Origin of the sequence: Domibacillus antri, from assembly GCF_001936625.1 — a bacterium.
In the GTDB taxonomy this organism is placed as follows: domain Bacteria; phylum Bacillota; class Bacilli; order Bacillales; family Domibacillaceae; genus Domibacillus; species Domibacillus antri.
The window spans coordinates 57672-115342 of sequence record NZ_MSDU01000015.1; the positions used below are offsets into that span (position 1 = coordinate 57672).

The 57671-nt window shown below is 45.2% G+C and carries 54 protein-coding genes, 2 pseudogenes and 1 other annotated feature (2 of these 57 cut by a window edge); of the genes and pseudogenes, 13 read left to right on the top strand and 43 right to left on the bottom strand.

Annotation, left to right across the window (positions count from 1 at the left end; all coding sequences use genetic code 11):
- The 5 genes from mdh to BTO30_RS08435 all read right to left on the bottom strand — a co-directional run.
- Nucleotides 1-226, bottom strand: partial view of a malate dehydrogenase gene (mdh, locus tag BTO30_RS08415; RefSeq protein WP_075398285.1) — the 5' end (the start) only. The gene continues 716 nt to the left of window position 1, outside the view; the window shows 226 of its 942 coding nt (coding positions 1-226); the start codon lies at nt 224-226; its stop codon lies off the left edge, out of view.
- A gap of 74 nt (nt 227-300) precedes the next feature.
- On the bottom strand, nt 301-1569 hold the full coding sequence (icd, locus tag BTO30_RS08420; RefSeq protein WP_075398286.1) for an NADP-dependent isocitrate dehydrogenase: 1269 nt from the start codon (nt 1567-1569) through the stop codon (nt 301-303).
- 114 nt (nt 1570-1683) lie between these two features.
- Complete coding sequence (citZ, locus tag BTO30_RS08425; RefSeq protein WP_075398287.1) at nt 1684-2802, bottom strand: citrate synthase; 1119 nt, start codon at nt 2800-2802, stop codon at nt 1684-1686.
- Nucleotides 2803-3108: 306 nt separating this feature from the next.
- Nucleotides 3109-3345, bottom strand: coding sequence for a hypothetical protein (locus BTO30_RS08430; protein ID WP_075398288.1), 237 nt, complete (start codon nt 3343-3345; stop codon nt 3109-3111).
- 73 nt (nt 3346-3418) lie between these two features.
- Entirely contained in the window at nt 3419-3874 is a 456-nt protein-coding gene (locus BTO30_RS08435) for a DUF441 domain-containing protein (RefSeq protein ID WP_075398289.1), read from the bottom strand.
- 75 nt (nt 3875-3949) lie between these two features.
- Between BTO30_RS08435 and BTO30_RS08440 the strand changes: the two genes are divergently transcribed.
- Complete coding sequence (locus tag BTO30_RS08440; protein ID WP_075398290.1) at nt 3950-4978, top strand: AI-2E family transporter; 1029 nt, start codon at nt 3950-3952, stop codon at nt 4976-4978.
- Here BTO30_RS08440 and pyk read toward each other — a convergent pair.
- The 8 genes from pyk to BTO30_RS08480 form a co-directional block, all read right to left on the bottom strand.
- Complete coding sequence (gene pyk / locus BTO30_RS08445; RefSeq protein WP_075398291.1) at nt 4965-6728, bottom strand: pyruvate kinase; 1764 nt, start codon at nt 6726-6728, stop codon at nt 4965-4967. The two genes, BTO30_RS08440 and pyk, sit on opposite strands and share 14 nt — an antisense overlap.
- 23 nt (nt 6729-6751) lie before the next feature.
- Nucleotides 6752-7711 (bottom strand): 6-phosphofructokinase, encoded by a 960-nt coding sequence (pfkA, locus tag BTO30_RS08450; RefSeq protein WP_075398292.1) that lies wholly within the window; start codon nt 7709-7711, stop codon nt 6752-6754.
- A gap of 177 nt (nt 7712-7888) precedes the next feature.
- Nucleotides 7889-8860: an acetyl-CoA carboxylase carboxyl transferase subunit alpha gene (accA, locus tag BTO30_RS08455; RefSeq protein WP_075398293.1), complete on the bottom strand. Its 972-nt coding sequence runs from the start codon at nt 8858-8860 to the stop codon at nt 7889-7891.
- Nucleotides 8857-9717 carry an acetyl-CoA carboxylase, carboxyltransferase subunit beta gene (gene accD / locus BTO30_RS08460; protein ID WP_075398339.1) on the bottom strand — a complete coding sequence of 287 codons (861 nt, stop codon included), beginning with the start codon at nt 9715-9717 and terminating at the stop codon, nt 8857-8859. Before accD ends, accA begins: the two co-directional genes overlap by 4 nt.
- A 37-nt stretch (nt 9718-9754) precedes the next feature.
- Nucleotides 9755-10291, bottom strand: a complete 537-nt coding sequence (locus tag BTO30_RS08465; protein WP_075398294.1) for a FadR/GntR family transcriptional regulator — start codon at nt 10289-10291, stop codon at nt 9755-9757.
- Nucleotides 10292-11530 (bottom strand): NADP-dependent malic enzyme, encoded by a 1239-nt coding sequence (ystJ, locus tag BTO30_RS08470; protein ID WP_075398295.1) that lies wholly within the window; start codon nt 11528-11530, stop codon nt 10292-10294.
- Nucleotides 11531-11624: 94 nt separating this feature from the next.
- Nucleotides 11625-14882, bottom strand: coding sequence for a DNA polymerase III subunit alpha (dnaE, locus tag BTO30_RS08475; protein WP_075398296.1), 3258 nt, complete (start codon nt 14880-14882; stop codon nt 11625-11627).
- A gap of 73 nt (nt 14883-14955) precedes the next feature.
- Nucleotides 14956-15891: a DHH family phosphoesterase gene (locus BTO30_RS08480; protein ID WP_075398297.1), complete on the bottom strand. Its 936-nt coding sequence runs from the start codon at nt 15889-15891 to the stop codon at nt 14956-14958.
- 96 nt (nt 15892-15987) lie between these two features.
- On the opposite strand from BTO30_RS08480, the gene BTO30_RS08485 reads away from it, so the two are divergent.
- Entirely contained in the window at nt 15988-16296 is a 309-nt protein-coding gene (locus BTO30_RS08485; RefSeq protein ID WP_075398298.1) for a YtpI family protein, read from the top strand.
- A 28-nt stretch (nt 16297-16324) separates the two neighbouring features.
- On the opposite strand, the gene BTO30_RS08490 is transcribed toward BTO30_RS08485, so the two are convergent.
- Both BTO30_RS08490 and BTO30_RS08495 read right to left on the bottom strand, forming a co-directional pair.
- Nucleotides 16325-17638, bottom strand: coding sequence for a CBS domain-containing protein (locus BTO30_RS08490; RefSeq protein WP_075398299.1), 1314 nt, complete (start codon nt 17636-17638; stop codon nt 16325-16327).
- A gap of 160 nt (nt 17639-17798) precedes the next feature.
- Nucleotides 17799-18479 carry a metal-dependent hydrolase gene (locus tag BTO30_RS08495; protein WP_075398300.1) on the bottom strand — a complete coding sequence of 227 codons (681 nt, stop codon included), beginning with the start codon at nt 18477-18479 and terminating at the stop codon, nt 17799-17801.
- A 227-nt stretch (nt 18480-18706) separates the two neighbouring features.
- On the opposite strand from BTO30_RS08495, the gene BTO30_RS08500 reads away from it, so the two are divergent.
- Nucleotides 18707-19156, top strand: a complete 450-nt coding sequence (locus BTO30_RS08500) for a universal stress protein (protein ID WP_075398301.1) — start codon at nt 18707-18709, stop codon at nt 19154-19156.
- 154 nt (nt 19157-19310) lie between these two features.
- Here BTO30_RS08500 and argH read toward each other — a convergent pair whose 3' ends face one another.
- A complete protein-coding gene (gene argH / locus BTO30_RS08505; protein WP_075398302.1) occupies nt 19311-20687 on the bottom strand; it encodes an argininosuccinate lyase in 1377 nt (458 codons plus the stop codon).
- 2 nt (nt 20688-20689) lie between these two features.
- Complete coding sequence (locus BTO30_RS08510) at nt 20690-21892, bottom strand: argininosuccinate synthase (protein ID WP_075398303.1); 1203 nt, start codon at nt 21890-21892, stop codon at nt 20690-20692.
- A gap of 230 nt (nt 21893-22122) precedes the next feature.
- On the opposite strand from BTO30_RS08510, the gene BTO30_RS08515 reads away from it, so the two are divergent.
- The gene (locus BTO30_RS08515; RefSeq protein ID WP_075398304.1) at nt 22123-22443 is read left to right on the top strand and encodes a restriction endonuclease subunit S domain-containing protein; all 321 of its coding nucleotides are present in this window, start codon (nt 22123-22125) and stop codon (nt 22441-22443) included.
- Nucleotides 22444-22462: 19 nt separating this feature from the next.
- On the opposite strand, the gene BTO30_RS08520 is transcribed toward BTO30_RS08515, so the two are convergent.
- The 7 genes from BTO30_RS08520 to ezrA all read right to left on the bottom strand — a co-directional run bounded on the left by BTO30_RS08520 (nt 22463) and on the right by ezrA (nt 30065).
- A complete protein-coding gene (locus BTO30_RS08520; RefSeq protein WP_075398305.1) occupies nt 22463-23308 on the bottom strand; it encodes an EcsC family protein in 846 nt (281 codons plus the stop codon).
- Between the two features lie 5 nt (nt 23309-23313).
- Nucleotides 23314-24306 (bottom strand): class I SAM-dependent methyltransferase, encoded by a 993-nt coding sequence (locus BTO30_RS08525; RefSeq protein ID WP_075398306.1) that lies wholly within the window; start codon nt 24304-24306, stop codon nt 23314-23316.
- Between the two features lie 83 nt (nt 24307-24389).
- Nucleotides 24390-24890 (bottom strand): thiol peroxidase, encoded by a 501-nt coding sequence (gene tpx / locus BTO30_RS08530; RefSeq protein ID WP_075398307.1) that lies wholly within the window; start codon nt 24888-24890, stop codon nt 24390-24392.
- Between the two features lie 74 nt (nt 24891-24964).
- Nucleotides 24965-25870, bottom strand: coding sequence for an EamA family transporter RarD (gene rarD / locus BTO30_RS08535; protein ID WP_075398308.1), 906 nt, complete (start codon nt 25868-25870; stop codon nt 24965-24967).
- Nucleotides 25871-25944: 74 nt separating this feature from the next.
- Nucleotides 25945-27138, bottom strand: a complete 1194-nt coding sequence (gene thiI / locus BTO30_RS08540; protein WP_075398309.1) for a tRNA uracil 4-sulfurtransferase ThiI — start codon at nt 27136-27138, stop codon at nt 25945-25947.
- Entirely contained in the window at nt 27135-28274 is a 1140-nt protein-coding gene (locus BTO30_RS08545) for a cysteine desulfurase family protein (protein ID WP_075398310.1), read from the bottom strand. Before BTO30_RS08545 ends, thiI begins: the two co-directional genes overlap by 4 nt.
- Before the next feature lie 90 nt (nt 28275-28364).
- Entirely contained in the window at nt 28365-30065 is a 1701-nt protein-coding gene (gene ezrA / locus BTO30_RS08550) for a septation ring formation regulator EzrA (protein WP_158023578.1), read from the bottom strand.
- A 209-nt stretch (nt 30066-30274) separates the two neighbouring features.
- On the opposite strand from ezrA, the gene hisJ reads away from it, so the two are divergent.
- From hisJ to rpsD, 3 genes are all read left to right on the top strand, one after another.
- Nucleotides 30275-31087: a histidinol-phosphatase HisJ gene (gene hisJ / locus BTO30_RS08555; RefSeq protein WP_075398311.1), complete on the top strand. Its 813-nt coding sequence runs from the start codon at nt 30275-30277 to the stop codon at nt 31085-31087.
- Nucleotides 31088-31090: 3 nt separating this feature from the next.
- Nucleotides 31091-31570 (top strand): GAF domain-containing protein, encoded by a 480-nt coding sequence (locus tag BTO30_RS08560; protein WP_075398341.1) that lies wholly within the window; start codon nt 31091-31093, stop codon nt 31568-31570.
- A gap of 240 nt (nt 31571-31810) precedes the next feature.
- A complete protein-coding gene (gene rpsD, locus BTO30_RS08565; RefSeq protein WP_075398312.1) occupies nt 31811-32413 on the top strand; it encodes a 30S ribosomal protein S4 in 603 nt (200 codons plus the stop codon).
- Between the two features lie 80 nt (nt 32414-32493).
- On the opposite strand, the gene tyrS is transcribed toward rpsD, so the two are convergent.
- On the bottom strand, nt 32494-33753 hold the full coding sequence (tyrS, locus tag BTO30_RS08570; protein ID WP_075398313.1) for a tyrosine--tRNA ligase: 1260 nt from the start codon (nt 33751-33753) through the stop codon (nt 32494-32496).
- Between the two features lie 43 nt (nt 33754-33796).
- Nucleotides 33797-34012, bottom strand: a binding site (T-box leader).
- A gap of 119 nt (nt 34013-34131) precedes the next feature.
- Nucleotides 34132-35850: an acetate--CoA ligase gene (gene acsA, locus BTO30_RS08575; protein WP_075398314.1), complete on the bottom strand. Its 1719-nt coding sequence runs from the start codon at nt 35848-35850 to the stop codon at nt 34132-34134.
- 187 nt (nt 35851-36037) lie between these two features.
- Between acsA and BTO30_RS08580 the strand changes: the two genes are divergently transcribed.
- Genes BTO30_RS08580 through BTO30_RS08590 form a run of 3 tightly spaced genes read left to right on the top strand, consistent with a single transcriptional unit; the run spans nt 36038 to nt 38495 of the window.
- On the top strand, nt 36038-36670 hold the full coding sequence (locus BTO30_RS08580; RefSeq protein WP_075398315.1) for a GNAT family N-acetyltransferase: 633 nt from the start codon (nt 36038-36040) through the stop codon (nt 36668-36670).
- 20 nt (nt 36671-36690) lie between these two features.
- The gene (locus tag BTO30_RS08585; protein WP_075398316.1) at nt 36691-37338 is read left to right on the top strand and encodes an acetoin utilization AcuB family protein; all 648 of its coding nucleotides are present in this window, start codon (nt 36691-36693) and stop codon (nt 37336-37338) included.
- Entirely contained in the window at nt 37335-38495 is a 1161-nt protein-coding gene (locus tag BTO30_RS08590) for an acetoin utilization protein AcuC (RefSeq protein ID WP_075398317.1), read from the top strand. Before BTO30_RS08585 ends, BTO30_RS08590 begins: the two co-directional genes overlap by 4 nt.
- Before the next feature lie 16 nt (nt 38496-38511).
- On the opposite strand, the gene BTO30_RS08595 is transcribed toward BTO30_RS08590, so the two are convergent.
- The 8 genes and pseudogenes from BTO30_RS08595 to BTO30_RS08625 all read right to left on the bottom strand — a co-directional run bounded on the left by BTO30_RS08595 (nt 38512) and on the right by BTO30_RS08625 (nt 43861).
- Nucleotides 38512-38856 carry an OmpA family protein gene (locus tag BTO30_RS08595; RefSeq protein WP_425429447.1) on the bottom strand — a complete coding sequence of 115 codons (345 nt, stop codon included), beginning with the start codon at nt 38854-38856 and terminating at the stop codon, nt 38512-38514.
- A 144-nt stretch (nt 38857-39000) separates the two neighbouring features.
- A pseudogene (locus BTO30_RS17985) lies at nt 39001-39104 on the bottom strand (flagellar motor protein MotB); the annotation flags it as partial.
- Nucleotides 39101-39906: pseudogene (locus BTO30_RS08600) on the bottom strand (MotA/TolQ/ExbB proton channel family protein). The pseudogenes BTO30_RS08600 and BTO30_RS17985, both read right to left, overlap by 4 nt.
- A gap of 27 nt (nt 39907-39933) precedes the next feature.
- Complete coding sequence (ccpA, locus tag BTO30_RS08605) at nt 39934-40932, bottom strand: catabolite control protein A (RefSeq protein ID WP_075398318.1); 999 nt, start codon at nt 40930-40932, stop codon at nt 39934-39936.
- Nucleotides 40933-41009: 77 nt separating this feature from the next.
- Entirely contained in the window at nt 41010-42086 is a 1077-nt protein-coding gene (locus BTO30_RS08610; protein ID WP_075398319.1) for a bifunctional 3-deoxy-7-phosphoheptulonate synthase/chorismate mutase, read from the bottom strand.
- 223 nt (nt 42087-42309) lie between these two features.
- On the bottom strand, nt 42310-42630 hold the full coding sequence (gene ytxJ, locus BTO30_RS08615) for a bacillithiol system redox-active protein YtxJ (RefSeq protein WP_075398320.1): 321 nt from the start codon (nt 42628-42630) through the stop codon (nt 42310-42312).
- A gap of 50 nt (nt 42631-42680) precedes the next feature.
- Nucleotides 42681-43346 carry a YtxH domain-containing protein gene (locus BTO30_RS08620; protein ID WP_075398321.1) on the bottom strand — a complete coding sequence of 222 codons (666 nt, stop codon included), beginning with the start codon at nt 43344-43346 and terminating at the stop codon, nt 42681-42683.
- A 20-nt stretch (nt 43347-43366) separates the two neighbouring features.
- Complete coding sequence (locus tag BTO30_RS08625) at nt 43367-43861, bottom strand: DUF948 domain-containing protein (RefSeq protein WP_075398322.1); 495 nt, start codon at nt 43859-43861, stop codon at nt 43367-43369.
- A gap of 161 nt (nt 43862-44022) precedes the next feature.
- Between BTO30_RS08625 and BTO30_RS08630 the strand changes: the two genes are divergently transcribed.
- Nucleotides 44023-45138, top strand: a complete 1116-nt coding sequence (locus tag BTO30_RS08630) for an aminopeptidase (protein WP_075398323.1) — start codon at nt 44023-44025, stop codon at nt 45136-45138.
- Nucleotides 45139-45198: 60 nt separating this feature from the next.
- On the opposite strand, the gene murC is transcribed toward BTO30_RS08630, so the two are convergent.
- The 4 genes from murC to BTO30_RS08650 all read right to left on the bottom strand — a co-directional run bounded on the left by murC (nt 45199) and on the right by BTO30_RS08650 (nt 50861).
- Nucleotides 45199-46497, bottom strand: coding sequence for a UDP-N-acetylmuramate--L-alanine ligase (gene murC, locus BTO30_RS08635; RefSeq protein ID WP_075398324.1), 1299 nt, complete (start codon nt 46495-46497; stop codon nt 45199-45201).
- 159 nt (nt 46498-46656) lie between these two features.
- Nucleotides 46657-48849 (bottom strand): DNA translocase FtsK, encoded by a 2193-nt coding sequence (locus BTO30_RS08640; RefSeq protein WP_083632340.1) that lies wholly within the window; start codon nt 48847-48849, stop codon nt 46657-46659.
- 122 nt (nt 48850-48971) lie between these two features.
- Nucleotides 48972-49772, bottom strand: coding sequence for a DUF1444 domain-containing protein (locus BTO30_RS08645; protein WP_075398325.1), 801 nt, complete (start codon nt 49770-49772; stop codon nt 48972-48974).
- Between the two features lie 18 nt (nt 49773-49790).
- Nucleotides 49791-50861, bottom strand: a complete 1071-nt coding sequence (locus BTO30_RS08650) for a M42 family metallopeptidase (RefSeq protein ID WP_075398326.1) — start codon at nt 50859-50861, stop codon at nt 49791-49793.
- 143 nt (nt 50862-51004) lie between these two features.
- Between BTO30_RS08650 and BTO30_RS08655 the strand changes: the two genes are divergently transcribed.
- A complete protein-coding gene (locus BTO30_RS08655; protein ID WP_075398327.1) occupies nt 51005-51328 on the top strand; it encodes a peptidase M4 in 324 nt (107 codons plus the stop codon).
- Nucleotides 51329-51367: 39 nt separating this feature from the next.
- On the opposite strand, the gene trmB is transcribed toward BTO30_RS08655, so the two are convergent.
- The 5 genes from trmB to thpR form a co-directional block, all read right to left on the bottom strand.
- Nucleotides 51368-52015 (bottom strand): tRNA (guanosine(46)-N7)-methyltransferase TrmB, encoded by a 648-nt coding sequence (gene trmB, locus BTO30_RS08660; protein WP_075398328.1) that lies wholly within the window; start codon nt 52013-52015, stop codon nt 51368-51370.
- Complete coding sequence (locus BTO30_RS08665) at nt 51999-52826, bottom strand: phosphotransferase family protein (RefSeq protein ID WP_075398329.1); 828 nt, start codon at nt 52824-52826, stop codon at nt 51999-52001. The genes trmB and BTO30_RS08665 overlap by 17 nt, the downstream gene beginning before the upstream one ends.
- A 146-nt stretch (nt 52827-52972) precedes the next feature.
- The gene (pulA, locus tag BTO30_RS08670; RefSeq protein WP_075398330.1) at nt 52973-55108 is read right to left on the bottom strand and encodes a type I pullulanase; all 2136 of its coding nucleotides are present in this window, start codon (nt 55106-55108) and stop codon (nt 52973-52975) included.
- Complete coding sequence (locus BTO30_RS08675; RefSeq protein ID WP_075398331.1) at nt 55105-56067, bottom strand: NERD domain-containing protein; 963 nt, start codon at nt 56065-56067, stop codon at nt 55105-55107. Before BTO30_RS08675 ends, pulA begins: the two co-directional genes overlap by 4 nt.
- A gap of 4 nt (nt 56068-56071) precedes the next feature.
- Nucleotides 56072-56620 (bottom strand): RNA 2',3'-cyclic phosphodiesterase, encoded by a 549-nt coding sequence (gene thpR / locus BTO30_RS08680; protein WP_075398332.1) that lies wholly within the window; start codon nt 56618-56620, stop codon nt 56072-56074.
- Nucleotides 56621-56765: 145 nt separating this feature from the next.
- Here thpR and cysK point away from each other — a divergent pair, with 145 nt between their 5' ends.
- On the top strand, nt 56766-57671 hold the 5' portion of the coding sequence (gene cysK / locus BTO30_RS08685) for a cysteine synthase A (protein WP_075398333.1). Its footprint extends 27 nt past the window's final position; the window shows 906 of its 933 coding nt (coding positions 1-906); it begins with the start codon at nt 56766-56768; its stop codon lies beyond the right edge, outside the window.

Genomic DNA, 57671 nt, shown 5'->3' on the forward strand with positions numbered 1-57671 from the left:
CGGCTGTCTCCGCGTAATCCGAAGTACCTGTAATGTTGGCATCAAACCCTTGAACCGGGCTTGCTTCAAGCATATCCAATGCTTTTCCTTTTGTAGGGCCGTCCGCTTGCGGAATGTCGACAAGAACAACGTCAGCAAGTTCTTTTTGAGCTAGAAGGAACGCTGTTGTTGCACCTGTAAAACCGCCGCCGATTACAGAAACTTTTTTACGTTTAAATGGTGCCATAATCAAAATCCTCCTTAATGAAGTGTTCAATTTATGTATATAGGCTCCCCCGAATGAGGGAGCCTTTATTCGAATTAAAGGTTTTTGATCAATTCATCGGCGAATTCAGAGCATTTTACTTCTGTTGCGCCATCCATTAGGCGTGCAAAGTCGTAAGTAACTACTTTAGAAGAAATCGTTTTTTCAACAGATTTTGTAATCATATTTGCCGCTTCGTTCCAGCCAAGATGTTCAAGAAGAAGAACGCCTGACAAAAGAACAGAAGATGGGTTTACTTTATCAAGACCAGCGTATTTAGGAGCTGTACCATGAGTTGCTTCAAAAATAGCATGTCCTGTTTCATAATTAATATTTGCACCTGGTGCGATACCGATTCCGCCTACTTGCGCTGCAAGAGCATCAGAAATATAGTCACCGTTCAAGTTCATTGTTGCAACCACATCGAACTCTTTCGGACGAGTCAAAATTTGCTGTAAGAAGATATCTGCAATTGAATCTTTAACAATCAGTTTACCAGCCGCTTCAGCGTCAGACTGTGCTTTGTTCGCAGCGTCTGTACCTTCTGCTTCTTTAATCTTATCGTATTGCGCCCATGTGAAGACTTTTTCGCCGAACTCTCTTTCAGCAAGATCGTAGCCCCAGTTTTTAAACGCGCCTTCTGTAAATTTCATGATGTTGCCTTTGTGAACAAGTGTAAGGGATTTGCGGCCTTCTTTCAGTGCATAGTTAATCGCTGCACGAACAAGACGCTCCGTACCTTCTTTTGATACAGGCTTAATACCGATACCAGAAGTTTCAGGGAAACGAATTTTGTTTACCCCCATTTCATTTTTAAGGAATTCGATGACTTTGTTCACTTCTTCAGTGCCTTCCGCATACTCGATACCGGCATAAATATCCTCCGTATTTTCACGGAAAATAACCATATCTGTATCTTCAGGACGCTTAACAGGTGATGGTACGCCGTCAAAATAACGAACCGGACGAAGGCATGTAAAAAGATCCAATTCCTGACGAAGTGCCACGTTCAATGAACGGATTCCGCCGCCAACTGGAGTTGTAAGTGGACCTTTAATTGCGATTAAATACTCATCAATTTGCTCAAGTGTTTCTTTCGGAAGCCACTCGCCTGTTTGGTTGAATGCTTTTTCGCCGGCAAGAACTTCTTTCCAGACGATTTTCTTTTCTCCATTGTATGCTTTCTCAACCGCTGCATCTAGGACACGTGATGCTGCAGCCCAGATGTCCGGACCGATTCCATCGCCTTCAATAAAAGGAACGACTGGATTATTCGGTACGTTCAGTACACCATTTTGCATTGAAATTTTTTCGCCTTGACTCATCTTGCTATTCCCTCCAATTCCATGATCAAAGGTTAGAGGCCAGCGCCATCTAACCTTTGTTTGCCACATTTATACTACACTAGTTTTCAGCTTATTTGCAAATGCTTTCCTGCATTAACCGCGTTCGCTGATCGGCACGTATTTCTGCATATCCGGCCCTGTATATTCAGCGCGCGGACGGATCAGTCTGTTGTTGGCATACTGCTCTAAAATATGCGCAATCCAGCCCGATGCACGGCTTACCGCAAAGATCGGCGTAAACAAATCGTGCTCAATGCCGAGACTATGGTAAACAGATGCCGAATAAAAATCAACGTTTGGCGGAAGATTTTTGCTTCCTGTCACAAGCGCTTCAATTTCAACTGACATATTATACAGTTCTGGCTCGCCAGTCTGCTCTGTCAAACGTTTTGACATTTCACGAAGATGTTTCGCACGTGGATCACCTTGGCGGTAAACACGGTGTCCGAATCCCATAATTTTTTCTTTATTGTTCAATTTTTCAAGGATATATGGTTCTACGTTATCAGCAGATCCGATTTCTGTAAGCATTTTCATCACTTGTTCGTTTGCGCCGCCGTGAAGAGGGCCTTTCAACGCGCCAAGAGCTGCAGTAATGCCAGAATAAATATCAGATAGAGTAGCCACACAAACACGTGCTGTGAAAGTGGAAGCATTGAGTTCATGATCCGCATGAAGAACGAGCGCTTTATCAAACGCTTCGATTTCAACTGCTGTCGGCTCCTTGCCTGACAACATGTATAAAAAGTTTGCGGCAATGCTGTATTCTTTTTTCGGCGCAACTGGTTCCTGTCCTTTGCGAATACGCGCAAAAGCGGTTACAAGCGCTGGAATTTTTGCCTGAAGACGAATCGCTTTCCGGTAATTTGCTTCATCCGTCATTACATCTGCTTCTTCATCGTAAAGACCAAGAAGTGAGATTGATGTACGAAGAGCAGCCATTGGATGAACTTTGTCGATAGGATACATTTTGAAATGGTCAATAATTTCTTGAGGAATGTCATAGTTTTCCGCGAGCTGCTGTTTCAGCTCATCAAGCTGTGCCTGTGTCGGAAGGCTGCGATGCCAGAGTAAGTAGATAACTTCTTCAAAGCTCGCATTTTCGGCTAAATCATCAATATCATAGCCTGCGTATGTAAGTGTGTCATCAATAATGGAGCTGACAGATGACGTTGTGGCAACTACTCCTTCGAGTCCGCGTGCAGTTGTCATAGAATCTCTCTCCTTCGCTTTTAATTTCCCCGTTACCCGCTTTTTTATTTAAGTATGTACGTGGCCGAGCAACTGCTCAGTACCATTTTAAAAAATAAAAAAGCTTTGTTCCAAGCATATGTACACTTTTTTGAACAAAAGAAAACATGCAATGTTCAAAATGGTGTGCGCTTACATTGCCTATTATAAACAATGAGCGCATGTTTGTGAATCAAAACATGTCAAAAAGTTCGAAATTTATTTATGAATCATTAAAATTTCGAACATGACATGTATTTGATTTATGGTATTATATAAAGTTTCAGTTTAAAAATTTGAGCTTTTATTGTAACGTTCGGCCGTTTTATAAGCATCGTAAATGCCCCAGATCCAGACAATCGGATACGTAATGAATCCGATAAGCACAAACATTAATGCCGCATTCACCATTTGCACAACAATTAAAATGAGGCCTTTCATAATCTGTCCGTTATAAATTTGTCCGACACCTGTCCAGAAAAAACTGAGTACAGCGGCAAGACCCGCATTTTTCATTTTTACCATTTCCCCCTTCGATGTTTTATTCCATACACTATACGACAGAAAGAATGAAAAAGTTTCACTCTTTCACAAAAATTCACTGGAACGACTGGAATACTTTCATAGCGTAGTACGCTATTCCTGCACCGATCAGCGGTCCGACTGCGACACCATTGAAAAGAGCCACAGCCAGAATGGTCCCGAAAACGAGAGCGGTTGTAATATGTGGATCTTCAGCCAGCAGCACGATGCCATTTTTCGCAATAAGTGCGACAAGAATACCTGCTGTAAGCGCGATCCACGCATAAGGCGACTTTAATGCGGCGCCGAGATCTTTAAAACCGATCGCACCGGTCGCAATTGGCACGAGCACGGCAATGGTAATAACGGTTACACCCCAATGAACGCCGTTTTTTTGCATCATCTCAAACCATTTTGCTTCTAAACCGGCCGCTTTTAATACGATCAGCAATGCAGATGCAATGAGAAGCGATTGATTTTTAGCGATTAAGCTGATCACAAGGAGTAAAAATAAAAATAAATACGCGTGCATATCACCCCTCCTAAAAAAAGACGCATGGCTGTCCTCTTTTCCACATACGTGTAATGTAGAAATGGAGGAAGCGCCATGCGGTTATGGAATATGCTGATCATCCTTACTGTTCTAGCATTTCTCTTTTATTTGTTTTTACCCGTATTCAAGCCATTTATAATCGGGGCATTTTTTGCCATCACTGTTCAAAAACCAGCCCGCTTTATTCAAAAAAAATCGTGCCTTTCAGAGAATATGTCCATTTTTTCAGCGCTCGTATTGGCGGCATTTTTGTTTATAGCAGCGGCATTGGTCTTTGGTTTTACGGCCGCAAGAGCAGCATCTCATATCGCCTATGTGATCCCCGGCTATACCCAAATCATCCTTTCAAATATAGAACAGATCATTCATACCGTTTCGGATGCATTAAGTGAGCAGCAAAAGGAATCTGTTGTTGGTTTTATTGAAGCAATGAGTCATTCAGCTGTTAACATGGCCGGCCAATATGCAGAAATAGGACTCCGTTCAAGTACGAACCTTATTCTTGGCATTCCGGGCGCTGCATCTGAAATCATCGTGGTGCTGCTTTCCGCTTTTTTTATCGCCCGGGACGGGAACCGTATGATCCGTCTCATTCCCGCGCTCTATCAAGAACGGCTGTTGCTGGCCATCACTTATTTCATATCGGCGGTTCAATCATTTATGACGGCGCAAATCATATTGTTTACAATCACCTTTGCTTGTGCATCTCTCGGATTTTTTCTTCTGCGTTATCCACATGCGGCTGAAGTAGCTTTTTTAGCTGCTGCTGCAGATTTAATTCCGCTTCTCGGATCAGGCTTATTATTTATTCCATGGATGGCCGTTTCTCTGCTCACCGGTCAGTACATGGCCGCCATTTTGCTCTGTATCCTATATGCGGCACTTGTTCTTATGCGGCAGCTGCTGGAGCCAAAACTCGTATCAGGTGCTGTTGGTCTTCACCCGCTCGCCATTTTATTCACAGCTTTTGCCGGATTAACTTTTTGGGGGGCGGCCGGTATGATTACAGGGCCTTTTCTCCTTTTAGCCTGTCAATCCATTTATCGTTCCGGGTTGCTGCGGCTGTTGTTTATAAAACGTTAGCGTGTCCGTTATAAATAATACCCCGTGCTGCATCAACCGTAATTTCCTGACCGTCCCGAAGCTTTGTAATGGCTCCTTCCACATCAACGATTACCGGAATACCAAGACTGATTCCAACCACCGCTGCATGGCTTGTCAATCCGCCTTCTTCTGTAATGATGGCCGCACATTTTTCAATAGCCGGCATCATATCGCGGTCTGTTCCATACGTAACAAGAACATCGCCCGGTTTCACTTTTTGCAATGCTTCTTCCGCTGTTTTCGCGGTTACAACCTTTCCATATGCGGAATGGCGTCCGATCCCTTGTGCTTTTACTAAAATATCGCCGACAACATGAATTTTCATTAAATTCGTCGTGCCCGATTCACCAACCGGAACGCCTGCTGTAATCACAACTAGATCGCCATGGTGGATTAATTCTTCATCAAGGCAGCGAATAATGGCGTTATCAAGCATTTCATCGGTTGAAGATACACGAAGTCCGATCACCGGAAAAACACCCCAGACAAGCGATAAACTCCTCGACACACGCTCGCTGTCTGTCACAGCAAAAATGGACGCTTTTGAACGATAGCGTGAAATCATTCGTGCGGTATGGCCGCTTGATGTCGGGGCAATAATGGCGTGTACTTCAAGTGCTTCAGCCGTTTTGGCAACAGACTGACCGATCGCATCCGTCATGGTCATTCGGCCTGTGTTATTACGGCGGCGCGGTGGAATGTCTCTCATTTGCAGCTCAGCTTCCGCGCGGACCGCAATGTTATGCATCGTCCGTACTGCTTCAAGCGGATAAGAACCTGCCGCTGTTTCTCCGGAAAGCATAATGGCGTCTGTACCATCGAAAATGGCATTCGCAACGTCACTCGCTTCTGCACGCGTCGGACGCGGATTGCGCTGCATGGAGTCAAGCATTTGTGTTGCCGTTATAACCGGCTTCCCAAGAAAATTACATTTTTTAATCAGCTTCTTTTGAACGATCGGTACTTCTTCAGCAGGGATTTCAACACCAAGATCGCCGCGCGCCACCATTAAACCGTCTGAAACTTCCAGAATATCGTCAATATTATCGACGCCTTCCTGGTTTTCAATTTTTGGAATGATTTGAATGTGTGTGGCATTATGCTTTTCTAAAAGCTCACGAATTTCAAGAACATCTGATGTACGGCGCACAAATGAAGCCGCAATAAAATCCACGTCCTGTTCAATGCCGAAACGGATATCCGCCGCATCTTTCTCGGTAATACCCGGCAATTTCACTGACACACCCGGGACATTTACCCCTTTTTTATTTTTCAACGTTCCGCTGTTTAATACGCGTACCGCAATTTCCCCTTTTTCATGATCGGTACCTGTTACTAAAAGAGCAATCAGTCCGTCATCAAGCAAAATGCTTGAACCCGGCTCGACATCATCAATAAGACCTGGATACGTAATGGAGAATTTCTCAGGTGTACCCAATACTTCCGTCATAGAAATAATAGTGTCTGTACCACTGATCAGTTCGATCGAGCCGTTTTCCATGTCATGCGTACGAATTTCCGGTCCTTTTGTATCAAGTAAAATCGCAACTGTTTTGCCTGTGTTTTTTGCCGCTTGGCGAATGTTTTGAATACGGGCTCCATGCTCTTCATGGCTGCCGTGTGAGAAATTAAGACGGGCTACGTTCATGCCTGCTTCCATTAGTGATTGCAATGTTTCAATATTTTCACTTGCCGGTCCGATCGTACAGACAATTTTCGTTTTTTGCATCGATAGTTCCTCCTGTTTTCTCGTTAAATCGAAAGTTCCTGTGATAGTTCATACATGCGCTGATCAATTTTATGCGGTTTCGCCAATGCCTCAATGATATCATAGTCTACAATTTGATTTTTTTCGATTCCAACAGCCCGGCCGCCTTTATGTTCCATAAGAAGCTCCACCGCGTAAGCCCCCAGACGGCTGGCAAGTACACGATCTGACGCTGTCGGTGAACCACCGCGCTGCATATGGCCCAGTACGGATACACGCGTATCAAAATTGGTTAATTCTTCAATAATTGCACCAAATTTAGCACCCGTCATAACACCTTCCGCTACTATAATAATACTATGCTTTTTGCCGCGCTCTTGTCCGCGTTTCAGTTTCTCGGCAATTTTTGCCATATCATAAGGGGCTTCCGGAATTAAAATCGTTTCCGCACCGCCGGCGAGACCTGACCAGAGAGCAAGATCACCTGCGTGGCGCCCCATAACTTCAACGATAAACGTGCGTTCATGTGAACTCGCTGTATCACGAATTTTATCAATGGCGTCAATCACGGTATTCAGTGCCGTATCAAACCCGATTGTAAATTCTGTTCCCGGAATATCGTTATCAATCGTACCTGGCACGCCTACACATGGGAAACCGTGTTCAGTCAAGGCTTTTGCGCCCATATATGATCCGTCTCCGCCAATGACAACCAGACCTTCTATGCCAAATTTCTTAAGCTGTTCAATTCCTTTTTTTTGTCCCTCAAGTGTTTTAAATTCAAGGCAGCGGGCCGAACGAAGAATGGTTCCGCCGCGATGAATGATATCTCCTACAGAACCACGCTCAAGCTTTTCAATATGGCCGTTTATTAAGCCATGATAGCCTTGATATATACCAAATACCTCAATATCATGATAAATTGCTTTACGAACGACCGCCCGCACCGCAGCGTTCATTCCCGGCGCATCGCCGCCACTCGTTAATACACCAATTCGTTTCATTGTTCCTTTCACCTCTAGCTCATTATTGGCCGTCTTACACTCTCATATGCCTATCTTCTTTTAAGATAACAGAACGTTTTCTTCTTCACAATCTTTAGTCAAAAAGTAAGCGCTAACACTCAAAAAAAGTCATAGCCCGGGACATTTCACGCCCGAAAAAAAACCGACCCGAAAAGGTTATCCTTTTGGGCCGGCCGTTTCATCAGCATATCCACCGATCTTCTTGTATTTTTCGTATCGCTGCTCGATCAGCTCGTCCGGATGAATGGTCTGCAATGACGCAATGACCGTCTTTAACACTTCATCAATCAATGCGGCCTGGTGTTTCGCATCGCGGTGTGCACCTCCGCGCACCTCTGGAATGATCTCATCCACAATGCCAAGTGCCCGCAAGTCCGGTGCCGTAATTTTCATTGTCTCAGCTGCCCTTTTTGCAAGACTTGCATCTTTCCATAGAAGAGCCGCTGCGCCTTCCGGAGAAATAACAGAATACGTAGAGTTTTCAAGCATAAATAAACGGTCTCCGACTCCAAGTGCAAGAGCCCCTCCGCTTCCGCCTTCACCAATGACAATACAGACAATCGGGACTTGAAGTCCTGCCATTTCAAAAATATTGCGGGCGATGGCTTCGCTCTGCCCCCGTTCTTCCGCCGCTTTGCCCGGATATGCGCCTTTCGTGTCAATTAAGCAAATGATCGGACGGTTAAATTTTTCAGCCTGCTTCATTAGACGCAGTGCTTTTCGGTATCCTTCCGGGTGCGGCATGCCAAAGGTGCGCTGAATATTTTCTTTCGTATCGCGCCCGCGCTGATGACCGATCACCGTCACTGGCGTCCCATGATATTTAGCTATACCGGCCACAATCGCTGCATCATCACCATATGTCCGGTCTCCATGCAATTCAAAAAAGTCTTCAAACAAGTGTGGAATGTAATCAAGTGTGGTCGGCCGATTAGGATGGCGGGCCATTTGAACGCGGTCCCACGGCGTCATACTATTATATATATCATCTTCCAGCTTTTTCAACCGAAGCTCAAGCTTGGCGATTTCATCAGACAAATCAACATCGGTTGTTGTTGTAAAGCTCTTCAGTTCCGCAATTTTTTCCTGCAGGTCGCGGACCGGTTTTTCAAATTCAAGTCCTGTCATTTTTTATCACCGCCCGTTTGATGAATATCAAGTAAAAACGAAAGCTTGTCTCTCATATCACTGCGGTGAATCACGGCATCAAGCTGTCCGCATTTCAATAAAAATTCAGCTGTCTGGAAGTCATCCGGCAGCTTTTCACGTATCGTCTGTTCAATAATACGGCGTCCGGCAAATCCAATTAAAGCACCCGGTTCCGCAAAATTGTAGTCTCCGAGCGACGCAAAACTCGCAGAAACACCGCCCGTTGTCGGGTGCGTCATGACAGAAATAATAAGCCCTCCTCTGTCACTCAGCCGTTTCAATGCCGCACCAGTTTTCGCCATTTGCATAAGAGACAAAACGCCTTCCTGCATGCGCGCGCCTCCTGAAGCTGTGAAAATGATAAATGGAATATGAAGACGAATCGCTTCTTCAACGGCACGGGCAATTTTTTCCCCAACGATAGACCCCATGCTGCCCATCCGGAAAGAGGCATCCATAATCGCAAACACGGACTCCCGTCCATCAATGGAGCCGACACCGGTCACGATGGCTTCATTCATCCCTGTTTTTTTACGGTCAGCAGCCACTTTTTCCTCATAATCCGGAAAATGAAGCGGATTTCCTGTTGAAAGATCCGCATCCAGTTCACGAAAAGATCCTTCATCGAGGAGGGATTCAAGCCGCTCATAGGCGGTCATTTGATAATGGTAACCGCAGCCCAGGCAGACGTGAAGATTTTTCTTCAGTTCTTTCGTATACATAATTTTTTTGCATTTCGGGCATTTTTGCATAATACCTTCAGGGACATCCTGTTTTGCTGCCTCTGATGGAATTGTCGCATACTTTTTCTTTTTCGGTTTTTGTTTTGAAAACATATCTTTTATTGCCACTGTTCCACCCCTTTAAGAATCCTTATGAGGGATTGTTTTTCATGAATCCCATCAACAGCTCATTTAGGCGTTCACGGTCCTGTTCTCGACTAGTGCCGGCATAGTCAGAAATAATCAGCCAGATTTTTTTCAGCAGGCTGTTGCCTGCAGCGTCCATCAATTCATGAAAATCCGCCTGCAGACTGATGGCGTTATTTTTAAAGTCCGGGCGCTTGGCCAGTATAGCAAGGCAGCCCATTTCTAAAATGGCTTTCATATCCTGAACGTGTTCTTTTTTTTGATCATCGTTAAAAATAAAGGTACTGATGAGCGGCACGAGCTGATGATCTTGGAAATCACGGAGAAAAGTCCCTTCCCCCCGTCTCGTTTCAATCAAACCGAGAAGCTCGAGCGCCCGCAATGCTTCGCGAACAGAAGAGCGGCCAATCGATAGCCGCTCTGATAGTTCACGCTCTGACGGAAGTTTATCACCCGGTCTGATCCGATCCGCTTTAATCATCTCTTGAATTTGTGAAATAGCTGCCACAAATTTGGATGGCGGACGCTGTGATCCCGTCATTTATTCACCTTTGCCAATTAACGATAATTTTATCGTTTTTTCACGCACTTCTTCTGGATCCACTTTCATGCGGGCCACACCCGTTTCCATCGCCGCTGTCGCTACCGCTGCTGCGACAGCCGGTGCAACGCGGAGGTCAAATGGACCCGGGATGACATAATCCTCATTAATTTCATGTTCTTCAATAAGGCCGGCAATCGCTTCTACAGCTGCCTGTTTCATTTTTTCGTTAATGTGAGTCGCACGTACATCAAGCGCCCCGCGGAAAATCCCCGGGAAAGCCAAAACATTGTTCACCTGGTTCGGGAAATCGGAACGGCCCGTGCCAATGACTTTTGCTCCGGCCATTTTGGCTTCCTCCGGCATGATTTCCGGTGTCGGATTCGCCATAGCAAAAATAATCGGTTCGCTGTTCATCGTTTCGATCATCTCTTTCGTGAGCGCACCGGCAACCGATACACCAATAAAGACGTCCGCTCCTTGAATCACATCTGCCAGACTGCCGGATTTCTTTTCACGGTTTGTGAATTTTGCGACTTCTTCTTTGACGGGGTTCATCCCTTCTGTACGCCCTTCATAAATTGCGCCGCGCGAGTCACACATAATAATATTTTGCACGCCGTACCCTGTCAATAGTTTAATAATCGCAATCCCGGCCGCTCCGGCACCATTTGCAACCACTTTAATATCGGCCATTTTTCGTCCCGTCAATTTCAGCGCATTGATCAGCCCCGCTACCGTCACGATGGCTGTCCCATGCTGATCATCATGAAAGATAGGAATATTCGTTTCTTTTTTCAGACGTTCTTCAATAATAAAGCAGTTTGGTGCTGCAATATCTTCAAGATTGACCCCGCCAAAAGTAGGCTCCAATAATTTTACCGTTTCAATAATTTTTTCAGGATCTGTTGAGTTCAAGCAGATTGGAAATGCATCCACGCCGGCAAAGCTTTTAAACAAGACAGCTTTCCCTTCCATTACCGGCAAAGCAGCTTCGGGACCAATATTGCCTAATCCAAGCACAGCTGTTCCGTCTGAAACAACAGCAACCATATTGCCTTTCATCGTATAATCATACACCGTTTCCGGTTTTTCATAAATTTCTTTACAAGGCTCCGCAACGCCTGGTGAGTATGCAAGACTTAAATCCCGTGCGTTTTTAACGGCTGTTTTGATACCAGTAGACAGTTTCCCCTGGTTTTCTCTGTGCATATGAAGTGCTTCTTCACGATTAGACATGTTCTCATCTCTCCTGTATATTCATTCAAGTGGTCTGACCACAAGATTTACTATAACACTTTAAACGATTACCGCATACTTGTAAAGGGTTTCCTTACTTAAGTACGACATTTTTCGTCCCACATTCTTGTTTCAATGCCTGTATGAGACGATCATCCGGCGTAACAAAATATTTTTTTCCGAGCCGCACCGTCTCTTTCTTTCGTTCATAATGCACAACAACCGATGCAAACCCCGGATAGTCCAAAAGCAAACGATACACGCGTTCAGCGAGGAGGTCGGTTCCTGTTCCTTCCGGCAATTTAATATAAAGCGTCTGCTTTTGTTCAAGCGCCTGTTTCAATCCCTTATCGAGCAGCTGAATCTTTTGAACAACCAGCTGCACCTCGTTATTTCGTTCTTCCGCTGATCCGGTAATAAACACGGCAGCTCCTTTTTCAATGATCGGTGCTGCTTTTCGGTACACATCCGGAAATATGACGGCGTCTCTTTCTCCCGTTTCGTCCATTACGGTCAGGAACACCATTTTTTCGCCTTTTTTTGTTCGAATTTCACGAATCGCACCGATCAGGCCCGCTGTTTGTATAAAGCGGTTTGATTGAAGAGATAACAATGGCACGGCACCGGCCGTCCTTAATGACGGACGCAGTTTCGCAATCGGGTGATCGGATATGTAAACGCCAAGCACGTCTTTTTCTTTTTCGAGCTTTACATCAGCCGGCATCGCTTCTGCTTCTGTGTATTTCGGTTTAAATAATACAGCCGCTCCCTCAAATAAACTGCCTTCTTCCGGTTGTAAAAGAGCCGCATGTTCGAGTGCTGCGTCAATGCTTGCAAGTAAAACAGCCCGGTCCTGCCCAAACTCATCCATCGCTCCCGAAACAATAAGCGATTCAATTACCTGCCGGTTCACCGCATGGAGCGGTACACGGAGGCAAAAATCAAACAAATCCGCATACGGCGCATTTTGTCTTGTCTCAATAATGACTTTCGCCGCAGACTGTCCGATGCCTTTCACCGGAACAAGCCCGAACCGGATGCCTTCTTTAGTCGCTTGAAACGAATACCCGCTTTTGTTCACAGATGGTGCAAGAAACGGAATATTATATTCGGCAGCCTCCGCTCTAAACTGCCGGAATTTATCTTCGTTCCCTGAAGACGACTGCAATAATGCAGCCAGAAAATAAGCCGGATAATGCGCTTTTAGCCAACCAAGCCAATAAGCAATTATGCTGTAGGCAGCCGCATGACTTCGATTGAATCCATAATCCGCAAAGCGGACAATCAAATCATATACATGGGAAGCAATTTTTTCTTCAATGCCTTTATCCAGCGCTCCATTAACGAAATGACGCCGCTCTTCTTCAAGCGTTTCTTTTTTCTTCTTACTGACAGCCCGGCGCAGCAGATCCGCTTCACCTGGTGTAAAGCCGGCCATCTCCACAGCGATTTGAATGATCTGCTCCTGATACACAATAATGCCGTATGTCGTCTTTAAAATTGTTTCTAAAATCGGATGGGAATAACGGACCTTTTCTTCCCCGTGCCGCCGTCTAATATAGATAGGAATTTGGCTCATCGGACCCGGCCGGTATAAAGCGTTGACAGCCACCATGTCTTCAAAACGATCCGGTTTTAACTGCATGAGCACTTTTTTCATACCGTCTGACTCGAACTGAAATATCCCGGCAGTTTTTCCTTTTGCGAGCAGGGCAAATACAGCCGGATCGTCAAGCGGCAGTGAATGCAGACTGATCGATGTTCCTGTCGTTCGTTTAATGGATGATAAAATACGTTCAATAACGGTTAAGTTGCGTAGTCCAAGTAAATCAATTTTTAGCAGTCCAAGCAGTTCCAATGATTCCATCGCATATTGTGTTAAATATACGCCGTTATGACCTTCCATAACCGGCACTCGGTTTGTGAGCGGCTCTTCTGATATGATCATGCCGGCTGCGTGCGTCGATGTATGGCGCGGCAGCCCTTCAAGCTGAATGGCTGTTCGATAAATACGCTCGTTCACAGGTGATTCATTGATCCAATCTGTTAAGTCCGTTTCGGCCAGTTTCGTCCCCGGTACAGAAGGAATGAGCTTTGACAATCGGGATAGTTCAGTTGTATCAAATCCGAAAACCCGTGCCACATCGCGCATGACCGCTTTGGCAGACAGTGTACCAAACGTGACAATCTGAGCTGCGTGCAGCGCTCCGTATTTGCCGGCAATATATTGAATAATTTCTTCCCGCCGGTTATCCGGAAAATCAATATCAATATCCGGCATGGTGATCCGCTCCGGATTTAAGAACCGTTCAAATAAAAGCCCGAATTCAATCGGGTCAACGGTTGTAATCCCGAGCGCATAAGCGACAAGTGAACCGGCTGCTGATCCACGTCCCGGTCCGGTTAAAATGCCTTGTTTTTTTGCGTGCGCCATAAAATCATGCACAATTAAAAAATAATCACTGAACTTCATCCGGCTGATGACGGACAATTCATAGGTTAGCCGATCCATATAACGCTGACTTTTTTGTCCGAGACCTTGAAGGCATAATTTCTTTAATAAAGAATCCGCTGTTTCCCCTTCCGGCACCGGAAAAGATGGAATGAGCCGCCCGCCGAATGATAAGTCTAAATGACATAGTTGAGCGATTTTTTCCGTATTTTTCACCGCTTCTGGAACATCTGCGAATCTCTTTTTTATTTCCTCCTGCGTTTCAAATGAATGTATCGGAGTGGTCATTTCATCCTCTCTATCGATCAGTCTATTTTCACGAATGGCCTGCAGGCAGCGTGATGCAAACGCACCGGCCTTGTCCGCATATTGAACATGGCTGATCGCAACAAGAGGAATGTTCGCCGCTGCAGCGATCGTTCTCAGCGCCTGCTCCGATTCATGACCGCGGATCCCAATGTAAAAATGCTCAAATAGCCCGTTAAAAGAAGCAGCCGCCTGTTCTGTTGTTTCCCCATCCATGCCGGGCAGCACCGCGATCAGCCCTGATGCATATGCTTCAAGCCATTTAAGCGGCAAAGCATCTTTCGCTTTCGTTTGAATAGCACTTGATATTTTCACAAGGTGGGAAAATCCTGTTTCATTTTTGGCGTATAAAAGGAGCGGAAACCCTTGTCCGCTTTCAGAATGGGATTGAACCAATGCTTTTAAACCGATAATCGGTTTAACACCGCGTTCCTTGCAAGCCCGGTAAAACGGAATTGCCGCATGAAGCGTGTTAAAGTCTGTCAATGCAACCGCACTGCATTCGTTCTCCGCCGCTTTTTTGGCGATCAGTTCAGGCGTTAACGTGGATGCACGAAAACTGAATGCTGTTTCCGTTTCCAGATGAATGAACATTTCCTCCGCTCCTTTCTCTTAAAGTGAATGTATGTTCTTTTTCTTGTATAAAAAAAGGAGAAATCCTCTCCTTTTAGTTTTCCATAATCAATGCTTTTAAGTCCGCCAATACACGGCCGGCTTCTTCCCATGAATAAACACTTGCACCGGCAGCAAGCGGATGGCCTCCGCCGCCGTATTTCATCGCCAAACCGTTTATGACAGTTCCTTTCGAACGGAAACGAACGCGGATTTGATCGTCTTCTTCAATGAAAAACACCCATGCCTGAATGCCTTTCACCCCATTTAATATACTGACAAGCTGTGATGTTTCTGCCTGCGTCGCGTTAAAACGGTCAAGCAGTTCTTTTGTCAGTCTGACTTCAGCGACACCGGATTCATCCATTTCAAAGTTTTGCAAAATGTAGCCTTCCATTTTTAAAACATGAGGATCTTTTTCATACATGCTGTTAAACAATTCCTGGCGGTTAAAATCATACTGCATTAATTCGCCGGCATACTTCATGGTTTCGATGGTTGTCGATGAATAAAGGAAACGGCCTGTATCACTGACAATACCCGCATATAGCAAACGGGCTGCTTCATCGCTCATCTTCAGCTGGCCGTCCGACGTTTTGTAAAGATCATAAATCATCTGGCTACACGCTGCAGCGTCTACATCGACCCAGCGCATATCACCATATGGATCTTCGTTTGGATGGTGATCAATTTTAATGACTTCTTTGCCCATTTTATAACGCTGGTCACAGATGCGCGCCTGATTAGCTGTGTCACACACAATGACAAGCGCCTCTTCATACACGCTGTCATCAATTTCGTCGAGACGGCGCATAAAGTCTAGCGTCGGTTCTTCTTCTCCGACTGTATATACGTTTTTTTCAGGAAATGTTGCTTTAATGATTTCCGCAAGTCCTCCCTGCGAGCCGTACGCGTCCGGGTCAGGGCGCACGTGGCGGTGAAGAATGATCGTCTCGTATTCTTTAATTTTGTCAATAATGTGTTGTTTCACTTGATTTCTCCTTCTCTAAACGCTTATTTCGGCTGGAAATCCACCGCCGTTCCCGTTACAATAAACAAGAGTTTACTGAACGGAGGAATTACACTCATGGCTTTTCTTGTCATTGTTATTGTCGTTGCGTTTGCTTTTTATGTTTTTTATCGAGTGCAAAACGTTCGCAGCAGACGGCCGATGGAAAAAAAGTGGCTGTCTGCCAAATCCAGTATGGCACTCGGATTATTTGTCGGCGTGTTCGGCATTAATACGCTGTTTGTCCAGCAAACGACCGTTTCTTACATCGTTGCCGCCGTTTTCATATTATTTGGCTTTGCGAGCATGATTGCCGGCTATAAAATGTACAAGTATTATTTGCCGTTTGCTCAAAAAGAAGCGGACGAACTCGACAATGATCGGTGAAAAGCAGGCTGCATTCAGTCTGCTTTTTTTATCGGTCAATCAACTGGCACATCATCATCACTTTTCCGGCGAGAACCCCTTCATTGTATACTTCCACATCCACTTTTCCGAACTTTCGGCCAATTTCCATCACTTTCGGATAAATGTCCAGTGTTGATTCCATTTGAACAGGCTTCAAAAAGTAAATCGTAATATTCTCCACGACAAGATCACCGCGTTTATGCGCACGCAGCGCCCGATTCGCTGCTTCTGTCACAATGGTTGTAAAAACACCATATGAAATCGTCCCGAGCTGATTGGTCATTTGCGGTGTCACTTCAAATTGATACACGTCTCCCGCTTCCCGGTCTTCAGGGAGCACAAGCTGCTTGGCAATCGTATCATCCAGCGTTTCAGCTGCCTGCGGCTGTCGCTGTGCCATTTGCATCGCTTTTAAGACGTCCTGACGGCTGATAATGCCCTGCAGACGGTTTTGTTCATCCACGACCGGCAGCAGCTCGATGCCTTCCCAAATCATCATATGAGCAGCTGATGCCACACTTGTTTTCATCGTCACGGTAATCGGATTTTTCGTCATGACTTTATCGATAATGACTTCACGGCCGCTTCCCATAATATCTTTCGCCGTCACCATACCAAATACCTTTAAATGCTCATCAACAACCGGAAATCGGCTGTGTGATGTGTCGCGATTTTTATCAAGCCAGTCACCGACACTATCCCCGACTTCTAAAAACACACTGCTTTCAACCGGTGTTAAAATATCACCGACGAGCACAATTTCCTTTTTAATGAGCTGATCATAAATAGCCCGGTTAATCATGGCGGCGACAGTAAATGTGTCATAGCTCGTCGAAATAACCGGCAGCTCGAGGTCATCCGCCAGTTTTTTTAATTCATCGCCCGCTTCAAAACCGCCTGTAATTAACACAGCGGCTCCTGCCTGCAGCGCAAGCTCGTGTGCTTTCACACGGTTTCCGACGATCAGTAAATTTCCCGGTCCTGTATAGCGCATCATCGCTTCCAGCTGCATTGCGCCGATGACAAATTTATTCAGTGTTTTATGTAAACCATTCCGTCCGCCGAGCACCTGACCGTCTACGATGTTAACCACTTCTGCAAAGGTCAGCTTTTCAATATTTTCTTTCTTTTTCTGCTCAATCCGGATGGTGCCGACGCGCTCAATCGCACTGACAAGCCCTTTTGTTTCCGCATCTTTAATGGCCCGATAAGCTGTCCCTTCACTTACTGAAAGTGCTTTTGCGATCTGCCGCACGGAAATTTTTTCACCGATTGGCAATTCCTCTATATATTGAAGAATTTGTTCGTGTTTCGTTATCACCTGTTCCACCCGTCCCTTTCCGCATGTCTCTCTTATTATTATAGAACAAAAGAACAGGAAAAAAAAGAAGCCGCCTCTAATGAGACAGCTTTTCACCGGACCGCATGATGTGGGTCACAAAGGCGTTGCGACATGACGTCGCGTTCTTAGCCTTTGATCCTTATAACTCCACCACGTCGCCAGGATTCATGACTTTCCCGGTTCCTTCTTTTACTTTTGAAACGAAGTCTTTCGGATCCTGTTTAATCGGCGGGAACGTATCATAATGAACAGGGACAACTGTTTTCGCCTGCAAAAAACCAGCCGCCAGTACCGCATCCTCTGGTCCCATTGTGAAATTGTCACCGATTGGCAGAAAGGCGAGATCAATCGGATGCAATTCACCAATTAATTTCATATCAGAGAAAAGACCGGTATCTCCCGCATGATACACTGTTTTTCCTTCATTCATGATCAGCACGCCCGCCGGCATCCCCATATACAAAAATGTGCCGTCTTCCTGCTGAAGACCGGAACCATGAAATGCAGGTGTGAATTTCACCTTTCCAAATTCAAATTCCCGGCTGCCGCCAATATGCATCGGGTGCGCATTAAGTCCTTGATGCTGCAGGTAAATCGCCAGCTCATTCACCGCAATAACAAGCGCACCGCTTCGTTTTGCGATCTCAACTGTATCCCCGACATGGTCGCCATGACCATGCGTCAAAATAATAAAATCCGGATTTTGTTCATCCGCTTTTAAATCCGTCAATTCATTGCCTGTAATAAACGGATCAATCAAGACCGTCTTGCCGTTTGATTCAATTTTAACAACGGAATGCCCGTGAAATGATACTTTCATCTTATAATCTCCTCTCCATTATCCATTCTCACTGCCTTTTCCCTATCATACATTCGATAAAACCAGCCAAACCCCTTTTTATTGCCGGAGAAAATTGGTCTGCAAAAAAAGAAAGCACCCATCAAGAATAATCTATTTCCCCCCTGCGAAATTGCGTGAATATTCAACTTTATTGCTTTCTATTTTTTTATTTTGTTGTACAATAAAGACATAAGGGGGAATGACTTATGTTGAAGTACAAAAACGTATTAGTGGCTGTTGACGGTTCAAAGGAAGCAGAATGGGCATTTAAAAAGTCTGTTCAAATCGCAAAGCGAAACGAAGCCGCCTTAAACCTGGTCCACGTCATCGATACGCGTTCATTCGCTGCAATTGAAGCATATGACCGCTCAATTGCAGAACGTGCAACAAAGTACGGCAATGACCTTCTTGATGAGTACAAAAAGGAAGCGGAAGCGGCCGGCGTGAAGCAAGTAAACTCATTCGTCGAGTACGGCTCTCCAAAAGTTGTGATTCCTAAAGATGTGGCTAAACAAGTAGAAGCGGACCTCATCATCTGTGGGGCAACAGGTCTTAATGCAATGGAACGGTTTCTGATCGGAAGCGTTTCCGAACACATTACCCGCGCCGCAAATTGCGACGTGCTGATCGTTCGCACAGATGAAGCAGCTGAATAACCGCGAAAAACCGCTGCCCCTATGAGGAAAGCGGTTTTTTTGTGCGATGTATCGGTTATGAGCGGAATCAATCGGCATGATGACTGAATAATAACTGGATTCCGCTCCACCCTTTTTCACAAAAAACCCGCCACTCCGTTGGCGGATTTTTGTCTTATTTAAGCAATTCTTTCGCCGCTTGAATCTGGTTTTCGACCTGGTCAAAACCGGTGCCGCCGAGAGACTTCCTTCTCTTGACTGCTTCATACGGGGATAAAACGCCATAAATGTCTTCTTCAATGACATTCGACGCTTCTTTCAACTCGTCCATTGAAAGATCGAGCAGGAAGCATCCTTTCTGAATGCACGTGAATACTAGTTTGCCGGTAATTTCATGCGCTTCACGGAACGGAATGCCCTTTGCAGCAAGGTAATCCGCCAGCTCAGTCGCATTCGAGAAATCATTTTGCACAGCGTCTTTCATGCGGTCTTCATTTACCGTCATTGTATCGACCATGCCGGCGAAAATTTTCAGAGAACCGAGAACCGTATGGACGGTATCAAACATGCCCTCTTTATCCTCCTGCATATCTTTGTTATAGGCAAGAGGCAGTCCTTTTAAAATTGTCAGCAAGCTGAACAGGTTGCCGTATACGCGTCCTGTTTTGCCGCGGATGAGTTCCGCCATGTCCGGATTTTTCTTTTGCGGCATAATGCTGGACCCGGTTGAGAACGTATCGTCCATCTCGACGAAGCGAAACTCCTGGCTCGACCAGAGAATGATCTCTTCCGCAAAGCGGGACAGGTGCATCATAAGAATCGATGAAGCACTTAAAAATTCTAAAATGAAGTCGCGGTCGCTCACAGCATCCATGCTGTTTTGATACACAGCGGAAAAGCCTAAGATCTCAGCGGACCGTTTGCGGTCAATTGGAAACGTCGTGCCGGCGAGTGCCCCTGCGCCGAGCGGGGACACATCGATGCGTTTTAGCGCTTCCTGATACCGTTCTTTATCACGCTGAAGCATCCAGAAGTACGTCATCAAATGATGTCCAAACGAGATCGGCTGCGCACGCTGCAAATGAGTATAGCCAGGCGCAATCGTTTCTTTATGTTTGTCAGCTTTCTCCACTAAAACCGACTGGAACTGGCTGATAAGGCCGATAATTTCTTTGACCTGCTTCTTCAAGTACAAATGCATATCGGTCGCAACCTGATCGTTCCGGCTTCGTCCGGTATGGAGCTTCCCTCCAACCGGGCCGATCGAATCAATCAACGCTTTTTCCAAATTCAAATGGATATCTTCAAGGGAAACCGAAAATTCGATTTCACCGGCTTCGGCTTTCTTCTTTAAAGCCTCCAGTCCCGCCTTGATTTGATTCATTTCTTCTTTTGTTAAAATACCCGTTTCACCGAGCATCGTGACGTGGGCGATGCTGCCTTCGATATCTTCAAAAACGAGCTCCTGGTCAAATGAGATGGACGCGCCGAATTCGTCTACCCATTCTTCCGCTGATTTCTGAAACCGTCCGCCCCACAATTTTTTCGTCATGATTATTTTAACCCTTTCTCTTTATGAACACGGGAGCTGACCACTGTCGGCAGTCCGTACAGGTTAATAAAGCCAATTGCTGAGGCGTGGTCGAATGCATCGTCTTTTGAATACGTTGCCAGTTTCTCGTCGTACAATGAGTAAGGTGATTTTCTGCCTTCTACAATGGCATGACCTTTAAACAGTTTCACGCGGACTGTGCCCGTAACGTATTTTTGTGTTTCTTTCAAGAACGAAACAAGTGCTTCACGAATCGGGTTAAACCATAAGCCATCATAAATAATCTCCGTCAGGCGTTTTTCAATAACCGGTTTAAAATGAGCCAATTCTTTTACAAGTGTAAGGTCTTCCAATTCTTTATGAGCGATAATCAATGTTGTTGCACCAGGCGTTTCGTATACTTCACGAGACTTAATGCCGACGAGGCGGTTTTCGATATGGTCGATACGGCCAACGCCATGCTTGCCCGCCACTTCATTTAAGTGAAGGATCAATTCAGCCAGTTCCATTTCCTGTCCGTTGACTGCTGTTGGAACGCCTTCTACAAAATCAATTTCAATGATTTCCGGCGTGTCCGGCGTATCTTCCAAATGCGCTGTTAAATCATACGCATCAAGCGGCGGCGCAGCCCACGGATCTTCTAATGCACCACACTCGTTTGCGCGCCCCCATAAGTTTTGGTCAATTGAAAACGGACTTTCTTTTCCGATCGGCACCGGAACGTTATGTTGTTTCGCGTATTCAATTTCTTCTTCACGCGACCAAGCCCAGTCACGAACAGGTGCAAGTACTTCCAGGTCTGGATTTAAAGCGCGGATGGCCACTTCGAAACGAACCTGGTCGTTTCCTTTTCCAGTGCATCCGTGTGCAACTGCTGTAGCATTTTCCTGCTCAGCGATTTCAACTAATTTTTTAGAAATTAACGGACGGGAAAGAGCGGAAACAACAGGATATTTATTTTCGTACCATGTATGGCCCTGTAAAGCAATTAATGCAAAATCTTCTGCAAACTCTTTTTTTGCATCGATCATGTAGCTTGAAACAGCACCGACTTGCAGCGCTTTGTTTTTAATAAATTCAAGGTCTTTTCCTTCGCCAACATCAAGGCAAACCGCCACAACGTCATACCCTTTTTCTTTTAGCCACGGAATCGCGACGGATGTATCTAAACCACCTGAATAAGCGAGAACTACTTTCTTACCCATCTATATTGCCTCCTCTATATTACGTTCACTAGTATAAATATTCATCAATTTTTATTTTTATTCTGTTAACATGTATAAAGAATATCACGTTATCCCTTGCCTTTCAAGTGCTTTTCATAAAAAAATACAGTTTTTTGTGTATTTATGTAGAAATCATGTATAAACGCCTATTTTGCCATTTTTGAAGACTTCTATTAAAATAGAAAGAAATCATTTTTGTAGGTGATCCAATGTTTCAGCATGACAATCGGCTTGGCATTTCCATTCCCGTTTTGCCGCGTGAATGGACAGATTATCCGCTTGAAGAACAGGAACAGATTATGCATATATGGGAAACCATCCGCGGGATGATCCCTGATCGGATTCAAGAACTGGAAAAATCGATAAACGAAAAGCAAACTGCTTTAAATAATGAAGAAAACTTCATCGTTTCATGCCGCTTAAATACCGAAATCAGTGAACTTGCTTCGGTTATTAATGATTTATGGCTCTGGTTTCGCACCGTACCGGATGTAAATTCATCAGATTCGCCGCAAAAAAGACATTCATAAATAGCTGAAAGAACCGGGATCATTCTCCGGTTCTTTCTTTTTTTTCATTCAAATAACGGAATTGATAGTAACTTTCCGCGAACTCTGTCACTTTTTTCGTCAGCCTGTAATTGGCGCCGGCGCCGATTGCGACTGATAAAAGCGGAATGCCGGATATTTTTTTGTTTCGAAGCGCCATCACCGCAGCGATTTTTACACATTGACGGATCGGCTCTTCCAGCCACGATTCATCCGCCATCCGTTCAGTCCCTTCATAAAAATAAAAGGGGGCTTTCCCATCTTCCACATCGGAAATAAGCTGTGCCCAGCCGTCCGCTTTCAACCGGTCCGGCAGCATGGCCGCATGAAAGACATTCAATGAAGCGGTCATTTCAAAAGGAATTTCAACATCGTATCCATACGAAAGTGCCGTTAACTGAACCGCTCTTAAATTAACCGCAGCCATTGCCAAAAAATCAGCCGCAACCGGCAGTGCCGTGCCTGTTCCCGTTACCGCTCCCTGCACAGCTGAATAAAAGCGGGTGCGCGTCATTTGCTGCCGGCTGATGTAACAAAGCTGATCGATCGTCAATTTCCGCAAGTCCCGAACATGTTCAATATCCTCACGGAAAATGCGGGCTGATGTGAGAATACGTTCGCGCGCTTCCGTTTGGAGCTGAGATCCTTGCAAAAGCGAGTGTACATGAAACAAGGCCTGATCAATCCGGGCAAAGGACCGGTCCCGTACTTCTTCCGGAATTTCCTGCATCAGACGCTCCAGCGCATTCGCCGCCTGGTATTCAACATCATTTCCTTCATAGGAGGCAAGCTGCTGCTCCCAGTCCATAAGCCGGTCCCAATACGCTCGGTCCCGTTCTGTCCACATACGTGTCATCCTTTCTGATAATCGCTGAACCAGCGGTCAATTTTCTGCACAATGCCTGCTGTTGCTTTTTTATCTGTCAAAGACGGCATAGAAGCAAGAAGCACCTCTTTTGGTTTTTTAACATCCGGCGCTTTTTTACGCATCATAAGAATGCTTTTTGCCGCCTGTTTATTTTTAAACAATGTTTCCGGCAGTTGAATGACACCTTCAATGTACGCTACTTCTGTTAAAAAGGCTTGCAGTTTTTTCGCTTCCGGCGATTCAAACAGCCCGTTTGGAATGATAAAAAACAGCTGTCCGCCCGGTTTCGTGTGACGCAAACTCTGCTCGATGAATAAATGGTGCGCATATGAATGGCCGCTGTCTGCCTGCAAGCGGTAGTCCGCTGCCCGTACATCATTCGGATAATACCCGACGGGCAAATCACAGACAACCACATCAACCGGATCGATCAAGAGCGGTTCCAATGCATCCTGGTTATATAATGTAATCGGATGATGCAAAAGATTGGCGCCCGCGTAAGCCAGCTTCAGAAGCACATCATCCAAATCAACACCATGCGCTTCCACCATTCCATCAAATTCATTTAAAATCGTCGTTACAAGATTACCCGTTCCAATCGTCGGATCAAGCAGTGTAAACGGCTTTTTGCCGCCAATGCTTTTTCTCATTAAATACGCAATAAATAAGCCGATCGAATCCGGCGTCATCTGATGATTTGTCTGCACATGTTCTTTCATGCCTTTTAAAATGGCCAGCTGGTACGACTTACGGATCGATTCTTTTGAATAACGGTCCAAATGGGCATGATCATACAACTTTTGAAGCCGCTTTTTATCCATTTCCGAAAGTTCTTTATGGATCACATCGCCGTGAAACAAATTTTCCGCCGTTTCACCGAGCGCCTCAAGATAAGTGATCGACAATGCGCGCCCGAGTATAAGGGCAGATTCATCGAATGTAGTAAAAAGCTGTTCAACGGATACTCCTTGATTCATCGTAAAATCCTCTCTTTCTATTCGCAAAAAACAGCCGGCTCCGACAAAATGTCAAAGCCGGCTGTGTGACGTGCCGTACTGAATTAGTTTGCTGCTTTCGCTGCTTCAATCGCCGCATCGTAATTCGGATGATCCGTTGCTTCGCTGACATACTCCACGTATGTAACTGTATCATTTGAATCAATCACGAATACAGAGCGAGTCAATAGGCGAAGTTCTTTAATACCGACGCCATATGCTTCGGCAAAAGAAAAGTCACGATGGTCAGACAATGTCTTTACACTTTCCAGACCCGCAGCTGCGCACCAGCGTTTTTGAGCAAATGGAAGGTCAGCTGAAATCGTCAACACTTCAACGTTGTCCACTTTTGCTGCTTCTTCGTTAAAACGGCGTGTCTGTGCATCACATACGCCCGTATCAAGCGAAGGCACAACGCTGATCAAGCGAACTTTGCCCGCTGTATCCGCTAATGTCACCGCAGATAGATCATTTGCGAGCACGTTAAAATCAGGTGCTTTGTCACCCACTTTTACTTCGCTGCCAATCAATGTAATCGGATTTCCTTTAAATGTTACATTTGCCATGTATAATTCCCTCCAAATTCAGCAGTATACATACATCATACTGAAAAAACCAGGATAATTGCAATGGAAAAGGATTAAATGACGGCTTTTTTCTTTTGGATGCCTCTCACTTGAGCAAATGTAAAAACAGCGAGCGCGCTCCAGATGAAAACAAATGACAGCATTTGTGACGACGTAAACGGTTCATGATAAGCGAGTACGCCGAGCAAAAGGGTCATGGTCGGCGCGATGTATTGTAAAAAACCGATCATATAAAGCGGAATTTTTTGTGCGCCATGACCGAATAACAAGAGCGGGATCGCTGTCAGCACACCGCCCCCCATTAAAAGCAAGTCCGTTTTCACCTCCCCCGAAAACAGGCTCATTCCTCCTTGCATAGATGTATAGACAAGATAAAGAACCGCAAGCGGCGTTACAACGGCTGTTTCAATGGTTAAGCCGACTGCCGCATCCATTTTGATCATTTTTTTCGCCAGACCGTACAAGGCAAACGACACCGCCAGCGAAATCGACACCCATGGGAATGACCCATATGAAAATGTCATGACGAGAACGCCCGTCGCTGCGAGTAAAAAGGATACGAGCTGTGCTTTGGAAAGCGCTTCTTTTAACACGATAACACCAAGCAGTACACTCATGAGCGGATTAATATAATACCCCATGCTCGTTTCAATAATATGGTCGTGATTGACCGCCCAAATAAAAACGAACCAGTTGACACTGATTAAAAGGGATGCTGCTGCGAGTGCCAGTGCCTCTTTCGGATGCGTTTTTATTTCTATCAGCACGCTCTGAAGCGGTGCCAGCTTTTTCATGACAATAAGCAGTATAATCATGAAAATAAACGACCAGATAATCCGGTTAGCCAGTATTTCATAAGCAGATACACTGTCGATTAATTTCCAATAAATCGGAATTAGACCCCAAATAATATATGAACCTGCGGTGAATAGAATACCTGTTTTCCATTCGTTTTGCATATTTACACCTGATTTCTTTCTATACTCGAAATATCTTCCGGTAAAATCCCGCGCCCTTTGTAAGGCGCGGGATTTTATAATAAGTCTTCTATTTCCGCTTCTTTTTTCGGCAGCATGATGGTTTCCGTATCACGTACTGCCTGTTCAATCAGCGGATTAAAGTCGAGAAAGCTTTCAAAATACTGTACTTTTTCTGTTTTTGGCCGTGTTTTCGGTGCGGCCGGTGTGAAAATCGTACAGCAGTCTTCAAACGGCAAAATGGAAATATCATGCGTGCCGATTTTTCTGGCAATCTCCATAATATCCAGCTTGTCCGAAGCAATGAGCGGGCGCAAAACGGGTGTGTTCGTCACGTCGTTAATCGCCGCCATACTCTCCATCGTCTGACTTGCGACCTGCCCTAGGCTTTCACCTGTCACAATGGCAAGCGATCCTGTCTGCTCCCGAATCCGGTCCGCAATCCGCATCATGATTCGACGCGTTGACGTCATCGTATAATTTTCCGGCACCTGCTTATGAATCGTTTCCTGAATAGATGTAAACGGCACGATATGAAGGCGAATTTGACCGCCATATTTGGTTAAGGCGTCAGCTAGGTCAATGACTTTTTGTTTCGCCCGTTCACTCGTATACGGCGGGCTGAAAAAGTGGACGGCTTCAATTTCGACGCCGCGCTTCATCATCAAGTAGCCGGCAACCGGGCTGTCAAGACCTCCTGATAAGAGAAGCACCGCTTTTCCGGCAGCGCCAGCCGGCATTCCACCTGCTCCGGCAATGGTTTCACATGACAAGTATACTGCTTCTTTCCTCACTTCGACAACAAGCGTTAGGTCCGGATTGCGCACATCAACCGTTAACTGTTCCGTGTTGCGTAATACATGCCCGCCAATTTCATGGTTTAACGTGTGCGTATCAAGCGGAAACGTTTTATCGGCACGGCGTGTTTCCACTTTAAACGTCGTCCCGCCACTCATTGCTTTTTTCACTAATTCAAGAGCGGCCGCTTTCACCTCATCCAGTTCCTGCGATGTTTTCACAACCGGGCTGAATGATTGAATACCTGATACATGAACGAGTTTTTCCTTCACATCATCAAATGATGCGCCATTTAAATAAATAAACATACGGTCGCGCTGGGCTTCCACTTGAATTTGGTCATCAGCGAGCAGGCGCTTTATATTCGATTTCATTTTATTTGTAAACTTGCTCCGGTTGCGGCCTTTTGTTGAGATTTCACCGTAGCGGACTAAAATGCGGTCATATTTCATTTTCGTTCATTCCTTTTTTTCGCCAGAACCGGCACAACGCGGTCCAAGGCGGCAATAAATTGATTAGCTTCTTCCATTGTATTATATCGTGAAATACTGACACGGATGGCGGAAGCTGCCTGTTCTCCACTTACGTTCATCGCTTCGAGAGTCCGGCTTGGCTTATTTTGCTTTGACGAGCATGCGCTCGTAGTCGAGACAACGATTCCTTCTTTCTCCAGCGCGTGAACGAGCACTTCCCCTTTCACTCCCGGCACAGAAAAATTCAGAATATGCGGAGCTGCCTGAATCGGTGTATGAACGACTGCCCAATTTCTGGTGTTCAGCTGTTCACGAATTGTTCCTGTTATTTTACGCAGCTTTTCAGGATTTTCATTATGCAGCAAGCGCACGGCTCTGGCAAGCGAGGCAATTCCAGCCGCATTTTCCGTTCCACTCCGTAAGCCGTTTTCCTGACCTCCCCCTGAGAAAAGCGGCAAAACATTCACCCCAGACCGTTTATATAAAAAACCAGTGCCATTTAATCCATGAAATTTGTGTCCGGACACCGATAAAAGATCAACACACGCTTTATTCAAATGAAGCGGGACCTTTCCAAATCCCTGCACACCATCTACATGAAATGAAACGCCCGGGTATTGTTGCAGCATTTGGCCGATTTCCTCCACCGGCTGCACGGCACCTGTTTCATTATTTACATGCATAACGGATACAAAGATGGTTTCATCGGTGATGGCCTTTTCAATGTCTTTCACCCTTACAATGCCGTTTTCGTCCGGTCTTACAAACGTAACGCTGAATCCATCCTTTTCAAGGGCAAGAAACGCTTCATAGACAGATGGATGTTCAAAAGCTGTTGTAATGATATGACGGCCGCGTCCTTTGTAAAAAGCGGCAGTTCCTTTCACCGCAAGATTGTTTGACTCCGTTCCGCCGGAAGTAAAAATAATTTCATCCGGAGCTGCGCCAATCAATCCGGCGATTTGCGCGCGCGCTTTTTCAATCAGACGTTCCGCTTCCATCCCCGGCGTATGAAGGGATGACGGATTCGCAAAGAAGCGGGTTCCCGCTTTCAAAAACGTTTCCATAACGGACCCATCAGGCATCGTCGTTGCACTGTTATCAAAATAAATCATGTTTCATACCCCTCACATTTTTTCACCTATTCATGTTAGCACAACCGCATAAAAAAAGCCGCCTCTTTTGTTTTGGAGACGGCTGCTTCTTTATGTTTTTTGCTCTTCTTTATATTGCGCGTCGAATTTCTTTAACCCTTTTGAATCGACCTTATCGATTGCCGTAGCGCATAGTTCAAGCGCTTTACCGTAATCAGCATGGCGGAAAGCGAGTTCTGCTTCATTCAGTTTCGGCCCGATATTCGGATGCGTCCGGCGGTACCTGTTTCCAAACTGAATCATCCGCTCGGACAGCGCTGCCTGTTCAATCAATTCATCTGTTTTGCTTCCGAGACGGTCAATCTCTTCTTTTGCCGTCTGAAGCTTTTCACGGACTGCTTTCATATTAAGCGGTTTTTCATTTAAATACGCATTCGTTTCATTTAAATGTAAACTCGCTTCTTCCGACATATCACGGTAATAATCGGGCAGACCGGGTAGATTGCTTTGTTTTACCATACGCGAAATGTTTTGTACACGAAGCCGTAGTGACTGCAGCTCTTCTCCCGCTTCCACTTCATCCTTGCGGAGTGTCTGCAAATACGCCGCAAATCCGTCCTGCTCTTTTTTCAACTCCTCAATTCGTGCTTGAATGTCTTTCAATTCATCATATAAAAACGAATAGGCTGTTTTTTCTTCCGCAATCCGGCCGTGTAAAATTTCATATTGTTTTTCGAGGTGATAAATTTCTTCTTTCAGACGACGCGGCACTCCGGCTTCTTCACCGTCCAGATGATAACTTTGCTTGACAACATCGGTTTCTTCCATCAGCTTGCCGTTATATTCGCTTATACCGTCAATAATAAGGCCGGTTTCACCTTCATCTTTCAGGACGATATGTTTGGCCAACACTTCTTTTTCAAGAAGGTCATAAAAGAACTCGATGCTGTCCCTTGCATCCGATACGATCAATTCTGTTTCGTCCACCTCTGTTTTCACAAGGAAATCACGGCAGCGCCCTAAGTCTTCTTTCAGCTGCCCAATCTCTTTTTCAATTTGCAGGTGATCCAGCAAATAGCCGTCCTGCTTCATTTCTTTATAACCGTTTTCTATTTCGGAGAGCTGCGCAGGCAATGTATGATTCACCTCGGTCATAAGCGAAGGAATACGATCCATTTTATGCTGCATTAAATCCATTTCCGTCTGAATCTCCCTCAATAGTTCGCGCGCTTCCAGGTAATTCCCCTCTTCTGTTAAATCCGCAAATTTTTCAAATCGTCCTGTCAATACATCTAATTGAACTTCAAGGACAGGTGCCGCTTTACCAAATGTGTGACGATGAGCGAGCAGCCGCTTTTTGGCATCACGATGTCTCGCATGCATTTCTTCCCCTTCTGACCGGTTTTTTTCTTCACTGCCGACAAGTTGATCCAATTCTGTTAATATCCCATCGACTTTCTTCTCGATTTGGTCGAGGCGGCTGGCGATTTCAGCATTTGTCTTTTTCGCTTTGCCAAAGCGAAATTGATCAATCTGCTCTTCAGAAGCAAATAATTTTTCATCAACAGCCGGGATATCAACCGTTACAATTTCATCCCATTCTGTGCGCCATCTGTCAAATAGCTCTTCCGTCTGGCCAGTCATATTGAGACGCTTCACTTTCGTCAGCTCTTCATTAACGGGACGATGCAAAAGCTCCGTCTTTTTCATATCAAGCCGATCAATTTCTTCTGCATTTCTCTTTCTGCTTACAAGTGTGTAAATAAGCAGAATTAATACGACAATTACCGCTCCAATGACAAATTTCACCATCATAAGCCCCCTCGTAACAACGAATAAAATAAAATGTATGTAAAAATAGAGCCGGATTGCACCCTTCCGTTCAATTACGTATAATTTCACTATTCCTTAATAATAGCACGACTGCACCTTTTTTGGATGGGAACTTGTGTTTTTTCGCACATATTTCGCAAAAAAATGTCAAATTAGCTGTTAAATTAGAAAAAAAGGAGTTTTTACACATGTTTAGAGATGGGCATATTCATACTTCCTTCTGTCCCCATGGGTCAAAAGATACATTAGATTACTATATTGAACGTGCGATTGAACATGGATTTACCGATATCACCTTTACCGAGCACGCTCCGCTTCCGGCAAATTTCACCGATCCAGCACCTGAACGGGACAGCGCGATGGAATGGACCGAGCTGGAAAACTACTTACATATGGTTGAGGCAGCAAAAAAAAGGTATAAATCGTCAATCCGAATTCGCACAGGCCTGGAAATCGATTTTATTGAAGGTTTTGAGACTGACACAGCCGATCTTCTTAATCAGTATGGACCGCACCTTGATGACAGCATTTTATCCGTGCATTTTTTACGCCATGCCGGCCGCTATTACTGTGTTGATTTCAGTGAGGAGGAGTTCGGTGCCATCGTCGGAAAAGTCGGATCAGTTGAATCAGTTTATAAATTGTACTATGATACATTGCTACAATCGGTCGAAGCAGATCTCGGTGCTTTTAAGCCCGAACGAATCGGTCATATAACACTCGTTCATAAGTTTCAGCTTATGTATCCATGCAGCCAGTCATTTGACGACAACATCACAGCGATATTGCAAGCCGTAAAAAAATACAATTATTCATTGGACTACAATGGAGCCGGGATGGTTAAACCTCTCTGCTTGGAAACATATCCGCCTTTAAATATCGCCCGCGCCGCTCATTCACTGGGTATTCCACTCGTTTACGGTTCCGATGCCCATGCAGCGGCCGGGATTGGTCAAGGCTTCGACCACATTGATCGCAAATTAATAGAAGGAAGTGTATAAATGATGTTCCAAACATCTCATTATTCAGGCACAAAGCAGGAGCAATACTCACTCGTTACAAAACAGCTCGAAGCACTCGCAGCCGGTGAACTGAATCAGATCGCCAATTTAAGCAATGCATCTGCGCTTCTCGGCCAATTTCTCGGCCGGATCAATTGGGTTGGGTTTTATTTAAATGATGGCAATGAACTTGTGCTCGGTCCATTTCAGGGATTGCCGGCCTGTGTACGTATTCCATTCGGGAAAGGCGTATGCGGTACTGTTGCAGCCCAACAAAAGACGCTTCGTGTAGCAGATGTTCATGAATTTCCCGGTCATATTGCGTGCGACGCGGCCTCCCGTTCAGAGATTGTCGTTCCGCTTTTAAAAGACGGCAATTTAATCGGTGTGCTTGATATTGACAGTCCGGAAGTGAACCGTTTCGATGAAGAAGATGAAGCAGGTTTGACCCATTTCGCTGACATGCTTGTCCGTTTCCTTTAAGAAAAGGTTGACAGTGAAATTTGTGCGTTATATACTATTCTTTGTGTAAAATAAATGCAGCCTATGTGTACGCTGTTTTGATGTCATTTTGTTTCTTTATCCGGCGCGTTCCGGAAAAGGGGCATCGTGTAACCCGTTGCTGCAGGGCGATGGTGCATGAAAACAAAATGCGCAAATAGTCGGAATCACACCGGTTTTTATTTTACAACAAAATAAAAACACTAAAGGAGGAGTCATCTTATGGCTCGTTACACAGGTCCAAGCTGGAAATTATCCCGCCGCCTCGGCATTTCATTAAGCGGTACAGGTAAAGAAATCGAAAAACGCCCTTACGCACCAGGTCCACACGGCCCGAACCAGCGTAAAAAATTGTCTGAATACGGACAACAGCTTCAAGAGAAGCAAAAACTTCGTCACATGTACGGCGTGACTGAGCGTCAATTCCGTAACTTGTTTGACCGTGCTGGTAAATTGAAAGGCGTATACGGCGAAAACTTCATGATTCTCCTTGAATCACGTCTTGATAACCTTGTATACCGTCTTGGTCTTGCCCGCACTCGCCGTCAAGCTCGTCAGCTTGTAAACCATGGTCATATCACTGTTGATGGAAAACGTCTTGACATTCCATCTTACCAAGTGAAAATCGGCCAAACAATCGGCGTTCGCGAAAAATCACGCAACTTCTCAATCATTAAAGAAGCAGTTGAAGTGAACAACTTCGTACCAGACTACTTGACTTTCGACGCTGATAAACTTGAAGGTACATTCACACGCCTTCCTGAGCGTTCAGAGCTTCCAGCTGAAATTAACGAAGCGCTTATCGTTGAGTTCTACTCACGTTAATCTCGTTCAAAAACCAGTCCATTACGGGCTGGTTTTTTTGTATGAAAAAAGCTGCCCATTTTTGTGAGCAGCTTTTCTCATTATTGATATTGAATTAAGTAGTATTTCTTTTTCCCGCGGCGGATAACGGTAAAACGGCCGTCCATTTTGTCTTCTTCCGACAATACATACGCCGTATCCGTCATTTTATCACCATTGATCGAAACAGCGCCATTTTGCACGTCTTCACGCGCCTGACGTTTTGACGGAGAAATACCTGCTGCAACAAGAAGATCCACGATATTCGGGATTTCACCTTCCTGCGTATAACTCGGCACATCTTTCAAGCCCTGTTCAATTTCGTCCGCTGACAATGATTTAATGTCGCCGCTGAATAATGCTTTTGTAATGCTTTCCGCCTGTTTCAATGCTGCATCGCCATGAATCAAACGTGTCATTTCTTCCGCAAGTGCTTTTTGCGCTTTACGCAGGTGCGGTTCTTCGTTTACAGACGTTTCGAGCGCTTCAATTTCAGCTTTCTCTAAGAAGGTGAAAATTTTCAAATAACGAACTACATCCGCATCCGCCGTATTGATCCAGAACTGGTAAAATTCATATGGAGACGTTTTTTCCGGATCAAGCCAGACCGCACCGCTTTCTGTTTTTCCGAATTTCGTTCCGTCTGATTTTGTGACAAGCGGAATTGTAAAGCCAAATGCCTGCTCGCCTTCCGGATTCATTTTACGGATCATCTCGAGGCCCGTTGTAATATTGCCCCACTGGTCGCTTCCGCCAATTTGCATGCGGCAGTCATGGTTTTTGTGTAAGTAGTAAAAATCCATCGCCTGCAAGATCGTGTAGGAAAATTCAGTAAAAGAAATGCCGCTTTCAAGACGCGATGAGACTGTATCTTTTGCCAGCATGTAGTTAACGCCAATGTTTTTCCCAAAATCACGAAGGAATGTGACCACATCCATTGAACCGATCCAGTCGTAGTTATTGACAAGAACCGCCCCGTTACCGCCTTCAACGGAAAAGATTTTTTCCAGCTGCGCACGCAATCCATCCACATTTTTTTGCACCTGCTCCATCGTCTGCAGTGTACGCTCTTCTTTTTTTCCGCTCGGGTCACCGATTGTACCTGTTGCCCCGCCAACTAAAACGATCGGTTTATGACCGTGCTTTTGAAAACGGCGCAATGTTAAAAACGGCAGCAAATGGCCAATATGCATACTGTCCGCAGTCGGATCGACGCCGCAATACAGCGCAATTTTTTCCTTGTTCAGCAATTTTTCAATGCCCTCTTCATCCGTTTGCTGATAGACGATGCCTCTCCACTTTAAATCTTCTAACAATTCCATTATGTCATCTCCTTTTTTCAAACAAAAAACGTCCCTGCAAACATGCAGGGACGCTTATACGCGCGGTACCACCCAAAACTTGAGAAAAAAGATTTTCTCCACTCAAACCGGTAACGACGGTGACGTCATCCGCTACTAACTGTTCACGGCGAAAGCTCCGGGAGGTAATTCATCCCGCTGTTTGTGCTTTCTTTCACCGGCCGAAAGCTCTCTTTGTAACAGGGACAGCAAGACTACTTATTCCGTTCAACGCTTGTTTTTATATAATATAAGGAACATTGTAGCCCGCTTATTTTATTTTGTCAAACTCATTTCTGCTCAATACGTGCAGTCACGGCAAAAAGCTGCTCCGAAAGTCCGGAGCAGCTTTCAAACTTATTAGTCTTCCATCGTCGAGAGGTCGCCTGTCGGCAAATCGAGTTCCCATGCTTTCAGGACACGGCGCATAATTTTACCGGAACGCGTTTTCGGAAGCTTATCACGGAATTCGATTTCGCGTGGTGCGGCATGTGCGGCAAGACCATTTTTCACGAACTGGCGAATTTCTTCTTTTAATTCATCCGACTGCTCATAGCCGTCGCGCAGTGCAATGAAAGCTTTAATGATTTCCCCGCGGACCGGATCCGGTTTCCCGATAACTCCGGCTTCTGCAATCGCTGGATGTTCCACAAGTTTGCTTTCGACTTCAAATGGACCAACGCGCTCACCCGCCGTCATAATGACATCATCAACGCGGCCCTGGAACCAGAAGTAGCCATCTTCATCCATGTATGCAGAGTCACCCGAAACGTACCAGTCTCCCGGCATAAAATATGATTCATATTTTGCTTCGTTGTTCCAGATTGCCGCCATCATGGACGGCCAGCCTTTTTTAATAGCAAGGTTGCCCATACGGTTTGGCGGAAGCTCATTTCCTTGATCATCCACAATAGCTGCTTTTACACCCGGGATTGGTTTGCCCATTGAGCCCGGACGAATATCCATTGCCGGATAATTACAGATGACCTGTGCACCTGTCTCCGTCATCCACCATGTGTCATGAATACGAAGGTCAAATACTTTCTTGCCCCATCGGACTACTTCAGGATTGAGCGGTTCGCCAACACTTAAAATATGGCGGAGTGAAGAAAGGTCAAATTTTTTCACGACTTCATCGCCGGCCCCCATCAACATGCGGAAGGCTGTTGGCGCGCTGTACCAGACCGTGACTTTATATTCTTCGATTGTACCGTACCATGCTTCCGGACTGAAGCGTCCCCCAACAATGACGTTTGTTGAACCTGTGAGCCACGGTCCAAAGATGCCGTATGCTGTTCCTGTTACCCATCCTGGATCAGCTGTGCACCAATATACATCATTTTCCTGTAAATCCAGTACCCATTTCGCTGTCTGATACTGTTGAATCATGGCATTATGTACATGCAGAACACCTTTTGGTTTTCCGGTAGAACCAGACGTGTAATGAAGAAGCAAACCGTCATTTCGGTCCACCCATTCAATCTCAAACTCATCCGATGCGCTGCTCCATTTAGAAAGGAAATCGATATGTTTTTCATCTTCTTCGGCATTGTCCGCCACGACGAATACTTTTTCAAGGTGCGGCAGTTCATTTACAGGCACACGCTCGAGCAGTTCCGGCGTCGTAACGATGATTTTCGCTTCGCTGTCTTCAAGACGATCGCGAACGGCTCCTTCCATGAACGCTTCGAACAGCGGTCCGACAATCGCTCCTGCTTTAATCGCACCGAGTACCGCAAAATATAGTTCCGGCGAACGCGGCATAAATATAAAGACGCGGTCTCCTTTTGCTACATTTCCGTACTCTTTCAATACGTTGGCCGCTTTATTCGAATTCGCTTTCATTTCCGCAAATGTGTATTGTTCATTGCGGTTTGCATCACGGTAGTACAGTGCTACTTTGTTTTTTCTGTCAGACTCGGCATGACGGTCGATCGCTTCATACGCAGCATTTACTTTTCCTGTTTCGGACCAGGAAAAAGCTTTCTCCGCTTCTTTCCAATCAAAAGAAGCGTATGTGTCTTCATAGCTTGTTAAATTATAATTGCCCTGCACAGCTGATAGCGCTTCCAATTTCATAAACCGATTCCCCCTTATGTATGAGTAATACAATGCTATTATATAATACTTTAGAAATTTTCACAATTTATTCAAAAATCTTTTTGTTAAGTTTTTATAGATTTTCTGAAAAAAAGGTGAAAACGCTTTATTTTATGTGCATTTATGTATAATGTTAAGTATGGATAAATGTTAAGGTGGTGACCTAATGGAGCATAGTAAAACGTACCATTCAAAAGAAGTGGAAACACCCGCCGGCACGTTGTTTATTGAAGGGCCTGTCACGCCGGAAGCACTTGCACAGTATGAATTTCATGAAGGGCTTGTCGCCTTTCGCCAGCCAGAGCAGCAGCACAAGGCATTAATTGACATCGCCGGACTTCCCGAGGGACGGATTATCATTACACGCAGCGGCAATACAATCGTCGGGTATGTCACATTTTTATACCCCGATCCGCTTGAGCGGTGGTCGGAAGCAAAGCTGGAAAATTTGATCGAGCTTGGAGCAATTGAAGTCGCACCGGAATACCGAGGCGCACGTGTTGGCCAAAATATGCTTATTGTCGCAATGATGGACGATCAAATGGAAGATTACATCACGATTACGACAGAGTATTATTGGCACTGGGATTTAAAAGGAACCGGTTTGAATGTTTGGGAATATCGAAAAATTATGGAGAAAATGATGAATGCAGGCGGACTTGTCTGGTATGCAACAGATGATCCGGAAATCAGTTCTCATCCGGCCAACTGTTTAATGGTAAGAATCGGCGCGCGCGTCGATCAGGAATCTATTCAAAGATTTGATCAAATCCGCTTTATGAACCGTTTTATGTATTAAGAGATAAGGGGGACTGACCAGTGATTGTAGAAGAAGTTATGCAGATGGACGTACATACGCTTTCACCAGACGATACAATTGCCGCGGCCCTTCAGCTTTGCCGCGATCATAAAATCCGCCATATTCCAATTACCGATGGAGAAAGTTCGCTGGTCGGACTTGTCACTGACCGTGATATTAAAGATGCGACACCCTCTATTTTACAAAAAGAAGTCGGCGAGGAAGAATTAAATAAGCCGCTCAGTCTGATTATGGAAAAAAACGTCATTACCGGTCATCCGCTTGATTTTGTGGAGGATGTGGCAGCAACGTTTTATGAACACGATATCAGCTGCATGCCGGTTGTTCAGAACGGAGAAATTGTCGGCCTGATTACCGAAACAGATGTATTGCACACGTTTGTCGAGCTGACAGGGGTCAATCAGCCAGGTTCACGTGTTGAAGTAAAAGTGCCGAATAAAGCAGGGATGCTGTTTGAAATATCGCAGGTGATGAACAAACGGCGCGCCAATATACATAGTGTACTTATTTATCCGGATCGTGACGATGAAAACTATAAAGTTATTGTTTTCCGCGTGCGGACAATGAATCCTGCCGGGGTGATCGACGATTTAAAAAAAGCGGGCCATCACGTTCTCTGGCCTAACATGCCTGGGGTTTGTTCATGAAACACGATGCCGTCTTCGTGCATTCTGATCAATTATTGAGCTATCGTTTTTCAGAAAATCACCCTTTCAACCAATTTCGGCTTACGCTGACAATGGATCTGCTCCGTAAAATGGGTGCATTGAATGACAGCGACATCGTTGAACCCCGCAGCGCAAAGGATGAAGAATTAACGCTTATTCATGACCGTGAGTACGTCGAAGCGGTTAAGAAAGCAGGACGCGGTGAATTATCAGAATCAACAGGCGAAGGATATGGTCTTGGCACTGAAGATACACCAATGTTTGAAGGCATGCATGAAGCGAGCTCCCTGCTTGTAGGCGGCACATTAATTGCTGCGGATCAAGTCATGCAGGAAAAAGCAAACCATGCCGTTCATCTCGGCGGCGGCCTTCACCATGGGTTCCGCGGCAAAGCATCCGGTTTTTGTATTTATAATGACAGCTCGGTTGCGATTAAATACTTACAGGAAAAATATAACGCCCGCGTCTTGTATGTTGATACAGATGCGCATCACGGTGACGGCGTTCAATGGTCCTTTTACGACGATCCGGATGTATGTACATATTCTATTCATGAAACAGGACGCTATCTGTTTCCGGGGACAGGTAACGTGAATGAACGCGGTCACGGACAGGGATACGGCTATTCATTTAATGTCCCGCTTGATGCGTTTACAGAAGATGAGTCATGTCTTGAATCATATGAAACTACCCTGCGTGAAGTGGCCCACTTCTTTAAACCGGATGTAATCTTAACGCAAAACGGTGCTGATGCCCATTATTACGATCCGCTAACTCATTTATCTGCGTCGATGAACATTTATAAGAGGATTCCCAAACTGGCACATGAACTGGCACACGAATATTGTGACGGCCGATGGATTGCTGTCGGCGGCGGAGGTTATGATATATGGCGCGTGGTTCCGCGTGCCTGGGCGCTTCTCTGGCTGGAAATGAGCGGACAGTCTCATTTAGCCGATCAATTCCCAAAAGCATGGGCCGCACAATGGCAGGAAAAAGCACCTTATCCACTGCCAACTGAATGGACCGATCCTGCCGATATGTACCCGGCCATTCCGAGGAAAGAAGAAATCACGGAAAAAAACCGGATGACAGTGGAAAAACTTTTATACCCGCTGCGCGATCAAAAAAAATAAGAAGCAGCGGAGCCGATTAGTCCGGCTGCGCTGCTTCCGTTTCATTTGTTAAGACCGGGGCAAGAATAATGATTTCAACGAGGCGGTTTTTTTTGCCTGTTTTCTTCTGTTGAATTTGGAACGAGCGGTCTCGTATCCGCATATCCAACAGCGGCAAACCGTTCCGTTCCGGCGCCAGTGCGAACTGATCAATAAAATAGCGGATGACACTCGCTGCACGAGCAGTCGACAGCTCCCAGTTAGACGGGTAACCCCCGCTTTGAATCAGTACATTATCCGTATGCCCTTCTACTTTGATCATATTTGGCATATCCGCAAACAGTTTCCCGATCTTCGCCAAAAACGAAAACAACTCAGGCATAAGAGATGCTTTGCCGCCCTCCTTTAATTCCTCTTTCGGATAGTCACCCGGAACGATAGAAGGGGTTTCTTCAAATGACTCCTGTTGACGGAATGACTCTGCAATCGTTTGAAACTTCGCTTTATCAATTTGCGAAACGGAAAACAGCAAAATAAAAAAACGAGAATGAGCATGACAAGATCAGAAAACGTCACCATCCACTTCGGTGCTCCGCTCTTTTGTACCGGTGTACGGCGCTTCTTTCTCATATTTCGATTGCCTCTCCCGCTTTTTCTGCTTTCCTCTTTCCATCGGTATCTTTTAAAAACACGATTAATTTTTCACGAAGCATATTTGGATTTTGACCGAATTGTACTCCTGCGACCCCTTGAATAATAATTTGACGATAAAAAATTTCTTCCTCTGTTTTCAATTCAAGCTTGGAAGCCAGCGGCAAAAAAACAAGGTTAGCCAGAAGAGATCCATATAATGTTGTTAAGAGAGCAATGGCCTTATTAGGACCGAGTGACGTTGGATCATTTAAATTTTTCAACATGAGAACGAGACCGGTCAATGTACCGATCATTCCCCACGAAGGTGCGTATTCACCCGCTTTTTCAAGAATGATCCGGCCTTTACTGTGGCGTTCTTCAAGCGCATCCATTTCTGCATTCATTATCTCCACAAGCTCTTCCTGTTCAATGCCATCAACCGCCAGCAAAATACCTTTTTTCAAAAACAATTCATCATCCTTTTGCAGATACGCTTCCAAAGACAGCAGGCATTCGCGCCGGGCTTTTTCCGAATTCTGCACGAGTCGATGTATTAACCTAGAGATATCATGTGGTTCTTCCGTAAACGATTCCTTCATAACATGAAAAAAACGCTTTATGTCTCTCAGTGGAAAATTAATCAGTAAAGCCGCCGTTACGCCGCCGATGACGATTAAAAAGAAGCAAAATTAACAAATGAAGTAAATCCGGAAGCGCCTCCGCTCGATATGATGGCAAATGCGACAAGCGTCAAACCGATTGCCAATCCGATCGGTGTTAACATGTCCAGCTTTTTCATGTTTGGTCCGCCATCCTCCATTGCATGTTAAGCTTTCGTTGAACCTCGTTTTTCAATGCGGTGCGGTAAAACGACAACTGGATTATCCACTTCTTCTTTGTTCATTAATTTTGTTAAAAGACGCATGGCAACGGCACCGATATCATATAATGGCTGTGCGACAGCTGTCAGCTGCGGGCGCACCATAAGCGACAATTTTGTTGAATCAAAACTGATGATCTCAAGGTCTTCCGGCACATTTAGACCGTCATCTTGTGCACCATGGACGACACCAAGAGCCATTTCATCGTTGTAAACGAAAACAGCTGTCGGGCGGTCGTTCACATCATTTAATTTTTCCCAAGCTTCAATACCTGAGTCATACGTGTAATCGCCTTCCGCAACAAGTTCTTCTGCATAAATACCGGCTTCTTCGAGTACTTCTTTATAAGAAGCGAATGCATAATCCTTATTGATCACATCATGGAAAGGGCTTGCCACATACGCAATCCGCTCATGTCCATTATCAATCAATGATTGAACAACCTGCCGGGCTGCCGCTTTGTAATCAATGTTGACAGATGGCGTTTTGCCCGTTTGCTCCACTGAGCCGGCGAGGACGACAGGTACCGGTGAGCGGTCAAACTCTTTTACATGTTCATCGTTAATATGGTTGCCCATGAAAATAAGGCCGTCCACTTGCTTGCCCAGCATCGTCTGAATAAGGTGCATCTCTTTATCTTCGTTCTGGTCCGAGTTGCTCAAAATAATGTTGTACTTGTACATTGTCGCAATATCTTCAATCCCACGCGCCAATTCCGCGTAAAAAATGTTCGAAATATCAGGAATAATTAACCCGACTGTCGTTGTTTTTTTGCTCGCAAGACCACGCGCAACCGCATTTGGACGGTAGCCAAGACGTTCAATGACGTCATTAACCTTCTTTCTCGTTGCCGGCTTTACATTCGGGTTTCCGTTTACTACACGTGACACGGTCGCCATCGACACGTTTGCTTCTCTTGCTACATCATAAATCGTAATGTTCATGTGAATTTGCTCCTTTTTGTTTCTTTCTCTCTATATTAACGAAAAAAAACTCCTGTGCAAACACAGGAGTCTAAATTTTAAGCTTTTACTGGAACAGATTTGATAATTTCATCGTAAAATTCATCAAATTGTTGTAAATTCATCTGCTGAGCTGCATCTGAAAGTGCTACAGCTGGATCTGGATGAACTTCTGCCATGATACCGTCTGCACCAATCGCAAGACCTGCTTTCGCAGCCGGAAGAAGAAGATCACGGCGGCCTGTTGAGTGTGTTACGTCAACGAATACTGGAAGATGCGTTTCCTGCTTCAAAATCGGTACAGCTGTAATGTCAAGCGTGTTGCGTGTCGCACGCTCGTATGTGCGGATTCCGCGCTCGCAAAGGATGACCTGATCGTTTCCTTGTGCAAGAATGTATTCAGCTGCGTTAATAAATTCATCAATCGTTGCCGCAAGACCGCGTTTTAAAAGAACCGGCTTTTTCACAGAGCCCGCTGCTTTTAAAAGCTCAAAGTTTTGCATGTTGCGTGCGCCGATTTGAATCACATCGATGTATTCGCATGCAGTTTCAATATCAGCCGGATTTACGATTTCACTGACAACGGCAAGATCAAATTCATCTGCTACACGCTTCAAAATTTTCAAGCCTTCAAGACCAAGACCCTGGAAATCGTATGGAGATGTACGCGGTTTGTAGGCGCCTCCGCGGATCATTTTAAGACCTTTGCCTTTAATTGATTTTGCCACTTCAGCAACCTGCTCGTATGATTCAACCGCACATGGTCCGAATACAAAAGTGACATTGCCGTCGCCCACTTGATGACCGCGTACGGTAACGATTGTGTCTTCTTTTTTCTTTTTACGGGAAACAAGAAGCGCTTTACGGTGATCGTCTTCTTGAAGCTCAAGACCCGCCTTAAAAATTTCTTTGAAAATATGTTCAACCGTTGAACGCTCAAACGGTCCGTCATTTTTTTCTAAAAGGTTGTTAAGCATGGAACGCTCGCGGACTGGATCATAACGGTTCACACCTTGTTTTTCTTTGACGCGGCCGATTTCCTTAACAAGCTCCGCGCGCTCGTTGATTAGTTTTAAAAGCTGGACGTTCATCTCATCCACTTTGTCTCTTAGCTGTTCTAGTTCTTGATTGCTCACTTTCATCATCCTTCCGCAAGTAGAAATTCAAAATATTCCCGCAATTGACTGTGAAAATCAAAGCTGCTGTCTAGCAGTGATTTGCCCCTGCGAGCTATTACGGTTATTATAAATCATCTATTTCGAAATGTCACGAAAAAATTGCTTTATTTCTTAAACGCTTTTAAGCATTAAAGCGTTTAAGTATAAAAAAGACCGGACAAACCGCGCCCGGCCAACGTTTTTAGCGAATAGAAGCTAAATTATCTTTTGTGATTTTCCAATGAGATTCGTTCCATTCCGGCTGACCGTTTTTAAAAAAGATCACTTGAGGTGACTCGTGGCGAATGTTTGCGGTCTCGGCAATATAGTTGGAAAGTTCACGTGACTCCCGTACAGCTAAATAATAGCCTTTTTGATTCGTTCCTGCTTCCCCCAAAAATGCTTTATATTCCTCAAATGCCGCCGCACTCACAGGGCAAGTCGTACTGTGCTTCAATAAAAAGAAAGGTTCTTTTGATTCAACAAGTTCTTCAAATTGTGCAATTTCGTTAATCTTCTCCATATATAAGACTCCTTTTATCAAAAAGAAGCCGGAATATGCCGGCTCTTTTCTTACTTGTTATTTGGCTTTTTGTTGTTATTGTTGTTGTTCGGACCGTTGTCTTTCTTCTTTTCATTGATTCCTTTATCAGCAGAAGATGCCGGTTTAACAGCGGTTCCTGTCGTGTCAGCAGAAGATGTGCTGGTTGATTTTTCAGCTTCATCAAACGCTTTTTTTGCTTCATCCAATTTTGTTTTCGCTGTATCAGCGGTCGTGTCCACTTTGTCTTTTACGGTTTCTGCCGCACGATCAACTACCGTTTTCGCTTCTTCTTTCTTTTCTTCTGCTGTTGCTGAATTGGCTGCGCTGTCGCTTGATTTCATAGATTTAACCTTATCCACGATGGCAGTCGACTGCTCCTGCACCGTTTTGGATAACATCGATGTTTTATCTCTTGCTGTATCCGTCAATCCGCTTGCACGTTCTTTCAAAGTACCTGCCTGTATATTTAAATCATCACGCAGTTCACGTCCTGATTTAGGTGCCATCATAAGCGCTGCCCCGGCACCGATAAAAGCACCTAACAATGCACCGATCAGGAAATCTTTCGTATTTATTGTGTCATCATTATTATACCGGTCTGTGTTTAAATCGAATTTGTCATACTGCGCCTGCTGAGGTGTGTTGACGCTGTTCTTTTTAATATTGAATTGCTCATATGCTTGGTTGTTTTTCATAAATAAAACACTCCTCCTTTTTAATTGTGCTGATGCTGGTTTGTACTGACCGGCAGCGCCTCATTGCGGACCGTCGGTGGCTGAGCTGGCTTGGTACGGGACGCTGCTTTATCTTCTTTAAATTTATCGACCACTTGCTTCACGACGTTTCCCCACTGGACGGCTTGTGAAATTTTATACTGATTTTTTTCCATTTGGGAGGAAATCGTTGTTGTTACTTTTTTCAGTGAGTGATTCAAATTATGAACCGAGGATCCAACATCTTTCACTGCGTACACGACTGTATTCAATTGCTCTGTTTTATGCTGAACATCTTCAGCGAGCGCATTTGTTTTATGTAACAGTTCAGCTGTTTCCGCTGTCACATCCTTCAATTGTCCTTCGAGACGGTCTACTGTCCGGGACAGCGTGTCGAGCGTATTGTCGACTGATTTTAATGTTTTGGACAAATTTAAGACCAGAATGAGAAACGCAATGGCCGCAACGGCTGCGCTCAAGTATAGAATGATTTCCACTCCAAGACACCTCCTGCTATGTTTATGTAATAAAGTTACCCAGTGCCGTTAAATCTAAACACTAATTATATTTATTTCTTTTCAGTATGCCCTTTTTCCTTCTTTTTGCACAAAATTCGCCGTCATCGTACAATGAAAGTGATAAAAAGGAGGATATTTTTATGAAAGATTCAAGAATTCAAGTGCTGGCAGCGAACTTAATTAATTATTCATGCCAGATTAAGCCGGGTGAAAAAGTGCTGATCGAAAATTTTGGACTGCAGCGCGAACTCGTCACGGCACTTGTAGAGGAGACGTATAAAGCTGGCGGCTGGCCATTCGTTTTGCTGAAGGATCACCGTGTTGACCGCTCTCTTTTAATGGGAGCCGTTGAGGGGCAATACGATTTGATGGCGGATTTTGAAGCGAACGTCATGAAAGAAATGGATGCCTACATCGGTCTGCGCGCCGGTGACAATATTAATGAACAGGCCGATGTACCATCGGAGAAAATGAAGATTCACGGCAATACCATCGGGAAAAAAGTACACCGTGATATCAGGGTTCCAAAAACGAAATGGGTCGTGCTCCGCTATCCGACCCCTTCCATGGCACAGCTGGCTAAAATGAGCACCGATGCATTCGAGGATTTTTATTTTGATGTCTGCAACCTCGATTACGGCAAAATGGACGCAGCGATGGACCCCCTTGTTGAATTGATGAACCGAACAGATCAGGTTCATTTGAAAGGTCCGGGAACCGATTTAACTTTTTCGATCAAAGATATTCCGGCCATAAAATGTGCCGGCCGCTTAAACATTCCGGACGGTGAAGTGTTTACTGCACCGGTGCGTGACTCCGTGAATGGCGTCATTTCATTTAATACACCGTCTCCATACAACGGTTTCACATTCGAGAATGTAAAACTGCGGTTTGAAAACGGTAAAATCATTGATGCGCATGCCAATGACGTAAAGCGGATTAACACCATTTTTGACACGGATGAAGGCGCCCGTTTTATCGGCGAGTTTGCGATCGGGGTCAATCCGTACATTTTGAATCCGATGCAGGATATTTTGTTCGACGAAAAGATCGCCGGCAGCTTCCACTTTACACCGGGAGAATGCTACGAAGAAGCATACAACGGCAATCATTCCAGCATTCACTGGGACATGGTCAACATTCAGCGTCCTGAATACGGCGGCGGTGAAATTTGGTTTGACGGCGTTTTGATTCGGAAAGACGGCCTGTTCATTTTGCCGGAGCTCGACGGATTAAATCCGGAAAACTTAAAGTGAATTTAGATTTGGTCACGCAAAAACGCCCTTCGCCGATTTTCGGCGAAGGGCGTTTTGCTTTTACATTATTTCCTGTTCATAGGCAGCCTGGAACTTTTGAATATCCCCGGCGCCCATGAAAATGAGAACACTGTCTTTATGTTCAGCAAGAACCGCCGTTCCCTCTTCTTTGATCAGACGGGCACCCGGAATTTTCTGCTGCAGGTCTTCAATCGTCAGCTTGCCGTGATTTTCCCGGGCAGAGCCGAAAATGTCACACAAATAAACGGCATCCGCTTTGTTTAAGCTGTCTGCGAATTCATCAAGGAATGTTTGCGTCCGCGAGAATGTATGCGGCTGAAAAACGGCGACAATTTCACGGTTCGGATATTTTTGACGGGCTGCATTAATCGTTGCCCGAATTTCGGTCGGATGATGCGCATAGTCATCAATCAACACTTGACCGCCCGCCTTCTTTTCAGAAAAACGGCGCTTTACGCCAGAAAACGTAAGTAAGCGTTCCTTCACAATGTCCGTATCAATTTCTTCATAATGACAGAGTCCGATGACAGAAAGTGCGTTTAAAATATTATGATCGCCGTACCCCGGAATACGGAACGTCGCATAAAATTCATTTCGTACAAACACATCAAACGTTGTGCCGTTTTCATCAAATGATGCGTTGCGGGCCTGGAAGTCATTTTCATCTCCGAAGCCATAAAAAACAACCGGTACATTCGCTTGAATGCCCTGTAAATATTCGTCATCACCACAGGCGAAAATTCCCTTTTTTACTTGTTTCGCCATTTCTTGAAAAGCAGAAAAGACATCATCAATGTCGGCAAAATAATCCGGATGATCAAAGTCAATATTTGTCATTACTGCATAATCCGGTGCATACGATAAAAAGTGGCGGCGGTATTCACACGCTTCGAATGCAAAATACTTAGCCTCTTTGGCTCCGCGCCCCGTCCCGTCTCCAATTAAATACGATGTCGGCGCCGCGCCGCTGACTACATGCGCCATTAAGCCCGTCGTCGATGTTTTACCGTGTGAGCCGGTAATCGCCACACTCGTGAAGTTTTGAATAAAATCCCCTAAAAATTTATGATAGCGAATAACCGGTATGCCTATTTCAACAGCCCGTTTAATTTCTTCATGTTCATCGTTGAAGGCATTTCCGGCAATCACCGTCATGCCCGATTGAATATTGTCCGCATTAAACGGCAATATAAGAATGCCGGCTTCTTCAAGCGCTTTTTGTGTAAAAAATGTTTTTTCGATATCTGAACCCTGTACCTTATATCCTTTATCATGAAGAATATGTGCGAGGGCGCTCATTCCCGATCCTTTTATTCCAACAAAATGATAGGTTGTCATCATTAAACCTCCAACATTTTCTAGCCTGTTTCATACAGTATATGTATCATCGTTAACTTTGAAACAATTTATAGCTATTCATTGCATTTGTACATTATAGCACTTTTTTCAAAACGTGACTATGCCGCTTGAAAAAACCGGCGCATCAGCACCGGCTTATTACATGGTCTTTGAATTTGTCTCTTCAAGAAAAGCAAAAAATTCTTCTTCCGATACGAGCACTTCACGCGGACGGCCGGCACGCTGACCGGAGATGAGCCCCTGTTCTTCCATCATTTCAATTAAACGCGCCGCGCGGTTGTAGCCGACTTTTAATTTTCGCTGGAGCATCGATGTGGAGGCACCTCCCTGCCGGACCACAAATTCACATGCATCCTGAAACAATTCATCTTCTTCATCCTGTACGGTGGCTTTTTGCAGCAGTTCCTCTTGTTTGAACAAATAATCAGGCTTTTGCTGTTCACGGACAAAACGGACCACTTCATCAATTTCTTCATTTGTAACAAACGTCCCCTGCAACCGCACAGCCTCGCTCGCACCATTATTTAAAAATAACATATCTCCTTTGCCAAGCAGTTTTTCAGCACCAACCTTGTCCAAAATGGTTCGTGAATCAATTTGAGACGACACGGAAAAAGCGATGCGCGTTGGGATATTTGCTTTAATAAGGCCCGTAATGACATCAACAGATGGGCGCTGAGTGGCAACGATTAAATGAATACCGCACGCGCGCGCTTTTTGGGCAATCCGGCAAATCGCTTCTTCTACTTCAGCCGGAGCCATCATCATTAAATCGGCAAGCTCGTCAATAACGATCACGAGATACGGTAAATGCGGCTCATTAAATTCCGACTCTTTCACTTTCGCATTGTAGGACGCAACGTCACGAACACCGGCATGGACAAACAGCTGGTAGCGGCGTTCCATTTCTTCAACTGCCCATTTCAAAGCGGCCGTTGCGGCTTTTACATCCGTAATGACCGGGCTTGCTAAATGGGGAATACCGTTATAAGGTGTCAATTCTACCATTTTCGGGTCAATTAATAACAGCTTTAATTCATGCGGTGCTGCTTTATAAAGAAGGCTCACCAAGATTGAATTAATGCACACGCTTTTGCCGGAACCGGTCGCACCGGCAATGAGTCCGTGCGGCATTTTTTGCAGGTCGAGCACAACCGGGGCACCCGCAATATCGAGGCCGAGCGCTGACGCGAGCGGAGATTCCGCCATCTGAAATTCACTGTGGCTGATGATTTCGCTTATAAAAACCGGACGGCTTTGATCATTCGGCAGTTCGATGCCCACCACTTCTGTTCCCGAAATCGGTGCTTCAATCCGGAGCGTTTTTGCAGCAAGGCTGCGCTTTATATCATCAGATAAACTCGCGATTTTGCTCACTTTAACGCCAATCGATGGTGTCACTTCGAATCGGGTAATTGCCGGGCCGGTCGTCACGCCCGTTACTTCTGCCTCAATGTTAAAGCTTTTAAACGTATCGTTTAACCGCTTTGTTTTTTCACGGACCCACGCAGCATCCACGGTCTTCTTAGCAGGCGGCGTTAAAAAAGACAGCGGCGGCCGGTTTAATGCCGTATCGATGACAGCCGGGGCCTGTTTTTTCACTTCCTGCGGAGCTGGCTTCAATGCAGGTGCGGCCAGTTTTTCACGGTCTTTTTTCAGCATGACGACATTAAACGGGGAATGACGCCGTTCTCTTGCACGTGCCGGACGGTCAGCCGGCGGCAGTTTGCCTGTTTCATTATTAACAAGTGCGGGTTTTTCAACAATTTCGACCGGTTTTTCTTCCAGTACCGTTTCCTTCGCTGCCGGTTTTTCAAGTTTAAGCGGGCGGTTTGCCTGTTCTTTCGTGAATAGAAGAAGAGGTTCCTGCTTCTCTTCCTGATTTTCACTGGAGGTATCCCGCACATCTTCTTTTACCGGACGGGCACGAAAGCCGTAAATCGGAGACGGGATTTCCGTCGGACGAAACGGACGGGGTGCTGCACGGGCAGCCGGTGACTGCGCTGGCTGTTCATAACGCTGAACCGGCTCTTCCCATTCCGGTTCAGGACGGAGATGTCTTGTGCGGGGCTCAGCATGATCAATCCCGCGCTTTACTGTCGGATAGCGGTAAGCAACACGGGCTGAAATCTGCTGTGCAGACGGCAGAGCACTATTTAATGGCACATGACGCTCCGTTTTCCTTTCCGGCTGAACCGGCTCTTTTATACGAGGATCAATTAATGCTTCTTCTTTTTTTATTTCTTCGTTTTTCGGCTGTTCCAGTTCTTCTTCATCAATGATATAAATTTCTTCTCTAAAGTAGGAGAGAATCTTTTTAAATAAGCTCATCCTTAACCACTCTTTCTAGTTGAAGTCTTTTTCATTGTAACAGCAATGTGAGATTTGTTAACAGAAAAACGGAATTTTGGGAAAATAGAAGGGGAAGAAAAAAGACTGTCCTCACAAGGAAGTCAGTCTTTTTTCGGACGGTTTTTCGCTAAAATGAACACCGGTTCAAGATGTCCATTTTCATAAATGAATGAGAGGGCAGTAATGGGCACACGGCCCGCAGCAAAAAAGCTCATCGCCATTTGGGCCAAAATATCGTACCCCGTTTCATTGCGGATATCGCCGATAATAAGCACATCGCCGTGCGGAACCGAAACGGTCATATCGCCTTCAATTTTTTCGCTCATTTCTTTTAAAAACCGATCATTTAAAATGCGGCTTGAATCGTATCCGTCTTTGGAATTTAAAAAGTAAAACACGTTGCCGGCAACGGTATCCTGTTTCACTTCCAGCGGCAGTGACCGCAGATTGAAACGGGCAGTTTCCCGAATCTGCTCCGCTGTCCAATTCTCCTTCTCCATTAATTTTTCATCAATCAGCCGGTATGTAGACCCTAAGTCCACAGCGTAATAAATGCGTGTTTCTGCCGTATGTTCATCATAAAATAGCGGCACACCTTCTTCAGCTTCTTTCGGGAACGAAGCGGCGCGGATGACCGGAAAAATCCGCTTTTCTTTCTCTTCCTTTCTTCCGCTGCCATCAAACGCATTCAGCGCTTCATTGACGTAATAAATCGTCTCTTCCGCTGCTTTTTCAACATTTCCCTCGAATTTTGCCAGAATGCCGCCGAGTGCGACGGTAACCCCTTTTTTCGTATCGCTGTTTTCCACGCGCATTTCTTCTTTTTCCCGATCAAAGAACAGCGTCCGGTTCTCTTTTTTTAATGCTTCCTCAAGCTTTCTTTTCAGTTTCATTGTAGACATTAAACGTCATTCCTTCTTTCAGCTGTTTTTGATTGTATCGACGGTCGACTTGTCAAGCGACGTCACTAATTTGACAAGCAGTGATTTTGCCGCATCGTAGTCGTCCGTATGGATAATCGATGAATGTGTATGAATGTATCGGGAACAAATGCCGATGACCGCACTTGGCACACCGTTTCCAGATGTATGGACACGCCCGGCATCCGTTCCGCCCGGCGAAACAAAATATTGATATGGAATGTCATTTGATTCCGCTGTATCAAGGACAAATTCACGTATTCCGCTATGCGTGACCATTGTCCGGTCAAAAATACGCAAAAGAACTCCTTTTCCAAGCTGGCCAAATTCATTTTTATTTCCGGAAGCATCGTTTGCCGGACTTGCATCAAGGGCAAAAAATAAGTCAGGATTAATTAAATTGGCGGCTGTTTGAGCTCCGCGCAGCCCTACTTCTTCCTGTACTGTTGCACCGGAATACAGCATATTTGGCAATGTTTGACCGTGCACTTCTTTTAACAATTCAATCGCAAGTCCGCATCCGTACCGGTTGTCCCATGCTTTGGCCATAATTTTTTTCGGATTGGCAAGCGGTGTAAACGCCGACGCCGGCAAAATGGACTGTCCTGGTTTCACTCCAATCGTTTCGGCATCCGCTCTGTCATCTGCGCCAATATCGATTTGCATATTTTTTATTTGCATCGGTTTATTACGCTGGTCTTCCGATAACAAATGAGGAGGCGTGGACGAAATAACCCCTTCCACCGGACCGTTTTTCGTATAGATTTGCACGCGCTGGGCAAGCATCGTCTGGCTCCACCAGCCGCCAAGTGTCTGAAATCGGATCATACCGTTTTCGGTTATGGCGGTGACCATAAACGCCACTTCATCCATATGACCGGCTACCATAATCCGGGGACCGTTGTCATCTCCCTTTTTTACGCCGAACAAACTGCCTAGGTTGTCTTGTATAATCGAATCCGCAAATGGCTCCATTTCTTTTTTCATAAATGCGCGCACCGCATGTTCATTTCCCGGTGCACCCGGCAGTTCTGTTAGCGTTTGAAACATGTCTTTCGTTTCCTGATTCATGATAAGTCCCCTCTCGTGCTATTCTTTTCCTCATTATAACGGAAATAGGCCGAAGATTGGAACGAAGCGCATTTTGGTTTTCTGAATGGCTGAAATCCTGTATACTTGAGTAGCAGAATACGAGAAAAACAGGGGGATGAAACATGGTAAAGTTTGATCGTACAGCTTTTTGGATCGGTGCAGCCGCCGGTGCAGCGGCAGCCTATCTTATTCAAAAACAAACGTCTGAGTCGATGAACGTGCCGCCTGAAAAAGTTTTGAAGCAAGTAAAAGAAACATTTAAACAAAACGGACCGGTGGACGGTTCCTGGATTCAAATGAAACCGGAAGAATATGAAAATAATGGCTTTCGTGTGCTGGTGTATAAAGGCGGCATTTCCCGTCCAGGTGAAACCGGCAATGAACAATTTGAATTTGCGGCGGATGCCAAAACAGGGTCGCTTTTAAACGTACAGTCCGTCAATTAACATAAAAAAGCTCAAACGGCTGAGACCGTTTGAGCTTCTTTATGTACGCGGCTGAAATTTCGCTTCAGACCGGTAAATACGCTGTCCTATCGCGGAAAACTTTTCTTCGTATTCCGTCATCACATTTCCTTCAAATCCGCTGTTATGAAGATCGAGGCTGACAAATGTGAGCAGCATGCCATATTCCGAAAAGCTTTTCAATGAATATTCAAAAAGGCCCTGATTATCCGTTTTGAAATGCACTTCGCCGCCTTCCGGCATAAGTGATTCGTACAGGTTCAAAAACGATTTATAGGTCAGCCGGCGTTTCGCATGGCGCGTTTTCGGCCACGGATCAGAGAAGTTTAAATAGACGCGGCCCACTTCCCCCTTTTCAAAATAATGAAGAAGATCAGCCCCATCAACATTCAATAATTTCAAATTCGGCAAATCCGCTTCAATTAAACGGTCCAGTGCGGTAATAATAACACTTTCATATAACTCGATCCCAATGTAATTAATGTCCGGGTTTTGTTTCGCCATCCCGGTGACAAACTGTCCTTTTCCGGTTCCCACTTCAATATGAATGGGATTATGGTTGCCAAACACTTCATGCCAGCGTCCTTTTGCTTTTTCCGGCTCCGGAATAATATATTGCGGGTGCGCCTCAATTTTTTCACGTGCCCACGGTTTATTTCTTAAACGCATCTTGCTTCGTCTCTCCATTTCCAAATAAATTATGATCATCCAGCATTAACCCGTGCAGTGCCGCAATCATTCGATTCATTTCATGAAAGCGGCTTTTGTCCCGGTTCCATTCAATCGACAGCAGCATTTGCGCCACGGCATACCATTTCATCCGCCGAAAAAAAGACGGGGTCAAATCATATCCGCATTCCAAAAGCCAGTCTGTCCATTTTTCACGTTCGACATAGCCAAACAGAAGCGTGCCAATATCCATCGCGGGATCGGCAATCATCGCTCCATCCCAGTCAATTAAAAAAAGCTCGTCTTCATCGGATAAAAGCCAATTATGGTGATTGACATCGCCATGGCAGACAACAAATTGGGATTCAGGCACAGAGGGCAGCTGCGTTTCAAGAAACCGGACGGCTGCCGCAACATCCGGATGCGTATACAGCATACCGATCCGGGAGTATATTTCATTCAGCATCATCGACGGCAAAAATGGCTGCTTCCCGAGCCGCTTTAGCATCGACAAAAGCGGGTTCGATGAATGAATTTTCCCCATCAATCTTGCTACACGCCCGGATTCCATTTCGCCCGGTGCCAATTCACGTCCGTTCATCCAATGCTGTGCGGAGATGACATCCCCATTTTCAAGCCGCTTCGTCCAGACGAGTTTCGGAACAATTCCCTCGGCTGAAAGCATAGCAAGAAAAGGCGAAGAGTTCCGTTTTAAAAACAGCTCTTTCCCTCCATGTCTAGCAAAAAATGCTTTTCCGGTTACGCCTCCTGCCGGCGTGATCTCCCAGTCTCCGCCAAGAAAATGTTCCACAATGCCTCACCTTTTTCATAAAAAAAAGACAGCAGCCGCTTCGAAAAACAATCGCTGTCTTTTTTATTTACTATTCTCGTTCCTTTTATCGTATGAAGTATTGTATCACGAATACACGCTTTCTGCCAGCTCAATTCGACAAGAATCTACCGGATAAAAACCGCACAGCTAAATCCATCCACATGACCGGTCATCAGTCCTGTTTCGAATGGCGTGATGTCCGCTTTTGAACCGGATACGATTTGATTCCATCCTGCTCCTTCCGGAAGTGAAAAGCTCGAAGTAGAGGCACCGGCATTAAAGGAAAGAAGAAGATCACACCATTCCCCAAACTGCCCGACATCTTTGAGCCAGATGGACAGCGTGTCTGCATTGGACGGCCATTTGACAGTATGATGGCAAATGTCTTCTTCTGAGCGAAGGCGAAAAGCGCCATGTTTATGCCGCAAAGTAATTAATCCTTTCACATATTCAACATTGTCAATATATTCACCGCGCCGGCGCCAGTCGATCTGATTAATGAGATCCGAACTCGTATAACTGTTTTCAACCCCATACTTCGTCCTGCAAAACTCCTGACCTGCGTGTAAAAACGGAATGCCCTGTGATAATAGAACGAATGCGGTTGCGAGCCGATGTTTCCGCTTATTTTGAATGACATCCCCCGGAAAACAAGCTTCAAGTTTGTCCCAAAGGGTATAATTATCATGACATTCGACATAGTTTACTGACTGTGCCGGCGAATGAAACAAGCGGTCAATACCGGCACACCCTGCGTTTGCGGTAAAAGCGGCAAATGCATGATCCATCAGCTGTGTATTGCCTAATGAAAAACCCGTTTCAAATAATTGAAATGTACTGCCTTTAATGGTGTCCCGGAACCGGTCGTTAAAAAACGCCGCTTCCTGAAGCTGCCCTTCATTTTGAATCGTCGCTTTTTTCTCCGCTGGAAGCGCCGTGTTTAAATCCCAGCCTTCCCCGAGAATCACAGCGTCCGGTTTATGCGTACGCATCCGTTTAACCGCTTCCTGCATCGTTTCCACGTCCAAGAGCCCCATTAAATCAAACCGGAATCCGTCAACATTGTACGCTGTCATCCAATATTCGAGTGAATCGAGTATAAATCTCCGCGCCATTTTCCGCTCTGATGCAAAATCGTTGCCGCACCCCGAACCGTTTGATGGCATTCCATCCAGACCTTGCCGAAAAAAATAACCAGGCACCAGCCGCTCAAAAGAGGACGTTTCCCGGACAAAAACATGATTATATACAACATCCATAATAACCCGCAGCCCCTTTAGATGGAACACTTCAATCATCTTCTTCAATTCAACCGAACGGGCGTATAAATCCGACGGATCTGTACTGAAGCTGCCTTCCGGGACATTAAAATAAAGGGGATTATAGCCCCAATTATAATTTGCTGTGGAGTCAATATCCGATACGCCGAAAAAATCAAAAAACGGCATAAACTGAACGTGTGTCACACCGAGAGAGGCTACATAATCAATCCCTGTCGGCTGCCCATCCGGACTTTGTGTACCTTCTTCCGTCAATCCAAGATACATTCCCCGCTGTTTAATGCCGCTTTCGGGCTGAACAGACAAGTCACGAATCGAGGCTTCATAAATGATGGCATCCAGCGGCGAAGAAAAGGGCGGCAGTGTATACCTCGGGACATTCATCTTGTCCTCATTGACAACACGTGCCCATTCACTATGGACGGATACCATTTTGGCATAAGGATCGACCGCCTCATGCCAGACATTATTAATGCGCACCTGGTAATGATAGAAATAACCTTCCGCATTTTCATTCAGTACCGCTTCAAATGTGCCGGATACACCCCGCTCCATAGGTATATAGCGGAGCGGGCTGTCCGTATGTTCTTTAAATTTCACAAATGCCTCCGTTGCCGTCGGCGCCCACACGCGAAACGTAGTTTTATGAGGCAAGTATACCGCACCCAGTTCCCCGTCATAATAAAATAAATGATCGAACTCTTCCGTTCGGATGACCCCGCCCATTTGCAGATCCGTCCGCATCAGCCGCTCATCGAGAATCACATGCTCCGTCCCAAATGCCGGCATTTCCGGCGCACGGCAGACATATTTTACCGTCGTTTCAAGCTCCTGCTTTTCAACAATTGTCATTCTCGTCACGACATGTCCGCTCTCAATATAAAAAGAAGACGATTGTCCATTATAATAATGCTTTGGCAAAAGAACGGTCACTTCATGTAATTTATCTAAATACGCGTTAAATGGACGGGTGTTAATCATTCGGATTCCTCCTCTTCCCATTCCGGGCGGCGGATGCTGATCGTATCCGCATGATCAAGCAGCGCTTTTGCCGCTTTCAGCTGAATTGTTTTAAGGGGTGATGACATGTTCCTCATATATTGAAGCCAAGTGTCAAACGCACGCTTATCAATGTATTCGATATCCGCTGGCGCACCCGGATAATCAATATAGCCATTTCGTGATAAAATCGCTTTTCTTACCGGGATATCAATTTGTTCATGGCGTAAGAGCTTTTTGACGAGCGTTTCTGTTCTCGAAAGCGGGACAATCGGACTGAGAAGCCTTATTTTCTGGTCACCATAGCGTTTCGTCCAAAAACGCTCCGGAGCCCCGGCAAAAACAGCGTTATCCTGCTCTTCTAAAAAGGTGAGGCACCAAACTTCAACCGGGGTGATCATGACTACATCCAGTTCAACGACCGCTTTTTGAAAACGAAAAACCGGTTCATATAAAACAAGGAATGTATCCGGCAGCCGCTTAAGTAAAAATTTTAACCGTTCATCGACAAAATATTTATGATCAAGCGGGGACTGGTGAAGAAGCGTCGAGCTCGCCCATTTCACCTGGAAATGATACATTTTTTCCACAAACAGCTTTTTTGCATCTTCTTCTGTGTACAAAAAAGGGGATTCTGTTTCCTTTATCGATAACATGGCCTCGACTCCCGGGTCTTGAACCTCTTCTTCCATTTCAGGCTCTGGACGTTCTTTTTTTGAAAACAGGGATCGAAACAGACCGTTTCGTTCTTTCTCAGGTTCGACCATCCAATCATCTTCCGGATTGGCAGGCGCCGTGGAAGCGTTCATTTTTTGATGCGCCCAATTTGCATGGAATTTTTCCCATTCCTGTTTTTTCAGACGGACATAGCGGGCCGGATAATGAAATAAATCATGTTCATATCGGGATATGTAATTTTGTAATTTTATTAACTGCGCCATGGCATTATTCCTCTTTCCTCGTGTTTAACAAAAACGACCATTTTTTCGTATACCGCGGTTCGTGTAAACTGTTCGTTTCATACAGAGCGATTTCTTGGATGTGAAAAGAAAGCCGTTCCGGTTCATCAGCTGCTTCATAAGGCTTCTCACCGAACCATTTTCTCGCTGTGGTTATGTGAGGACGGAACGGTTTTTTATCCAGAACAAAACCAGCTTCCCCGCATGAATCCGCCACCTTTGTCTGCAGGTGAAACAGCTCTTCCGGTTCATCCGTTCCCATCCAAAAAATACGGGGAGATAATGATGGTCCAAACGTCTGGAACGATGTTAGCGATAATGGAAAAGATTGTATATCCTTTAGACTTTTCTCGATATAGGAGCATGCTTTTTGAAGTTTCTCCTTTTCCGCTCCGCCGAGGAAGGACAGCGTAATATGATAATCATCAGGATGTGTAAACCGTTTGAACGGGAAATGACGCCGGCTCATTTCCTGGAAAATCGCTTGTTTTATTTCATCTTGTATGACCACAGCGAAAAAATAATGCGGCTTCATGTTTTCCACTCCTTATTTCGTCTTATTCTTTGTTTAGTTTAACAAAAAACAAACAAAGTCATTTAGGGTTTTTATTCTGCGTATATTCATTGGATTTATATAAATGATATGGTTTAATAAAAGGAAACGGAAAGGGTGACTTTAAATGAAAGTAGTAAATAATATAGCCAGTTTGATCGGCGATACACCTGTCGTCAAATTACAGCGTCTGTCACCTGAACATGGAGCGGACGTCTATGTCAAACTAGAATTTTATAATCCGAGCAAAAGCGTAAAAGACCGCGCCGCTTATAATATGATGATTGAAGCAGAGAAATCAGGAAAGCTGAAACCCGGTGCGACGATTATCGAACCGACAAGCGGAAATACAGGTATAGGCATCGCAATGAATGCCGCTGCCCGCGGATATAAAGCCATTCTCGTCATGCCGGATACGATGACGAAAGAGCGAATCAATATATTGAAAGCGTACGGCGCAGAAGTCGTTCTCACACCAGGCGATGAAAAAATGCCCGGCTCCATCCAAAAAGCGATCGAACTGGCGAAAGAGATTCCAGACAGCTTTATACCGATGCAGTTTGACAACCCGGCAAATCCCGATGCTCACCGAGGTACAACATCAGCTGAAATTATTGATGCAGTCAATCAAATCGGCAAACATTTTGCCGCCTTTATTGCCAGCGCGGGCACAGGCGGTACGATTACCGGTACAGGTGAAGAATTAAAAAAGCAATATCCTGAATTAAAGGTACATGTCGTCGAACCGGCCGGATCACCTGTGTTATCAGGAGGCAAGCCCGGTAAACATAAACTTGTCGGTACGAGCCCCGGCTTTGTACCAAAGACATTAAATACAAATGTGTACGATTCCATTTTTAAAATTGAAGATGACGATGCTTATGAAATGACACGCCGTTTAGCTGCCGAAGAAGGCATTTTGCTCGGACCTTCCGGCGGAGCCACTTGTTTTGCGGCCATTGAAACAGCCAAAACCTTAACAAAGGATGATATCGTCATCTGCATTGCACCCGATACCGGTGAGCGGTACTTA

Bases quoted from the DNA above. Each gene is read 5' to 3' on its own strand.
- thiI (WP_075398309.1), bottom strand. From the start codon at position 27,138: ATGAAATATGACCGCATTTTAGTCCGCTACGGTGAAATCTCAACAAAA.
- BTO30_RS08430 (WP_075398288.1), bottom strand. From the start codon at position 3,345: ATGGTAAAAATGAAAAATGCGGGTCTTGCCGCTGTACTCAGTTTTTTC.
- tyrS (WP_075398313.1), bottom strand. From the start codon at position 33,753: ATGGAATTGTTAGAAGATTTAAAGTGGAGAGGCATCGTCTATCAGCAA.
- BTO30_RS08435 (WP_075398289.1), bottom strand. From the start codon at position 3,874: ATGCACGCGTATTTATTTTTATTTTTACTCCTTGTGATCAGCTTAATC.
- BTO30_RS08440 (WP_075398290.1), top strand. From the start codon at position 3,950: ATGCGGTTATGGAATATGCTGATCATCCTTACTGTTCTAGCATTTCTC.
- BTO30_RS08525 (WP_075398306.1), bottom strand. From the start codon at position 24,306: ATGAATCAAGGAGTATCCGTTGAACAGCTTTTTACTACATTCGATGAA.
- BTO30_RS08485 (WP_075398298.1), top strand. From the start codon at position 15,988: ATGGCTTTTCTTGTCATTGTTATTGTCGTTGCGTTTGCTTTTTATGTT.
- BTO30_RS08560 (WP_075398341.1), top strand. From the start codon at position 31,091: ATGTTCCAAACATCTCATTATTCAGGCACAAAGCAGGAGCAATACTCA.
- BTO30_RS08545 (WP_075398310.1), bottom strand. From the start codon at position 28,274: ATGATTTATTTTGATAACAGTGCAACGACGATGCCTGATGGGTCCGTT.
- BTO30_RS08630 (WP_075398323.1), top strand. From the start codon at position 44,023: ATGAAAGATTCAAGAATTCAAGTGCTGGCAGCGAACTTAATTAATTAT.
- BTO30_RS08595 (WP_425429447.1), bottom strand. From the start codon at position 38,856: ATGCCTGAGTTGTTTTCGTTTTTGGCGAAGATCGGGAAACTGTTTGCG.
- BTO30_RS08520 (WP_075398305.1), bottom strand. From the start codon at position 23,308: ATGTGGACAGAACGGGACCGAGCGTATTGGGACCGGCTTATGGACTGG.
- pfkA (WP_075398292.1), bottom strand. From the start codon at position 7,711: ATGAAACGAATTGGTGTATTAACGAGTGGCGGCGATGCGCCGGGAATG.
- argH (WP_075398302.1), bottom strand. From the start codon at position 20,687: ATGACGAAAAAATTGTGGGGCGGACGGTTTCAGAAATCAGCGGAAGAA.
- hisJ (WP_075398311.1), top strand. From the start codon at position 30,275: ATGTTTAGAGATGGGCATATTCATACTTCCTTCTGTCCCCATGGGTCA.
- pulA (WP_075398330.1), bottom strand. From the start codon at position 55,108: ATGATTAACACCCGTCCATTTAACGCGTATTTAGATAAATTACATGAA.
- BTO30_RS08640 (WP_083632340.1), bottom strand. From the start codon at position 48,849: ATGAGCTTATTTAAAAAGATTCTCTCCTACTTTAGAGAAGAAATTTAT.
- BTO30_RS08650 (WP_075398326.1), bottom strand. From the start codon at position 50,861: ATGAATCAGGAAACGAAAGACATGTTTCAAACGCTAACAGAACTGCCG.
- BTO30_RS08495 (WP_075398300.1), bottom strand. From the start codon at position 18,479: ATGAAAGTATCATTTCACGGGCATTCCGTTGTTAAAATTGAATCAAAC.
- accD (WP_075398339.1), bottom strand. From the start codon at position 9,717: ATGTTTTCAAAACAAAAACCGAAAAAGAAAAAGTATGCGACAATTCCA.
- rarD (WP_075398308.1), bottom strand. From the start codon at position 25,870: ATGCAAAACGAATGGAAAACAGGTATTCTATTCACCGCAGGTTCATAT.
- accA (WP_075398293.1), bottom strand. From the start codon at position 8,860: ATGACAGGACTTGAATTTGAAAAACCGGTCCGCGACCTGCAGGAAAAA.
- BTO30_RS08645 (WP_075398325.1), bottom strand. From the start codon at position 49,772: ATGTCTACAATGAAACTGAAAAGAAAGCTTGAGGAAGCATTAAAAAAA.
- ytxJ (WP_075398320.1), bottom strand. From the start codon at position 42,630: ATGGAGAAGATTAACGAAATTGCACAATTTGAAGAACTTGTTGAATCA.
- murC (WP_075398324.1), bottom strand. From the start codon at position 46,497: ATGACAACCTATCATTTTGTTGGAATAAAAGGATCGGGAATGAGCGCC.
- pyk (WP_075398291.1), bottom strand. From the start codon at position 6,728: ATGCAAAAAACGAAAATTGTCTGTACGATCGGACCGGCAAGTGAAAAT.
- ezrA (WP_158023578.1), bottom strand. From the start codon at position 30,065: ATGGTGAAATTTGTCATTGGAGCGGTAATTGTCGTATTAATTCTGCTT.
- BTO30_RS08515 (WP_075398304.1), top strand. From the start codon at position 22,123: ATGTTTCAGCATGACAATCGGCTTGGCATTTCCATTCCCGTTTTGCCG.
- BTO30_RS08655 (WP_075398327.1), top strand. From the start codon at position 51,005: ATGGTAAAGTTTGATCGTACAGCTTTTTGGATCGGTGCAGCCGCCGGT.
- BTO30_RS08620 (WP_075398321.1), bottom strand. From the start codon at position 43,346: ATGAAAAACAACCAAGCATATGAGCAATTCAATATTAAAAAGAACAGC.
- ystJ (WP_075398295.1), bottom strand. From the start codon at position 11,530: ATGTCTAATCGTGAAGAAGCACTTCATATGCACAGAGAAAACCAGGGG.
- tpx (WP_075398307.1), bottom strand. From the start codon at position 24,890: ATGGCAAATGTAACATTTAAAGGAAATCCGATTACATTGATTGGCAGC.
- BTO30_RS08510 (WP_075398303.1), bottom strand. From the start codon at position 21,892: ATGGGTAAGAAAGTAGTTCTCGCTTATTCAGGTGGTTTAGATACATCC.
- BTO30_RS08590 (WP_075398317.1), top strand. From the start codon at position 37,335: ATGAAACACGATGCCGTCTTCGTGCATTCTGATCAATTATTGAGCTAT.
- trmB (WP_075398328.1), bottom strand. From the start codon at position 52,015: ATGCGTTTAAGAAATAAACCGTGGGCACGTGAAAAAATTGAGGCGCAC.
- thpR (WP_075398332.1), bottom strand. From the start codon at position 56,620: ATGAAGCCGCATTATTTTTTCGCTGTGGTCATACAAGATGAAATAAAA.
- rpsD (WP_075398312.1), top strand. From the start codon at position 31,811: ATGGCTCGTTACACAGGTCCAAGCTGGAAATTATCCCGCCGCCTCGGC.
- acsA (WP_075398314.1), bottom strand. From the start codon at position 35,850: ATGAAATTGGAAGCGCTATCAGCTGTGCAGGGCAATTATAATTTAACA.
- icd (WP_075398286.1), bottom strand. From the start codon at position 1,569: ATGAGTCAAGGCGAAAAAATTTCAATGCAAAATGGTGTACTGAACGTA.
- BTO30_RS08580 (WP_075398315.1), top strand. From the start codon at position 36,038: ATGGAGCATAGTAAAACGTACCATTCAAAAGAAGTGGAAACACCCGCC.
- BTO30_RS08675 (WP_075398331.1), bottom strand. From the start codon at position 56,067: ATGGCGCAGTTAATAAAATTACAAAATTACATATCCCGATATGAACAT.
- BTO30_RS08500 (WP_075398301.1), top strand. From the start codon at position 18,707: ATGTTGAAGTACAAAAACGTATTAGTGGCTGTTGACGGTTCAAAGGAA.
- dnaE (WP_075398296.1), bottom strand. From the start codon at position 14,882: ATGTTCATTCATCTGGAAACGGAAACAGCATTCAGTTTTCGTGCATCC.
- citZ (WP_075398287.1), bottom strand. From the start codon at position 2,802: ATGACAACTGCACGCGGACTCGAAGGAGTAGTTGCCACAACGTCATCT.
- ccpA (WP_075398318.1), bottom strand. From the start codon at position 40,932: ATGAACATTACGATTTATGATGTAGCAAGAGAAGCAAACGTGTCGATG.
- BTO30_RS08465 (WP_075398294.1), bottom strand. From the start codon at position 10,291: ATGACGGGATCACAGCGTCCGCCATCCAAATTTGTGGCAGCTATTTCA.